Source organism: Mesorhizobium sp. M0500, assembly GCF_040321165.1.
GTDB lineage: Bacteria > Pseudomonadota > Alphaproteobacteria > Rhizobiales > Rhizobiaceae > Mesorhizobium.
Window position 1 is genome coordinate 282779 of sequence record NZ_JAMYRB010000003.1, and the last position, 53405, is coordinate 336183.

The window sequence follows — 53405 nt, forward strand, 5'->3', positions numbered from 1 at the left end:
GCCTCGATGCCGGCATCGTCGCCCTTGACGCCGTTGTAGCCGATATCGGCTTCGGCACCGTAGACGAAGTTCTCCTGCTGCCAGTTATAGCCGCCGAAGACACCGCCGACAAAACCCTTGGTGTCGACGTCGACGCCAATGTCTTTGGCTTTGGCGTGGCCAGCAAAGCCGTAGCCGACGCTCACACCGGCATAGGGACCAGCCCAGGATGCGACCGGAAGTTCTGCGATCGGGGCAGGTGCCGGCGGCTCTTCCTGAACCACGTCCGCGGCATAGGCGGTTCCGCCGAGGGCGAACAGCCCAAACGCCACCGCGAGCGGTCGCGCAAATTTAAGATTGGCTTGCATTGTTCTTTACTCCTTAAGCCACAGGACACAGGCTTGTTTTTTCATGAGCGCCCTCAACCCGTCCGGGGGGTGAAACGGATCCGGCGTTCAACGGTTCCAAATGTCGTGTCGAAATGCGGCTGAAGCGAACCTGAACTTGGGTCATTACCTGGCACGAATGAGGCAGAACCTTGACGTTGCATCTTCGCAACAGCGAATGTCAGCAGGTTCGCCGTGCTGCACTGCACACGGCTTGGTGTAAGGGCTCCAGCGCCCTATATTGCGGGCGGGCTGGCCCGAATTCCGGTCGAGCCAAAACGCCCACCGGCCACTTTGCCACAATCCTGCCCCAGGTGGAAATGGGATTTAACGCTTGGCGGGCCATAATTTGCCGGCGCGATCCCGGCAGGTCGGAATCGGCATCGGATTAAGGATTGACAGATGAGCAAGGTCGCCGCGACGGCACTGGTGACGGGCGGGGCGAAGCGGATCGGCAGGGCGATCGTCGAAGATCTTGCCGCGCATGGTTTTGCCGTCGCCATTCATTGCAATCGCTCGCTGGCCGAGGCGGAGGAACTGGCGGCCCAGATCACCAGTGGTCATTTTGGTCGACATGGCCGGGCCGCAGTGATTGCTGCCGACCTGACCGAGATGGACGCCGTCGGCGACCTGGTCGGTCGCGCGGCGGCGGCGCTCGGGCCGGTGTCGCTGCTGGTCAACAACGCCTCGCTGTTCGAGCACGACAGCGTTGAGGATTTCGACTGGCCGGCCTGGGATCGCCATTTCGCCATGCATGTCAAGGCGCCGGCGCTGTTGGCGCAGACTTTCGCCCGGGCCTTGCCGCAGAACAGTGAGGGGCTGATCGTCAACATGATCGATCAGCGCGTCTGGCGACCGACGCCGCGTTATTTTTCCTATGCGCTGTCGAAGTCGACCTTGTGGGCGGCGACCGAGATGATGGCGCAGGCGCTGGGTCCCCGCATCCGTGTCAACGCCATTGGTCCTGGCCCGACCTTGAAGAACACGCGCCAGCACGACAGCGATTTCGATGCCCAGATTGCCGGGCTGATCCTGAAACGCGGCCCGGAATTGCCGGAATTCGGTGCCACTATCCGTTATCTCTGGGCGGCACGCTCGGTCACCGGCCAGATGATCGCGCTTGACGGCGGCCAGCATCTTGCATGGCAGACGCCCGATGTGACAGGCATGACGGAATGAGCCCCATGGACCAGAAACAAAAAACGCGCGGTGGCGCCGACGACCTGCCGCCCGAAATCGACCTCGAGGACGAGGCGGCCGAGGAAGTCGTCGAGCCTGCAGCCAGCGGTCCGGACGTTACCTTCACCGCCATCGACTGGACCCCGCATGCCGGCGACGCCGACGGCATGGTCGGCGCCGAGGTGATCCAGACGCTGGTAAAGCGGCTGCCCAATGCGCCCGGCGTCTACCGCATGATGAATGCCGCCGGCGACGTGCTCTATGTCGGCAAGGCACGCAGCCTGAAGAAGCGGGTCACCAGCTACGCGCAAGGCCGGTTCCACACCAGCCGCATCGGCCGCATGGTGCGCGAGACGTCGACCATGGAGTTCGTCGTCACCCGTACCGAGATCGAAGCGCTGCTGCTTGAAGCCAACCTCATCAAGCGCTTGCGGCCACGCTTCAACGTGCTGATGCGCGACGACAAGTCGTTCCCCTATATCCTATTGACCGGCGATCATGTCTCGCCCGGTATTTACAAGCACCGCGGCGCGCGCTCGCGCAAGGGCGATTATTTCGGCCCCTTCGCCTCGGCCGGCGCAGTTGGCCGTACCATCAACTCGCTGCAGCGCGCCTTCCTGCTCAGGAGCTGCACCGACTCCTTCTACGAGAACCGCACCCGGCCTTGCCTTTTGTTCCAGATCAAGCGCTGCGCCGGCCCGTGCACCGGCGAAATCTCGCACGGCGACTATGCAAGGCTTGTCGCCGAGGCGAAGGATTTTCTCTCCGGCCGCAGCCAGAAGGTGAAGACGGAGATCTCCGCCGCCATGCAGCAGGCTTCGGAGAACCTCGATTTCGAACGCGCCGCCATCTATCGCGATCGGCTGGCGGCGCTGTCGCATGTGCAGAGCCATCAAGGCATCAATCCGCAGACCGTCGACGAGGCCGATGTCTTCGCCATCCATCAGGAGGGCGGCCAGGTCTGCATCCAGGTGTTCTTCTTCCGCACCGGCCAGAACTGGGGCAACCGCGCCTATTTTCCCAAGGCCGATCCGGCGCTCGAAGCCGGCGAGGTGCTGGGATCGTTCCTGGCGCAGTTCTACGACGACAAGCCGACGCCGCGCACCATCCTGTTGTCGCATGGCGTCGAGGACCAGGACTTGCTGGCGGAGGCCCTCTCCACCCGCGCCGGCCGCAAGGTGTCGATCTCCGTGCCGCAGCGCGGCGAGAAGAAGGACCTGACCGACAACGCGCGGCAGAACGCGCGCGAGGCGCTCGGCCGGCGGCTCGCCGAAACCTCGACCCAGGCGCGGCTGCTCACTGGCTTTGCCGAGACCTTCGGCGTGGAAAAACCGCCGGTGCGCATCGAGGTCTATGACAACTCGCACATCATGGGCACCAACGCCGTCGGCGCCATGGTCGTCGCCGGGCCGGAAGGTTTTGTGAAGAACCAGTATCGAAAGTTCAACATCCGCTCGACCGAGATCACGCCGGGCGACGATTTCGGCATGATGCGCGAGGTGATGCAGCGGCGCTTCTCGCGGCTGTTGAAGGAACATGGCGATGCCCCGCAAACCGAGGGCGCGGACGAGGCGGGCCCTACCGGACCGGGCGACGATATCGAGGACGCCGGCGGCTTCCCGGCCTGGCCCGACGTCATCCTCATCGACGGCGGCCAAGGGCAGATGACGGCGGTGCGCAAGATCCTCGCCGATCTCGGCATCGAGGACCGCGTCGTGGCCATCGGCATCGCCAAGGGTCAGGACCGTGATGCAGGCCGCGAACGCTTCTTCGTCAAGGGCAAGGCCCCATTCTCGCTGCCCGTACGCGATCCGGTCCTCTATTTCGTCCAGCGGCTGCGCGACGAGGTCCATCGTTTCGCCATCGGTTCGCACCGCGCCCGCCGCAAGAAGGAGATGGTCAAGAGCCCGCTCGACGAGATCAGCGGCATCGGCCCCGGCCGCAAGCGCGCGCTGCTGATGCATTTTGGTACGGCCAAGGCGGTCAGCCGCGCCGCCGTCGAGGACCTGGTCAAGGTCGACGGCATTTCCGAGCAGGTGGCGAAATTGGTCTACAATCATTTTCACGAGAGCTAAGCCCCTATTGCCGATATTTCGGCTGGCTAATCGATTCTGGCCTGTTGACCCCCCACATTCGCTTCTGATTTGACTAAGCAGGCAGAAAGAGTTCCCAAAACATGGCTCAGCGCGCGTTCAACCTGCCCAACATGCTCACTTATGCCCGCATCCTGGCGGTGCCGCTGGTGGTGCTGTGCTTCTTCCTGGAAGGGCATCTGAAATCGAGCGACTTCGCGCGCTGGTCGGCGCTCATCATTTTCCTGCTCGCCTCGATCACCGATTACTTCGACGGCTATCTGGCGCGCGCCTGGCAGCAGACCTCCAACATCGGCAAGATGCTCGACCCGATCGCCGACAAGCTGCTGGTCGCCACTTGCCTGCTGCTGCTTGCCGCCGACACCGACCGCCATGCCGGCATCGCCGGCTGGTCGCTATGGGCGGCGATCATCATCCTGTGCCGCGAGATCCTGGTCTCGGGCCTGCGCGAATATCTGGCGGCCTTGAAGGTTTCGGTGCCGGTGACGCAGCTCGCCAAATGGAAGACCACCATCCAGATGATCGCCATCGCCTTCCTGCTGGCAGGTCCCGCCGGCGACAAGATCTTCCCGCTGACCACCCAGACCGGGCTGGTGCTGCTGTGGATCGCAGCCCTGGTGACGCTCTACACCGGCTACGACTATTTCCGCGCCGGCCTCAAGCACATCATGGACGAGTAACATGTCGACGAAGCTCATCTATTTCGCCTGGGTGCGCGAGCGGATCGGCAGACCGGAGGAGGACGTCGACCTGCCGGCCGGCATCGAAACGGTCGCCGACCTGTTGCGCTGGCTGAAATCGCGCGGCGAGGAGTACGAGAACGCGCTGCAATATCCTGACGTGATCCGCGTCGCCATCAACCAGGAACATGTCGAGCACCGCGAGAAGATCGCCGGCGCGCGCGAGATCGCGCTGTTCCCGCCGATGACCGGTGGCTGAACCATGTCCGCGGTGGTGCCGGTCGTGCGCATCCAGGCGGAGGATTTCGACGTCGCCGCCGAGATCGCCAGGCTGACCAGGGGTCGCAACGACATCGGCGCTGTGGTGACCTTCTCCGGCCTTTGCCGCGACGAGCAAGGCAGGCTCTCCGCGCTCGAGCTCGAACATTATCCCGGCATGGCGGAAGCCGAGATATCCCGCATCGCCGGCGAGGCAATCGAGCGCTGGCCACTGCAGGGGCTCACCGCGATCCATCGCCACGGCAAGATCGCGCCCGGCGAAAACATCGTGCTGGTAGTGGCGGCTTCCGCCCACCGGCAGGCGGCGTTCGAGGCCGCGAATTTCCTGATGGACTATTTGAAATCACGGGCGCCGTTCTGGAAAAAGGAACACCATAGCGACGGTTCCGAAGGCGGCTGGGTCGACGCCAAGGAGGCCGACGACAAGGCGGCGAGCCGCTGGAAGCAGCCGCCGTCCAAATAAATCCCTGCGACAGCCATCCCATACCCGGCCAGCCATTCATTGACCGCAATCCTGCGAGACCCTTCGCCGGAAGGGGAGCAGGATCATGCTGGACAGGATTGCCGAGTTCTTCATCTTCGGACTGGTGCCGCTGGCCGTCGGCATCCTGGCCATTCCGGATCATTCCGCGGCTGCCGAAAAGACCCTCAAGGGCGAGGTGATGTATCGCGAGCGCATCGCGCTGCCGCCCAATGCCGTGCTTTCCGTGCAGCTTGCCGACGTGTCGCTGGCCGACGCGCCGGCCGCAATCATCGGTGAGCGCAAGGTGGTGCCGGCCGGCCAGGTGCCCATCAAGTTCGAGATCAGCTTCGATCCGCGGGTGATCCGGCCTGATATGACCTACGCGCTGCAGGCGCGCATCACTGTCGACGACCGGCTGCTATTCGTCACCGATACGCGCCATCAGGTCGACCCGCTCAGCGACGCGCCACAGACCATCATGCTGAAAATGGCGGCGCCGAGCGATGCGCCGGCGGCAGCCTCGGTGTTCGGCCAAAGCTGGCTGGTCGAATATATCGACGGTGTCGGCGTGATTGCCGAGCCGCGGGCGACATTCCGGATCAGCGAAGCCGGCAAGGCCGGCGGCAGCGGCCCTTGCAACGTCTATTTCGCCACCGCCAGGATAAACGGCTCGACGATCGCTATCAGCGACATCGGCTCGACCTTCAAGGCCTGCGCGCCTGAGGTCATGGCCGAGGAAAAGGCGCTGTTCGAGGCGCTGGCCAAAGCAGCATCCTACCACGTCGACGCCGGCAAGCTTGTCATCATTGACAGCGGCGGCCGCGACATTCTGCGCTTCAACGCCGCGAGCTAGCGCATCACCCAAGCCGATTACTCTCTGCGGCAGCTGCATGCCGATCACGTTGTGTTTCAGCGGGAATAGGCCGGGCAGGGGGCGCGTTAGTTCTTCATAAATGGCGGGTAAGGCAAAAGGGACGTTTGTCCCTTCGTTGAAGCCGCCAGAATGGCTGCGGCTCGTTCTGGCCTTAACTCAAAGGAGTCCAGACATGAAAACGCACACGCTTATCCTTGCCGCCACCGGTGCATCGCTCCTTGCCTTTACCGGCCTTGCCAAGGCGGACGACCATCTCGTCAATGCTCTTGACCACGGTCTCAAAGCGGACAGCCAACCGTTCCAGACCAACAAGGCCGGCCATAGCGGCGATCTCGCACCGGGGCAGGGCAGCCCGTTTTCAGGTGAAGAGACCAAGACCCCGTCCACCGACACGGAAGCGGCGAACGAACATGCGAACGTGAAGGAACGCGAGGCGAAATAGACTGGCAGAACCCGCCGCTAGGGGGCGGCGGGCGAGATCTATCGGGCGACGACCGTCTACACCAGGCATTGTCAATTTGTCGCGAGTTTGAATACCGCGCCGTAGTGGTAGGGCGGTATGTCGACCAGCTCGGCGAGCTTGAACCCGCTCGCTTCCACCGACGCGGTGGTCTGTTCGGGTGACAGCCTCAGCTCGGTCTTTGGCCCGCGCGGCTCGCCCAGGACCGTGGTCTGCTCGCGCGGCTGCTGGTGCCAGTTGACGATGGCAAAACGACCGGCAGGGCCAAGCGTCGCGCGCACGGCGCGGGCAAGCCGCGGCCGATCCGGAACGCCGTGGAAAGCGTTGGCGATAAAGACGAAGTCGACGGTTTGAGGCACCAGCCTGGCGAGTTCATAGGCGTCGCCCGCCAAAAACTCGCAATTGCTCGCGCCTCCTTCGGCCAGCCGGCGCCGGGCGACTTCGAGCAGATCGGCATCGATGTCGATCGCAATGACCTGACGGGCGACCCTGGCGATTAGCAGCGTGAACCAGCCGTCGCCGCAGCAGAGATCGACCACGTCCGTGCCGGGCTTCATGCCGACTGCCGCCAGGACACTGGCAGGCTCGGGCCACAGCGCTTCCCACCAGCCGCTGGTTGGCATTTCGGTGCCTTGGAAGAAACCGGGAATGGTGCTGGTCATGGCCTGGTCGGCTCCATTGTCGGGACCGCGTTTGATCCGCCCCTCCGAGCTTAACGCACCCGTGACCCGTCGAGGAGCCTGAAGCTGAAAATGTCCGCTACTGCATGTCGCGCAAAAGTGTGCAGCGGTTTTGCGATAACGACACGCATCAAGACAAGAAACCTAAAGCGCGTCGCATGAGGCCGGTCGAACGCGACGCGCTTCAGCAAAAAAGGCCGGCGTTGCGCCGGCCTCTTTGATGGGGTTCGGGATGCCGGCTCAGCCGACGATCTCGGTGTCCGAGAACCAGTATTTGATCTCCTGCGCGGCGGTTTCCGGCGCATCGGAACCATGCACGGAATTCTCGCCGATCGAAAGCGCGTGCAGCTTGCGAATGGTGCCTTCGGCGGCGCTTGCCGGATTGGTGGCGCCCATCACTTCGCGGTTCTTGGCAATGGCGTTCTCGCCTTCCAGCACCTGCACGATGGTCGGGCCCGACGACATGGACTCGACCAGCTCGCCGAAGAACGGACGCTCCTTGTGGACGGCATAGAAACCTTCCGCCTCGCGGCGGCTCATCCACACCCGGCGCGAAGCGACGACGCGCAGACCGGCATCTTCCAGTATCTTGGTGATAGCGCCGGTGAGATTGCGACGGGTCGCGTCCGGCTTGATCATGGAAAAGGTGCGTTCGAGCGCCATGGGATCGTCCTTGTGATGGAGAGTGGAATTGAGGGTGGCGGGCTCTATACAAGCCGCCCGCCGCCTTGCCAAGGGGAGGCCGGCGCGGCGCGCATTTCTGCGCTGGGGCGGCGGACTTTCAAGTCGAACCATGCCGCCGCTCCATCTTTTTGCTGAGCATCGGATTTTCCAGAAACCGGTACTCACTTTGGGTCCGATCGACTGGCCGCCCTATAGCGCGTCGTCGCCAGCCTGAGACTACGTCGTCATAACTGCATCTCGATCGTCAGGTTGGCCGTGTCGCCAGCCCCGAGGCCTTCGCGAACCCGCACCGCGGTCTTGATCGGCAAGAGCAGGCTGCCGGATTTCTTGTCGGGAAACAGCGATGTCCGCCATCTGGTCTGGCCGACGACGGCTTCCACGCCAAGCGAGCCCCAGGGCCTTGCCATCCCCACCATCGCCGTCTTGATCCGGGCTCCAAGCTCCGGCGGCAGCGTCACGAAATGCCAGCCGCCCTTGCCCGGATAGACCCAGATCTCGGCCTGCACGTCGCAGCGAAACATTCAATGCCCTTCCTCAGATCAAGGCCGTCACGACTGGCCTTGCCACGGTCTCTTGTTGGCGATGCTGACGATCGGCGAAATCATCCAGAATATCCATTCTGCCCTGCAAGGGAGGAGCGCAAAGAGGATGGCAGCGCCGCCGTTGCACTACCGCCTTATCACGATCGAAGCGCGCCGGACCTCCCAGCCTTCCCGTTCCAGTTCCGGCACGCTGTGGTTCTCGCTGGGGTAGCCGACGCAGAAATAGCCGATCAGCGTCCACTCCGCCGGCACGTCCATGATCGTCGCCACCTCGGCCGGATCGAGGATCGAGACCCAGCCCATGCCTATTCCTTCGGCGCGCGCCGCCAGCCACATCGTGTGGACCGCCATGACAGCGGAATAGTCTATGGTGGCTGGCATGGTCAGGCGGCCAAGCCCATGCCCTTGCTCGGTTGCGCGGTCGGCGAAAACCGCAAGCTGGCAGGGCGCCTCATTCAGGCCGGCAAGCTTCAGGCGCGAATACAGGGCGGCGCGTTCACCGCAAAAGCTTTGGAGTGCCTCCGCGTTGCAGCGCTCGAAGCAGGCCCTGACGGCGGCGCGGCATGCTTCGCTCTCGGCGACGACGAAGCGCCAGGGCTGGCTCAGCCCGACGGACGGTGCGGCGCTGGCAAGCTCGAGCAGCCGCTCCAGCGCTCCATCGGGGAGCGGCGTCGGCTTGAATCGCCTGACGTCGCGCCGCCACAGGAAGAGGTTGGCGAGCGCAGCGCGAAAATCGGCCGGGAAATCTGGGTTTGCGGTCATGGCGCGCTGCCTTTGTTGTGATTGCCCGGTTCGCCGGATGTTCGTCTTGTTTGCTTCGATCCAGGCGCTGATGAGGCGCTTCGAGCGACACTTCGTCTACCCGCATTGTCGCATTTCGCCGGCTGGCAACTTTCAGCTAAGGCCGGACGACGTCCCTGCCGGCAACGCCGTGGACCTCGATCGGCAAAACAAAACCCGCCTCGGCAGGCCGGGCGGGGCGTCGGTGCGAATCATCACCATATCGAGATTAGTAGCATAGCTGCCGGCACAAAGCAAGAACAAAATGTGGCGCATCCGATGAAAACTGCCGATTTCACCCCTCAAGGGGCCTCAAGGCGGGAGATCGCTGCCGCCGCGACGTTGCGGCCGAGGCCGCCATGCAGATCGAGGCATCGTTCGAACCATTGCGCCACGACATCGCTGTCGTCGAGCAGCCGGTAGGGCGTGGCGATGCGCGCCCATTGCAGCGCGCCGAAAACGATGTAGTCGGCAAATAGCGGCGACCGGCCGCCGATGAAGGGCTGATAGCCAAGCATCGAGCGCAGCGGCTCCAGCGAGGCGCGGAAGCCGGCGAGCCCGGCGTCGCGGGTGGCGTAAACCGCCTCCAGGCGCTTGCCGAAGCGCTGCTCGCGGTTCTGCCGGAAATAGGCGGCGTTTGCCTCGTCCTGCATGGCGTGCAGGTCCAGTATCGCAGCGGTGGTGACGTAGGGATGGATGGTCAGCTGCGACCAGCGTTCGATGAAGCGCGCCGTCGCCTTACCGCCGTCGCCGGAAAACAATGTCGGCCGCTCGGGATAGGCCTCCTCGAGATAGAGCGCGATAGCGAAGGAATCGGCGACCACCGTCTCGCCGTCGCGGATCACCGGAACGAGCTTCGAGACGCCGCCTTCCACCTTCGGCACTTCAAGAAAACGGGTCGGCACGCTGCTGATGTCGAGCCCTTTGTGAGCCAGCGCCATCGCCGCCTTCCAGCAATGTGGGCTGAATGGGCGGGCGGCGTCGCGTCCGACAAGGTCGTAGAGCAGAATGGTCATTGGCGGCAGCGTCCTTGCAGTCTAACTATGGCCGAAACAGACCCGCGCGAAACAGGGTCTCGCAGGTCGAGAGAAAATGAAACAGCATTTCAGGATGTTTGCGGCCTACAATCAATGGGCCAACGGCCGCATCTACGATGCCGCCGCCGATCTCGACGAGGAAGAGTTCGACCGCAATATCGGCGTCTTCTTCGGTTCGATGATGGGAACGCTCAACCACCTCCTGGCAGCCGACCGTATCTGGATGAAACGCTTCACCGGCGAGGGCGACGCGCCGGCAAGGCTCGACACGATCCTGCACCGCGCCTTGCCAGGCTTGCGGCTGGCGCGCGAGGCCGAGGACAAACGGATCATCGACTGGGTCGACGGCCTGAGCGACAAGGCGCTGTCGGGCCGCTTCTCCTACATGACCGTCTCGGATATGCGCACCGTCTCGCAGCGGCTGGCGCCGGCGCTCGACCACTTCTTCAACCACCAGACCCACCACCGCGGCCAGGCGCATGCGATCCTGACCATTCTGGGCAAGCCAAGCCTCGGACTGGACCTGACGATGTTCCAGCGCAGCGAGGAGGGCAGGGCTTTCGCCTGAACCTGGGGCGGCTGGTGAAGCGGACGGTGGATAGAGGACGATCTGCCGAGATTGCAAAACGCGCCGAAACATTTTATGGAGCGGATGGTCGTGAGGGCGGCCGCTTCAGCAGCATTCAGCAGCAACAGCGAGAATTGGCACGCATGCCCGATGAACCCTTGCGCCTTGTGGCGTTCTTCGCCGTGGTCTTGGCGCTTCTCAACTCCGGTTATTATTTCCACCAGGGCGACATCGTCGCGACCATCTATTTCATGATCGGCGCCATTCTTGTGACTGCGGTGACCCGGATGAGTATCAGAAGGCAGCTGATTTAGGATCCGCCGGGCCAGCACTGGTGACCGGAATCCGGCCGGCCATGATGACGAAGAGTCTTGTCAGGCGGCGTAGCCGCCGAGGCCCCGGGCGACCGGCTTGACCGAGACTGCCGGCTGGGCGGCCGGCCAGAGGATACCTGCCGTCACGGCGAAGGTGATCAGGGCGTCGCGTGCCGCTTCGGCCGAGATATCGCCGGCACGTGCCGCCTCGCAGGCCTTTACCGCGGCGCCATAGCTCAGCCGGCGGCGCGAAGGCGGGAACTCGGTCAGGAATTCGTGCATCTCGGAGAACGAAGCGATCGTACGCTTGTAGCCGGCGCCAACAGTTAGGGCGACCGGGGTGGAAAACGTCCTGTCGTGCATTCTGGCCTCTCGAATGGGCGGAGGTCACGGCGGACGCCGTTCTCCGGTCTGGGGGTCGGGCAGAAACGCGGATCACGGCGCGAGGTTCCATGTTGCCGGGATTGTTTTTTCGCCGGCTCCGGGAGCGGTCGCCGGGCGAGCAGCGCCGACGTCGAGGCGGGTGCCTATTTCCACATGCCGCGCATGCGGGCGCCGAGGTCGACACGCACCTGCGGCTGGCGGCGCGGATCGTCTCTGGCCTGGACGCTGGCCCATGCCACCTGCTCGAAGGCGCCGAGGATAGAGCGCGGGATGAAGCGCGTGCGCGAGGCATAGACATGGCGGTCGCCGCGCGCCGCCTGGCCGTGGACGAAAAAGCGATGCGGCATGACCAGGTGCAGGCTGTCCTTGGCCCGCGTCATCGCCACGTAGAGCAGCCGCCGCTCCTCGTCGACGTCCTCCTTGCTGCCGACGCCGAGATCGATCGGGATGCAGCCGTCGACGGTGTTGAGCACGAAGACGTTCTTCCACTCCTGGCCCTTGGCCGAATGGATCGTCGACAGGATCAGATAATCCTCGTCGCGGTGCGGCGGGCCGGCTTCGTCGCTGGTCGCGTCCGGCGGATCGAGCGTCAGCTCGGTGAGGAAGCGCTCGCGCGAGCCATAGCCGGAAGCGATCTGCTCGAGCTGCAGGAGGTCGGCCCGGCGCGTCGTCGCATCCTCGTGGATGCGTTCCAGATGCGGCTCGTACCAGAGCCTGACCTGCTCGATGTCGGCCGGCCATTTTTTTGCGCCGGCGCGCAGGCCGCAATAGAGCGCGACAAAGCCCGGCCAGTCGTCGGCGGCCCGCTGCGGCGGCCGGTAGCGGGCAAGCCCCATCGTCTCGTCGAGCGACGTCGCCATGGTCTCGACGATCGCATTGGCGGCCGAGGGGCCGATGCCGGGCAGAAGTTGCAGCACGCGAAATCCGGCGACGCGGTCGCGCGGGTTTTCGGCAAAGCGCAGCACGGCCAGCACGTCCTTGACGTGGGCGGCATCGAGGAATTTCAGCCCGCCGAACTTGACGAAGGGGATGTTGCGGCGTGTCAGTTCGATCTCCAGCGGGCCGCTATGGTGCGAAGCGCGAAACAGCACGGCCTGCGCTTTGAGAACGGTGCCGGCCTCGCGTTCGGTGAGTATCGCCTGGCAGACATAGCTCGCCTGCTCGGTCTCGTCGCGCACGCTCACCAGCTTCGGCTTTTCCGCTGATTTGCGCTCGGTCCAGAGATTTTTGGTGAAACGTTCCGAAGCTTCGCCGATCACCGCATTGGCGGCCGCCAGGATGGTCTCGGTCGAGCGGTAGTTGCGCTCCAGCATGACGACCTCCGCCGGCTGCGCGAACTGCTTGGGAAAATCCAGGATATTGCGCACTTCCGCGGCGCGGAACGAATAGATCGACTGCGCGTCGTCGCCGACCACCGTCAGCCCCGATCCGTCGGGCTTGAGCGCCGTCAGGATCGATGCCTGCAGCCGGTTGGTGTCCTGGTACTCGTCGACCAGCACATGGTCGAAACGTGCACCCAGATGCGCGGCGATTTCCGGCTCGCCGGCCATCTGCGCCCAGTAGAGCAGCAGGTCGTCGTAATCGAGCACGTTCTGCCCCTGCTTGGCCTCGACATATCGCGCGAACAATTGCTTCAGCTGTTCGGCCCAGCCGGCGCACCACGGGAACACCGAACCCAGCACCTCGCCGAGCGGCGCCTGTGCGTTGACCGCGCGCGAATAGATCGCAAGGCAGGTGCCCTTGGTCGGGAAGCGGGCTTCGGTCTTCGAAAACCCAAGCTCGTGGCGGGCGAGGTTCATCAGGTCGGCGGAATCCTCGCGATCGTGGATGGTGAAGGCCGGATCGAGACCGATCTCCAGCGCATAATCGCGCAGCAGCCTGGCGCCGATGCCGTGGAACGTGCCGGCCCAGCTCAGCGCATCGGTAATCACCGAGGCATCGCGCCCCAGCACCTCGCCGGCGATGCGCTCGACCCGCTTGGCCATTTCCGCTGCGGCACGGCGCGAAAATGTCATCAAAAGGATGCGGCGCGGGTCGGCACCCCTGACGATCAGATGCGCGACCCGGTGCGCCAGCGTGTTGGTCTTGCCGGAGCCGGCGCCGGCAATGACCAGCAACGGTCCGGCGATCTTGCCGTCGCCATGTTCGACGGCAAGCCGCTGCTCGGCGTTGAGCTTCGCCAGATAGGCCGGCTGGAAGGACGAATCACGGGCGGCGAGGTTCATCGCCCATCAAGCATCGTTTCTGCTTTGTTCGCAACGGTTTGCGGAGCCGGAATAGGGCCCGTGAGCGAAGAAGCCTTGCGGGCAGGCCTGTCGACTAACGCTCGGGCTCGACGCCCATCCTTGCCGATTGCCGCCGCAGCGCCTCGCGATCGTCCTGCGGCGGTGGCAACAGCAGCGGATCAAAATCGTCGGGCACCTCGTCGATCACTTTCTTGGCGACGCGATAGGCAACATAGACGATTGCCCCGGCGATGAGCAGACGGATCATGCCTTCCTCCATTGATTGTGGAGCAACCGGAGACGCGGCATTTTGTTCCCAGGCCCCTTGGCGAATGCAGGAACGACACCGGCCGCGCAACCAAATCGCCGACGCCTCGTTGTCGGGCGAGAGGAGACTGCGATGAAAAAGCGCTCAATCCTGCTGCTTATGGCAGCTCTGACTGTTGCGGGTTGCGACAACAATATCCAGCCGACCAAGGCCCCTGGCGACACGGTCGATCAGAACCCGCAGGTCGACAAGAATCCGGTGCCGAAGTCGACGACCGGCGGCGATCAGCCCGGCACGCCGCCGAAACAATGACCGCCTCAAATGGCGTCGGCGCCGGTCAAGGAAGGTGGCCGGCGCCGCTTGGGAGGAAGCTGATGGCGCCGGCCAGGCGGAGATCAGGCCCGCCGCACATCCAAGGATAGCCGAGTCTTTCCGCAGCGTCATGGTCGATAGCGTACAGACGGCACGCCCCTGTGGACAAACCTGCCGGCCACAGCAGCATTTGTTCATCACATAGTTCGTTCTTCCCAAGGAACAAACCGGGCTCCTGCGTGTTTGGATGTCGATCGGACGCTCCCAAGGCCGCCGTTCACGAAAGAGCCCGCTCTCCTTGTCCCCCCTCAGGATAGCGGGTTCTTTTTGCGTTTTGCGGGAAGTCGCGGCGCGGCGGGCTGACTTGCTTGCCGGTTTTCGCGCCTTATGCGGCGAACCGGGGCTCAAGCCCTTGCGAAGCATGGTTGTCCCGTGCAAAAGCCCGGCCATGCTGATCATCAACGACCTTTCGCTCCGCATGGCCGGACGCCTGCTTCTCGACCATGCCTCACTGACCTTGCCGGCCGGCAGCAAGGCTGGCCTTGTCGGCCGCAACGGCACCGGCAAGACGACCTTGTTCAAGGCGATCACCGGCGATCTCGCCTCCGAAACCGGCTCGATCAGCCTGCTCAAGAACACGCGCATCGGTCAGGTGGCGCAGGAAGCGCCGGGCACCGAGGAGCCGCTGATCGAGATCGTGCTCAAGGCCGATCTTGAACGGAGTGCGCTGCTCGAAGAGGAAAAGACGGCGACCGATCCGCACCGCATCGCCGACATCCACATGCGGCTGGCCGATATCGATGCGCACTCGGCCGAGTCACGCGCGGCCACCATTCTCGCCGGCCTCGGCTTCGACGATGCCGCGCAGCGGCGCCCGGCCTCGTCCTTCTCCGGTGGCTGGCGCATGCGCGTCGCGCTGGCCGCCGTGTTGTTTGCCGAGCCCGATCTGCTGCTGCTCGACGAGCCGACCAATTATCTCGATCTCGAAGGCACGCTGTGGCTGGAAAACTACGTGTCGAAATACCCGCACACCGTGCTGCTGATTTCGCACGATCGCGACCTGCTCAACCGCGCCGTCAACTCGATCGTCCATCTCGACCAGAAGAAGCTGACCTTCTGGCGCGGCGGCTACGACCAGTTCGAGCGCCAATACACCGAGCAGCGCGAATTGCAGGAGAAGGGCCGCGTCAAGCAGGAAGCAGCGCGCAAGCACATGGAATCCTTCGTCGAGCGCTTCCGCGCCAAGGCGTCGAAGGCGAGGCAGGCGCAGTCGCGCATCAAGGCGCTGGAGAAGATGAAGCCGATCGCCGCGATCGTGAACGACACGGTGCGGCCGTTCTCCTTTCCGGAGTCGGTGAAGTCGGTGGCCTCGCCGATCATTGCGCTGAACAACGTCAACGTCGGCTACACCGAGGGCGAGCCGATCCTGAAGAAGATGACGCTGCGCATCGATGCCGACGACCGCATCGCGCTGCTCGGCGCCAACGGCAACGGCAAGTCGACTTTCGCCAAGCTTTTGGCCAGCCGGCTGAAGCCGGAGACCGGCAGCATGACGGTGGCGCCCGGGCTCAAGGTAGCAATCTTCGCCCAGCACCAGCTCGACGACCTCAGGCCGGACGAAAACGCCTATGAGCATGTCCGCCGGCTGATGCCGGAAGCGCCGGAATCGAAGGTGCGCGGTCGCGTCGCCCAGTTCGGCCTGACCACCGAAAAGATGAACACCGCAGCCAAGGACCTGTCCGGCGGCGAGAAGGCGCGGCTGCTGATGGGACTGTCGGCCTTCGAGGGGCCGAACCTGTTCATCCTCGACGAGCCGACCAACCATCTTGATATCGACAGCCGTGAATCGCTGATCCATGCGCTGAACGATTTTCCCGGCGCGGTCATCCTGATCTCGCACGACCGCCATCTGCTCGAAGCGACCGCCGACCGGTTGTGGCTGGTCAAGGACAGCGCGGTTAATCCGTATGACGGCGATCTCGAGGATTACAAGACGCTGGTTACCGGCGTCTCCGGCGACCGCCGCGGCAAGCGCGAGGCGGACAAAGCGTCGAAGGCCGACCGCCGCCGCGATGCGGCCGCGCGCCGCGCCGCCTTCGAGCCGCTGGCCAAGGAAATCCGCGCCACCGAAGCGCTGATGGACCGCCTCCGCAAGCGCATCGACCTGATCGAGGACGAACTCGCCAACCCGGCCGTCTACGAAAAGGACCCCTCGACCGCGACAAGGCTGGCCAAGGAGCGCTCACAACTTGCGCAACAGCTGGCCGGCCATGAGGAAAAATGGCTGTCGATGTCGGCGGAGTACGAGGAAGGCACGGCGGAGTAGGAGAGCGTAATCTCCCCGCTCGTGGGTTCCCGCCAGCCTGACAGCCATTTGGAGCCGCCGGTCGTTGGAGTTTGATCAAGAGCGAGTCACACCGACGACGTAGCGATCCTTCACGCCCCCCTCTGTCCTGCCGGACATCTCCCCCACTTGGGGGGGATTGGCTCGTCATCTGGCCCTACACCTGGTTGTCCAAAGCAGCTAGTTTGACCCCATGAATCAGCATGCCAAGCTCAAAATCGGCCATTCGGCCTGTCCGCATGATTGTCCGTCGACCTGCGCGCTCGAGGTCGAGCTGCTCGACGCCAGGCGCATCGGCCGCGTCCATGGCGCCAAGGCCAACAGCTATACGGCCGGCGTCATCTGCGCCAAGGTCGCCCGCTATGCCGACCGCGTCCATCATCCCGACCGCCTGCTGAAGCCGCTGGTCCGTGCCGGCGCCAAGGGCGAGGGCACCTGGAAGGAATCCAGCTGGGAGGCGGCGCTTGATCTCGTCGCCGAAAAGTTCATCGCGGCGGAGGCAAAATATGGCTCGGAGACGGTCTGGCCCTATTACTATGCCGGCACGATGGGTCTGGTGCAGCGCGACGGCATCGAGCGGCTCAGGCACGCCAAAAAATATTCCGGCTTCTTCGGTTCGATCTGCACCAATCTGGCCTGGACCGGCTGGATGATGGGCGCCGGCGCGCTGCGCGGCCCCGACCCGCGCGAAATGGCGAAGTCCGACTGCGTGGTGATCTGGGGCACCAACGCCGTGGTCACGCAGGTCAACGTCATGACCCACGCCATCAAGGCGCGCAAGGAACGCGGCGCCAAGATCGTCGTCATCGACGTCTACGAAAATGCAACGATGAAGCAGGCCGATCTCGGCCTGGTGCTGAAGCCCGGCACCGACGGCGCGCTGGCCTGCGCGGTGATGCACGTGCTGTTCCGTGACGACATGGCCGACCGCGCCTATCTGGAACAATACACCGACGATCCGCACGGTCTGGAAGCGCATCTCAAGACGCGGACGCCGCAATGGGCGGCAGACATCACCGGGCTTTCCGTCGACGAAATCGAGACCTTCGCCCGGCTCGTCGGCACGACGAAGAAGACTTACTTCCGCCTCGGCTACGGCTTTTCGCGGCAGCGCAACGGTTCGGTCAACATGCATGCCGCGGCCTCGATCGCTGCGGTTACCGGCTGCTGGCAATATGAGGGCGGCGGCGCCTTCCATTCCAATTCGGGCATCTTCAAGCTCAACCAGGAACTGCTCGAAGGCACACGGATGCGCGATCCCTCGATCCGTCATCTCGATCATTCGCGCATCGGCCCGGTGCTGACCGGGGCTGAGGATGCGCTCTATGGCGGCCCGCCGGTGACGGCGCTGCTGATCCAGAACACCAATCCGGTGAATGTCGCGCCGGAGCAGCGGCTGGTGAAGCAAGGTTTTCTGCGCGACGATCTGTTTTCCTGCGTGCACGAGCAGTTCATGACCGACACCGCCAAGCTCGCCGATGTGGTGCTGCCGGCGACGATGTTTCTCGAGCATGACGACGTCTACAAGGGTGGCGGCAACCAGCACATCACGCTGGGGCCGAAGCTGATCGAGCCGCCGGAAGGCCCGCGCACCAACCATTTCGTTGTCGAGGAGTTGGGCAAGCGCCTCGGCGTTGCCAACATGCCGGGCTTCGGCCTGACAGAACAGCAGCACATCGACATCATCCTGGGCAAGCGCGGGCTGGGCAGTTTCGACAGTCTGAAGGAAGACAAATGGGTCGACCTGCAGCCGGATTTCGAGGCCGCGCATTTCATCACTGGCTTCGGCCATGCCGACAAGAAGTTCCATTTCCGCGCCAACTGGACCGGGCAGGCAGCGCCCAACCGGCCGCCGAAAAGCATGGGCCTCTTCGGGCCTGTGCAGCGGCTGCCGGAATTTCCCGATCACGTCGACCTGATCGAGGTGGCGGACGCGGCGCACCCGTTCCGGCTGACCACCTCGCCGGCGCGCAATTTCCTCAATTCGACCTTTGCCGAAACGCCGGTATCGCAGGCAAAAGAGCGCCGGCCGGAGCTGCTCTTGCATCCCGATGATGCGGCGGCACTCGGCGTCGCCGACGGCGGCCGTGTCGAAGTCGGCAACCAGCGTGGCGAAGTGGTGCTGCACGCAAAACTGTTCGACGGCATCAAGCGCGGCGTGGTCGTCGCCGAAGGCATCTGGCCGAACAGCGCCCATGAGCGCGGCGAGGGCATCAACGTGCTGACCGGCGCCGATGCGCCGGCGCCCTATGGCGGCGCCGCCTTCCACGACAACAAGGTCTGGCTGCGCCCGGCGGATTGAGCGTCGGAACGATATCTCCATCCGGCCGTTTTCGCGTGGCGGGTGGAGGCATTGTCATGGCAGAAGTGTTGCCGGCGCCGGATCCCATCGGAAGGACACTGTCGTCCGGCGAACTCGTAACCACGATGTCCCACTTTCATCGCGCCGAGATTGCGCGCATGGCTGGGTGGCGCGACCGCCTGGACCGGACGAGCAACTGGGCGATAACCGTTGTCGCAGCCATGCTGTCCGTTTCGCTTTCGACAGCCAGCGCTCACCATGGCGTGCTGCTGTTTGCCATGCTGCTTGTTCTGCTGCTGCTGTGGATAGAGGCCCGCCGATATCGCTTCTTCGACTTCTATCGGGCTCGCGTGCGCCAGTTCGAACGGCACTATTTCGCGCAGATATTCTCGCCGCAGCCGGACTTCGCGTCCGATTGGCTGTTGATCGTCGGCGAGAGCCTGCGCGCGCCGAAATTCCTGATTTCGCAACGCGTGGCTTTGGCGCGCCGCCTGCGTCGCAATTACATTTACATGCTGCTGATTCTGCTGCTGGCCTGGATCCTCAAACTGTCGACCCCCAGTCTTCTGGCCGAAGGCGTCCGCATCGGCTTCGTCGGGTCGATGCGTGAGGCCGTCACCAGTGCTGCCCTGGGTCCCGTTCCTGGTGGCGCCATCGTCGTGCTGGTCGCCGTCCTCTATGCAGGCCTGCTGGTGACAGCCTTTCTGACAGAGAGCGACGACGGCGAACTCTCCTTCGGTGACGTCCACGTCTAGCAACGCAACGCCCTGTCGCGCGTTGTTGGACACGTGCATTGGGCGATGGGGGTTTCATGGCTTGGCAGGCTCCGACACGTTCCAGCCTGACACTGCTGGTTTGCGCTTTCGTCCCCGCGGGCGCGGCCTGGGCAGCGGAGACGCTCGTTGCCGGTACCCGGGCCTCCGGCATGGGTGGTTCGGGCGAAGGCGCTTTCGTCGCCGAGATCGTGCTTCTGCTGCTTGTTGGGCGCGGCCTGGGCGAAGTGCTGCAGCGTTATGGCCAGCCGGCAATCATGGGCCAACTGATCGGCGGCATCCTGCTCGGTCCTTCGCTGTTCGGCTGGCTGTGGCCGTCGGCCCAGCACCTGATCTTTCCCAGTGATCCTGCGCAAAAGGGCATGATCGACGCCGTCTCGCAGCTCGGCATCCTGATGCTGCTTTTGCTGACCGGCATGGAGACCGACCTGCGGCTGGTGCGCCGGGTTGGCGCGGCCTGTTTTTCCATTTCGGCGACCGGCGTCGTGGTGCCCTTCATCTTCGGTTTCGCGCTGGCGCAATTCCTGCCGGACGCATTGCTGGCTGACCCGACGCAGCGCACCGTCGCCGGGCTGTTCCTGGGCACCGCGCTGTCGATCTCGTCGGTCAAGGTCGTCGCCATGGTGGTGCGCGAGATGAACTTCATGCGCCGCAACCTCGGACAGGTGATTATTTCCTCGGCAATCATCGAGGACACGATCGGCTGGCTGGTCATCGCCGTAACCTTCGGCATCGCCACCAATGGCAAGCTACAGTTCGCGCCGCTGGTGACCACCATCGCCGCGGTGGCACTGTTCATGGTGTTCTCCTTCACCATTGGCCGCCGTCTTGTCTTCACCTTGATCCGCTGGACCAACGATCAATTCCGCAGCGAGTTTGCGGTGATCACCATGATCCTCATCATCATGGGAGCGATGGCGCTGATCACCAATTTGATAGGCGTCCATACCGTGCTGGGGGCGTTCGTCGCCGGCATCCTGGTCGGGGAATCGCCCATCCTCTCCAGCCATATCGAAGGCCAGCTTCGCGGCGTCATCACCGCGCTGTTCATGCCGATCTTCTTCGGCATGGCGGGGCTTTCCGCCGATCTCACAGTTCTTGCCGATCCGACGCTTGCCATGCTGACGGGCGCTCTCGTGGTCATCGCCAGCATCGGCAAGTTTGGCGGCGCCTTCATCGGCGCCAAGCTCGCCGCCATGTCGTTCAAGGAAGCAATCGCCGTCGGCAGTGCCATGAACGCGCGCGGCTCGACCGAGGTGATCGTCGCCAGCATCGGCCTGTCGATGAACATCCTGTCGCACAATCTCTTCACCATGATCGTCACCATGGCCGTGATCACCACCTTGGCCATGCCGCCGATGCTGCGCTGGGCGCTCGGCCGGCTGCCGGTTGGGCACGACGAGCAGCAGCGTGTCGAGCGCGAGGCGTTGGACGAATACGGCTTCATTTCCAGGCTGGAGCGGCTGCTGGTGCTGGTCGACGACAGCAGGATCGGCAAGTTCACTGCATATCTCGCCGGACTGGTCGGCGGAGGCAGCGGCATGCCCACCACCTTGCTTCGCCTGCCCACCACCTTGCTTCAGCCGAAAGACGGCCGAGTTGACAGGCCGACCGACAGCAAGGGACAGGAGCGCGCCCTGCAGGAAATCAAGAAGGGTGCAAAAAAGAGCGCCCGGGCGGTGAAACGGATCGAAGATACGCTTGTCGACAAAGTCCACCTGACGGCCCGCACCGAATTGGAGGCCACGGGTGAGACGATCGCCGAAGAGGCCCGCAAGGGATACGGCCTGTTGCTGGTCGGCCTGGACAATGTGCTGACCGCCGATGGCGCCTTCGCGCCGGCCCTCAACGACATTGCCGCAGGATTTGACGGCCCGCTTTGCCTGGTCCTGAACGGCGGCAATGCTGGCGAAAAGATGCCGACGCTGAGGGCCGGCACCAGCATTCTCGTCCCCGTCAACGGTACCCAGGTGGCGCGTCGCGCCGCCGACTTGGCGCTGGCGCTGGCCCGTCCAAACCGGGCGCGGGTCAAGATACTTTACGTCTCGCAAAAGGCAGCCAAGGGCCGCAGGTCGACATCGGTGTCGCATAGCCGCGAAGAGGCCGTCCTGAAAGACATCGCCGACCTGGCGGGCCGCTACGGCCTGCATATCGACACAGCGTTCCATACCCGCGTCACACCCGACAAGGCGATCACCCGGGAGGCGGCCAAAGGCGCGGCGATCGTTGTAATGGGCGTCACCCAACGTCCGGGTGAGGACCTGTTCTTCGGTGAAACCGCCGGCGCTGTTTTAGCCGCCTGCAACTGCCCCGTCGTGCTTCTGGCCAGCGCGCGGCCCAAGCACGACGCCGCTGGCGCTGAGCTGGCAGCGTGAATTTCACGGCGCATTGATCCGTCGGCAGGAATGTCGATCGAGCCTCTGAAAGCGCTGATCAGCCAAACGTAAAAGAACTCGAAACGAACGGTTTGGTTCTGTTGACAGAGAGTACGGGGTGGTCCGAGCGACGCGAATTCCTCCCGAGGCACGCCACTTGACGGACAGACTAAAGAACTACCGGAGTACCCGAAATGACCAAGCTCGCTCTTACCGCCGCCGCCATCCTCGTTGCCACCGGCACTGCTTTTGCCGGCAGCGACCATTATGGCTCGGACAACGTCAACCAGCCGGCCGCTGCTGCTGCTGCCAACGTCGACAACACCTTCACCGGTTCGATCCGCAAGCCAGTTACTTCCGAGCGTACCGGTGCCAAGATAACCTCCGAGTCGGTGGCGCCTGAATCCGGCCAAGGCATCTGGGGCCGCTGATTATCACGGCCCGCAACACAAAGAGCGGCGGGCTTGGCCCGCTACTCTTGCTTTCGCGTATCAACGGGCGTGTGCGCCGAATAGCATCCTGCGCCAATCGAATACGTTGATCTGCAGGTTTCATCTGTAGCCACAATCTCGGTTGCTGAAATCGTCCAGCAACGTGCACATCGGAAAAAGCCGGGTGCGTATTCGTCGGCGCGGACAGCGCTCTCATCTCGAATGCGTCGAAAGCAACGACAACTCACGAATGACCAGTACACTGGAGTACCTGAAATGACCAAGATTGCTCTTACCGTCGCCACCATCGTCCTCGTCGCCACGGGCAGCGCCTTTGCAGGCAGTGATCACTATGGTTCGGACGGCGTCAACCAGCCGGCCGCGCCTGTTGGCAACGCGCCTGTCGGCACCATCGACAGCGGGTTTACCGGTTCCATCCGCAAGCCGCTGACGGCCGAGCACAACGCCGTCGACACCGAGGCGACGACCCGGTTCGGCACTGATCAACCCGTAGTGCCCCAATCTGGCCGGGGCAACTGGGGCCGATAGTTCCTCAAACCCCGGAGCACGAAGAGCGGCGGGCTTGGCCCGCCGCTTTTGTTTGTGCGAAGCCGGGTTTGGCCGAAAGGTCGGCGATCCCCCGGCCTGTCAGGCAGTCCCTAGCGAAGATCCTTCGGCCAAATGCAGTGCGTCAGCCGGGCGCTGCCGAAGGTGAGACCGGCCCAATCGCCATCGACGTCGAACCGAGCCAGGGCCGCGGTCGGGAATTTTTCCGCCAGTTTTTTCAGCGCCGCTTCATCAGATCCAGCCCCGGCAAGACCGCGCGCGAACTCCTCCAACCCGGGATTGTGGCCAAGCACCAGCAGCGTTCCGGTCCCCGCCTTCACTTGCCGCACCTTGGCGAGGATGTCCGCCGCTGCTGCCTCGTAAAGCGCCTGGGCAGATTTGGCCTGCACCTTCGCCGGCAATTCCGCCGAGACCAGCCGCCATGTGTCGCGGGTGCGCAGTGCCGGCGACACCAGCGCCAACTCCGGCAGCCAGCCGCGCCGGGCCAGTTCGCGCCCGACCAGTGGTGCTGCCTTCAGCCCGCGCGCGGACAGCGGCCGGTCGAAGTCGATGAGGTCGGGATCGTCCCAACTCGACTTGGCGTGACGCAGGAGCAGCAGTTGCTTCATGGATTCAATTCAAGTCCAAGAGATGTCCGGCTGAAAGTCTTTCCCATAGCCGCCGCCATGTTTTGTGCCCATGGCGGTATCAAAACTCGCCCAAAGCGCACCAAAGATGAACAGGCCTACATGCCGTTCATCTTTATCCCATCTGACCAAAATGTCTGCTTCAGTGATGGCCCAATCGCCCGATCGAAGGTGAATTGCACCGACGACGGGACCTACTCGTCCGTCCTCGATCCGACAGAGATAAAAATATGCCGTGGCACTTTTCGGATCGTCCGCCTCGTCGTACTCGAAGACGCCGGCGAGATCACGCTTTGTCCGGATCGCGCTGTCGAAAACGTCCATTGATCTATTCTGTCATTCCCCGGCGATTTATTGGCCGTTTCTGCGGACCCTCACGGCGTGATCCGCGCCAGGTGCTCGAGATCGGTCTCTTCGCGCAGCGGGTCGGGCGCGATCACCACCGACGTGGCGTTGTCGGCATCGTCGGCGAAGCGCGAAAACACCGTGCGGCCGCCTTCCATCCGCGCCTTGCCTTCGGCGACTAGGCCCAGCGCCAGCGGATAGAGCTGGTGCTCGGCCTTGAGCACGCGCGCGGCCAGCGTATCCTCATTGTCGCCGACCATCACCGGCACGGCGGCCTGGGCGATGATCGGCCCGTCATCCATGTCGAGCGTGACGAAATGCACCGTGCAGCCATGGATGCGCATGCCTGCGCGCAGCGCCCGCGCATGCGTATCCAGCCCCTTGAAGGCAGGCAGCAGGGCAGGGTGGATATTGATCATGCGGCCCTGCCACTTCTCTACGAAGCGCGCGCCGAGGATGCGCATATAGCCGGCCAGCGCGACGATCTCGGCGCCGAACGACAAGAGGGCCGCATCGATCGCCTCGTCATGCGCTTGCTTGCTGGCATAGTCGGAGCGCGAAATCACTCTGGTGGCGATGCCGCGCGCCGCGGCGATGCCAAGGCCGGCGGCATTGGCGCGGTCGGAGATGACGCCGACGATCTCGGCCGGATAGGCCGGGTTGCTCGCCGCCGCAACCAGCGCCGTCATGTTGGAGCCGCGCCCCGAGATCAGTACGACCGTCCGTTTCCTGGTCATAGGCCAATCGAGCCCCGATAGATGACGCCGGCATCGCGGCGCGGCACGATCTGGCCGATCGGCGTCACCGTCTCGCCGGCCTCCTGCAGAACGGCAGCGACCTGCGCCGCCTGGCCGGAGGCGACGACCAGGATCATGCCGATGCCGCAATTGAAGGTCCGCATCATCTCTTCCGGCGCGACGCCGCCGGTCTTGGCCAGCCACGAAAACACCGGCGGCACCTCGATGGCGCCGAGATCGAGCTCGGCCGAAAAATCCTTGGGCAGAACGCGCGGGATATTTTCGGGAAAGCCGCCGCCGGTGATATGGGCTAGCGCCTTGATGCCATGCGTGTTGCGGATCGCCTTGAGGATCGACTTGACGTAGATGCGCGTCGGCTCGAGCAGCGCCTCGGCCAGCGTCGCCTCGTCATTGAACGGCGCCGGATCGCCCCAGCCAAGGCCGCTTACGGCGACGATGCGGCGGACCAGCGAAAAGCCGTTCGAATGCAGGCCCGACGAGGCGAGGCCGAGCAGCACGTCGCCTTCGACGATGTCGTCGGTCGGCAGCAGCTGGCCGCGTTCGGCGGCACCGACGGCAAAGCCGGCAAGGTCGTAATCCTTGTCGTGATACATGCCGGGCATTTCCGCCGTCTCGCCGCCGATCAGCGCGCAGCCGGCCTGCCGGCAGCCGGCAGCGATACCGCCGACGATCGAAGCACCCTGGTCGGGATCGAGCTTGCCGGTGGCGAAATAGTCGAGGAAGAACAGCGGCTCGGCGCCTTGCACGACGATGTCGTTGACGCACATGGCGACGAGGTCGATGCCGATCGTATCGTGCTTGCCGGCATCGATGGCGATCTTCAGCTTGGTGCCGACGCCGTCATTGGCGGCCACCAGCACCGGATCGGTGAAGCCGGCGGCCTTGAGGTCGAACAGGCCGCCGAAGCCGCCGATCTCGCCATCGGCGCCCGGCCGGCGGGTGGCGCGCACCAGCGGCTTGATCTTCTCGACCATGAGGTTGCCGGCATCGATGTCGACGCCCGCTTCGGCATAGGTGAGCCCGTTCTTGCGCTTGCTCATTTCCGGCGCCTGCTCATCTGTTGCGCTTGCCTGTCGCTGGTTTCATTCGCTTGCGGGCTCTTCGCATGAACGGTTTTGCCCCGCAAGGCAAGCGCGTGATGATGGTGTTTCAGTTGGATAACGGCGGAACCGGGCGTGATACACTCCAACAGTAAAAAGAAATCCCTGCCAGAATTGCGGCGAGGCCTCCGACGATGGCAAGAGACCTGATCTCACCGTCGAAGGGCAGGGTCCCATACGAGAAGCCGGCGGCGATCAAAGCCGCCGCGGCAGTCCACAGACCTGGCTTTGCAGCGACTGACCTTGAGAAAACGAACGCGACGACAGCGGCGGTCAGCCAGAGGGGCCAAGAGACGACCACGCCTACGGCCAGATAAAGAGCGAAGGTCGAAAGAAGATCCTGCGCTGCCACGTTGCGGTGCGAGGCTCCGAAAAATGCGAAGACCAAAAGACTTTCCGTCAGTCCGGCCAGATAACAAAGCGTTACTCGCCAAGCGATTGTGATTCTCTGCGCCATCGTCATTCAGCAGTGGGGAAATAGGCTGTCGCTTCACGGGCTCTTCGCATGAACGGCCGCACCTCGCAAGGATGACGGCGGGATCAGACGGTCTTGGCTCGACAAAGGAGTGGACAGTCGCCCAAGCTGCCCCCCTTATGGACGCCCCTCTCGTTCCGCCAGAACCATGTCGACGCGGTCGAGTTGTGCCTTGGCGTAGCCGCTCAGCGCTATTCCGCCATTGTTCGTTCGAATCCAGTGCACAGCCTGCTTAACCCGCTCGTAGTGCCCAAGTTCGATTTCGCAGGCAATCAGCGCGAGGATTCGAACTGCGAAGGGCTGTGTGAATTCGTAAGGTTTGTCGAGCAACTCGCTATGTCCGGCGACGTAACTGGCGAGGTCCGGGTTCTGAGCCCTGATCCGTCGCGCCAGCTCGACATATTTCCCCAGCAACCTATCTATGCTCGTCTGGTCAAGGTGCTCAAAGTAACGAGCATAAGCTTTCAGCTCATTGTTAAATATCGTTTCAGGATGAAACTGCGACAGTCCGGGCCAGATCCATTTTTTGCCGTACAGCCTTTCAAGCAACGGCCTGACGGTAAGAAAGTCCAGGTAAACGAGCATGTTCAAATGAACATCGCCATGGCTTGCAGTAAAGGCCTCTTCGAGAATCAGGCTGATATCGTCGCTCCGGTCGACTTCGAAGACGCCTTTCCGGATGCGGCGAAAGCCATGTCCCGTCATGAACGTATCGAGATACTTACGCACTTCGCCAACGGCCAAAGACAAGGTTCCACTCCCTCTCTGTTGCGCATCGTGCCTTGCTAGCGGCCTATTAGTCCATCCAAAGCGCGCCTTGTTTCCTAACGGCCAAAGGATAGCGCGCTTCGGGCTCGCTTCCATTTGGTTAGTTCAACGCTGGCTATTCTTCACGCCCCTCTGCGTTGATTGCAAATTGCGCGGCGAAAGCCCGGATATAAGCCGGCCGAGCTTCCCCGCGCGCTACATAGGCAGCCAAGTTTTGATATTCGTCCAAAATGCCTGACATTCTTAGTCGCAGCAGCACCGATACCATCAATAAATCGCCTGCGCTGAACGTATCATCGAGCCAGTCGGCGACGCCCAAGTGGGCCGAGAGTTTGTCCAGCCGAGCGCGAACACGGTCCTTTACCAACGGCAAGCGCTCCTCGCTCCAAGGCTTGTCACGTTCGAATATTCTTGCCGTCGTTAATTCGAGGATCGTCGGCTCGACGGTGTTAAGTGCGGCAAACATCCACGTGATCGCACGCGCGCGGGCATTGCGATCCTTCGGCAGCAATCCCGCATGCTGCTCAGCAAGGTGAAAGACGATCGAGCCGGTTTCGAACAGCGAGAGAGAACCTTCCTCATAGGTGGGGATCTGGCCGAAGGGATGGATGGCCAGATGGCCAGGCGCCTTCATTTCTGCGAAGGAAACAAGACGAACCTCATACGGCTGCCCCACTTCTTCGAGCGCCCAGCGAACGCGCGTATCGCGCGCCAGTCCCTTGCCGCCATCGGGCGATCGTTCAAATGCTGTGATAGTGATTGTCATCGCGTCCGTTTCCTTGCTGGGCAAATTTCCTCGGCTTCCTATCGTGAGACGAATGAGCCTCCCCGAAATCGACATCGGTCTTGACCTATTTCATTGCTGGCGCCCTCGTGGGGAGATTGGCAGCTTCTGTGTCGCTTCTCACTTGCCGTAACCCTCCATCTCCATCATGTATCGACAAACAAGAGCGACGGGATATGCGTTTGACCATCCCCAACATGATCACGATCATGCGCTTCGTGCTGGTGCCGGCCGTGGTGCTGGCCATGCTGCAGGAACGCTGGGACTGGGCCTTTGCCGGCTTCCTCATTGCCGGCATTTCCGACGGCGTCGACGGCTTCATCGCCCGTCATTTCAACCAGTTTTCCAGGCTCGGCGCCTATCTCGATCCGATGGCCGACAAGCTGCTGCTGGTCTCGGTTTTCGTGGTCCTGGGCTTCAGCGGCGAACTGCCGCTGTGGCTGGTCGTTACCATGGTGTCGCGCGACGCACTGATCGTCTGCGCCGTGCTTTTATCCACCGTCATGGCGCATCCGGTCGAGATGAAGCCGCTCCTGGTGTCGAAGGCCAACACCGCGATCCAGATCGTGCTGGCGGCAGTGGTGTTGGGCGAACTCGCCTTCGACATCCGTCTCGATCCGCTGAGGCCGGCCCTCATATTGCTGTCCGGGGTCTTGACCGTGGCTTCGGCCGCGGCCTATCTCGTGGCTTGGCTGAGGCATATGAGCGGCTATGGCGAAGGCTCCACACCCGGCACCTGAACACGGGGCACCTGACCACCGGGCACCTGACGAACGGTCCATCGACGCCGAGGCCGAAGCCGCGGCAGCGGAGGCTGCGGCATCGGCGTCGTTTCGCCGCCAGATCCGCTTCTGGCTGGTCAGCGCCATCATCCTCGCCGTCTTCCTTTATGTCTTCAGCGGCATCCTTCTGCCCTTCGTTGCCGGCATGGTGCTCGCCTATTTCCTCGATCCTGTGGCCGACCGGCTGGAGCGCCTCGGCCTGTCCAGGCTGATGGCGACGGTGGTCATCCTCATCGCCTTTATCGTCGTCCTGGTGCTGGCCGTCGTCATCCTGGTTCCGGTGCTCGCCTCGCAGATGGCTGATTTCGCCAGCAAGCTGCCGGACTATCTGACCCGGCTGCAGGGCCTGATCACCAGCTTCGACCCGAAATGGCTGGAAGAAAAATTCGGCGTCGACGCCAACGGTCTGCGTGAAGGCTTGAACTCGCTGCTGACCTCCGGCTTCGGCCTCCTGACCACCGTCTTCACCTCGATCTGGAGCTCCGGCGTGGCGCTGGTCTCGGTGGTCAGCCTGTTCGTGGTGACGCCGGTCGTCGCCTTCTACATGCTGCTCGACTGGGACCGCATGGTGGCAATCGTCGACAGCTGGGTGCCGCGCGACTATGTCAAGACCGTCAGGGCGATCGCCAGGGACATCAATACGGCAACCGCCGGCTTCGTGCGCGGACAGGGCACGCTGTGCCTGGTGCTGGGCGCCATGTATGCCACCGGCCTGACGTTGACGGGCCTGAATTTCGGCATCCTCATCGGCCTGTTTGCCGGGCTGATCTCGTTCATCCCCTATGTCGGCTCGCTGACCGGCCTGGTGCTGGCCGTCGGCGTCGCCTTCGTCCAGTTCTGGCCGGACTGGACCATGATCGCGGCGGTGGCCGGCGTGTTCTTCGTCGGGCAGTTCATCGAGGGCAATATCCTGCAGCCGCGGTTGGTCGGCAAAAGCGTCGGTCTGCATCCGGTGTGGCTGATGTTTGCGCTGTTTGCCTTCGGCGCGCTGTTCGGCTTCGTCGGCCTGCTGATTGCCGTGCCGGCTTCCGCCGCCGTTGCCGTTCTGGTGCGTTTCGCCATCGCCCGCTATCTCGAATCGCCGCTCTACAAGGGCCATGCCGACGAGCCGGTGCCGCCGCTGCAGGTGCGGCGCCGCGGGGGCGCGCGCGGTTGAGCCAGATGCCGGACAAGATCGATCCGCCGCGTCAATTGCCGCTCGATCTAGGCCACGGCACCGGCTATTCGCGCGACGAGCTCGTCGTCTCCAGCACCAACAGCCAGGCGGCGGCGCTTGTCGACCGCTGGCCGGACTGGCCGTCGCCGGTTGTCGTGCTGGCCGGGCCGGCCGGCTCGGGAAAAACCCATCTGGCCTCGATTTGGCGGACCCGCGCCGACGCCGTGAAAGTGGAGGCCGGCCGCATCGGCGACTGCATCGAAAACCTCGGTGCGCATCCGGCCCTGATCGACGATATCGATGCCGAACCGATCGATGAGCACGGCCTCTTCCACCTGATCAACGCGGTGCGCGGCGCCGGCTCGAGCTTGCTGTTGACGGCGCGGCGCTTCCCGTCCGCCTGGGGCGTCAGGCTGCCCGACCTGGCGTCGCGGCTGAAGGCGGCGGCTACCGTCGAGATCCACGAACCCGACGATCTTCTGCTGGCCGGCGTCATCACAAAGCTGTTCGCCGACCGCCAGGTCGAGGTCGAGCCGCATGTCGTGCAATATCTGGTGCGCCGCATCGAGCGCTCGCTGGCCACTGCCATGCGCGTGGTCGAACGGCTCGACCGCACCGCGCTCGAGCGCAAGACGCCGATCACCCGCGCGCTCGCCGCCGAGACCGTCAGCGCCATGGACGAAGGGCAGGGCGAGTTCGAGATTTAGAGGATACAAAATGACGTCTGAATTCAGTGCATACGACATCATTGATCCGTTTCTGATGTCGTGGGCAAATCGGCACGGAATACGGGTCGCCACTAAATATCGCGACGACGATGTCCGTTCTATCTGGGTTTACGACAAGAATGGCAATCGTCGTGCTCAGTTGTGGCTCAATTTGCCTGACGTCAACGGCAACGTAACCATTGTGGCGTCGGTGCTGGATCCTAAAAGCGCTACACAATGGGGTGCCAGAGAGGAACGCCACGCGTCTCCCGAAATGCTGCAAGCCGCCCTTGAAGAACTACGGCCAATGGTTTTTGGCTGGGCCGGGGAAGGTGCATATACCTAGTTCTTACCTCGGCCGGTGTCTCATTTCGGGAAACAAACCTGGCATCTGTCTTGCACCTGACAGCTTGCCGGCTAATCCCGGTCCTGATTGCGTATCAAATCAGGTAGTAGGCTCGCCGGGAGATGGGGCGGTTGGGGTTCTCTTCCCGGCGAGCTTGCCATATGCGGCGATCCGACCAGTCGCCTTGAAGTGTGATTTTCTCGCCAGCTGATAGCGATATTCTCAACGCTGTCGGTCTTGCCTGGAAATAATATCGGCGACGTATTTTGATCGAGAGCCGTCCCACCCGCAGGCCGTGCATCGGTCGCTTTCGAAATTATGTTCGCAGTTTGGATATCCATAGAGCAGAGATGCGCATTCGGCACATAGACTGGCCATTGCGCTGCTGTCGGAAAAATATGTGCTGCCGCACTCATCGCAGGTCGCGATTGGTCGGTCCGTCATTGCTCTAGCCTCGCTACCGTTTCAGACCGATCGTCTCCCCCAAGCGCCGCTTGTTCCACGCCAAAGCGCCGGCGGTAATCGCCAGGCACGAGGCCGGTTATCCTGGCGAATACCTTGCGGAAGGAGCCGGGATCGTCATAGCCGACCTCCCAGGCGATCTGGTCGATCGATCGCATCGTGGTTTCCAGCATCTCGCGCGCCTTGCCGACGCGCAGGTGCTGACAATATTCGGTCGGCTTGAGGCCGGTGGCGCTGCGGAAGCGCCGCAGAAAAGTCCGCTCCTCCAGCCCGGCATGCTCTGCCATGGCGCCGAGCGTCACGTCGCGCGCGCCGTTCGCCTGCAGCCAATGCTGCACCTTGAGGATCGCTTCGTCGTCATGGGTCAATCGCGGCGCAAACGGGCTGTAAAAACGTTGCTCGCGGCCCGGCGGATCGATCAGCATGAAACGGGCTGTGTCCATCATGACGGTTGACCCGAGCACCCGGTCCACCAGCTTCAGGCCGAGATCGGTCCAGGCCATGTAGCCGCCGGCGGTGATGATATCGCCATCATCGATAACCAGCCTGTCGGCGTCGAGCAGGATGTCTGGAAAGCGTAGCGCCAGCGCGTCGCGATAAGCCCAGTGCGTCGTCGCCGCGCGACCGGACAACAGGCCGGTCTCGGCAAGCACGAAGGCGCCGGCACAGACCGAACCGAGCGTCGCGCCTGCCGTGTGGCGATCCCTGAGCCAGCCGGCATAGGGCGCGGCTGCTCCCCGAGCGATCGGATCTCCCAAGGTCGGCGGGAGGATAACCATGGCTGGTTCATTGTCGGCGCCGGGGTCGCTGTCGAAGGTGCGGACTACGGTGTGGCCCGCGTCCTCCAATTGCCAATGACTGACGCGAAGCCTCGCCGCCTCGGGCGACCGCTCGACAGCCAGCCGGTTTGCCAGCATGAAAAGATCGGTCAGGCCGAGCACGGCTGCTTCCTGCACGCCGGGATACAAGACAAGGCCGATTTCGATCAGATCACGCGCAGCCGTCATTTGTCAGTTTTGCCACGTTGAATGTCCGTTTTGCCAATGCTCACCCTGGCCGCACTGTTATAATTTGTCCAGCTGAAGGGGGCTAAAAGCTTCCCTGTTACCCCCAACTTTTCCATCAAGGAGTAGGACGATGAGCACATTCACCACCCATGACGGCACCGAGATTTTCTACAAGGATTGGGGCAAGGGCCAGCCGATCGTGTTCCATCACGGCTGGCCGCTGAGCTCAGACGACTGGGACAACCAGATGCTGTTCTTCCTCGAAAAGGGCTACCGCGTCATCGCACATGACCGCCGCGGCCACGGCCGCTCGTCGCAGACCGCGACCGGCAATGAGATGGACACCTACGCCGACGACGTTGCGGCGCTGGCGGCGCATCTCGATCTCAGGGATGCGATCCACATCGGCCATTCGACCGGTGGCGGCGAGGTGGCCCGTTACGTCGCGCTTTATGGCGGTGGCGGCCGCGTTGCCAAGGCGGTACTGATCGGCGCCGTGCCGCCGATCATGGTCAAGACCGACAGCAATCCGGGTGGCCTGCCGATCGAGGTCTTCGACGGCTTACGCGCCGCTTTGGTCGCCAACCGCGCCCAGTTCTACAGGGATGTGCCGGCCGGCCCGTTTTACGGTTTCAATCGCGAGGGCGCCAAGGTCTCGCCAGGGGCTATCGACAATTGGTGGCGCCAGGGCATGATGGGCGGCGCCAAGGCCCATTACGACTGCATCGAGGCCTTTTCCGAGACCGACTTCACCGACGATCTCAAGAAGATTGACGTGCCCGTCCTGATCATGCATGGCGACGACGACCAGATCGTGCCGATCGCCGATTCTGCGCTGCTTGCGGCCAAGCTGGTGAAGCACGGCACGCTCAAGGTCTACAAGGGCCTGCCGCACGGCATGTGCACCACGCATCCGGAGATCATCAATCCGGATCTGCTGGCCTTCATCCAGGGCTGACGGCTTGCATATCGGACGGGCAGCGCGGGCTCGTGCTGTCCGTCCGTCGCTTAAACATGACCGGCGACGGGAGACACACTCGAGCGTGATCCGCTTGCCCTGCCGACGAGATTTGCTTGATGAATGGTCGGAGTGGAGAGATTCGAACTCCCGACCCTCTGGTCCCAAACCAGATGCGCTACCAGGCTGCGCTACACTCCGAACGGTCTGTTGCCTAGTGATTTCGGCCCGCCAAAGCAAGCGTAAAAAGCCATCGGCCTTGCTGCCGACGGCATTGCGCAGTAATGACGGGCTAGTGCATGGCCAGAGAACAGTAATGTGGTCTCGGGGTCGTGTGCTTGCAACCAGCAATGAGGTGGTCATGTCAGCCCGCATTTTCAGCCCAGCCAAAACCGCGATGCAGTCCGGCAAGGCCAAGACCGGCTATTGGGTGCTGGAATTCGATCCGGAGCAGCGCAAGAAGATCGATCCGCTGATGGGCTACACCACGTCCGGCGACATGCGAAGCCAGATCAGGCTGACCTTCGACACCAGGGAAGAGGCGGTGGCCTATGCCGAGAAGGAAGGGCTCGCTTTTCGCGTCGAGGAGCCGAAGGAAATCAAGCGCCGCCAGATTTCTTATGCGGAGAATTTCCGCTATGACCGCAGGACGCCCTGGACGCATTGACGGCCATGCCGGCCCGTGCCGGCGCCAAGAACAAATCAGCCGGTCGTGCGGCCGGCCAGCGGTCCCGTAGCTCAGCTGGATAGAGCACCGGCCTTCTAAGCCGATGGTCACAGGTTCGAATCCTGTCGGGATCGCCAATATTTTCAATGTCCATTCCGGACAGGTTCACTCGCCAGTCGCACAGGATTTCCAACACATGACAGCGATGGGCGCGGCGGCATTGCTGATCCTTGTCCTGACCTATGCCGGCGTCGCAATCGGCAGGATACCCGGGCTGCGCCTCGACCGGGCAGGGATCGCGCTGCTCGGCGGTGCGGCGATGATCGCCATCGGCGCGCTCGACATGGAGGACGCCTACCGCGCCATCAGCTTCGACACCATCACGCTTCTGCTCGGCATGATGATCGTCGTGGCGCATCTGAAAGTGTCGGGCGCCTTTCGCGCGCTCGGCGGGTTCGCCATCGAGCATGCGCATGCGCCGTTCATGCTGCTGGTGATGGTGACGCTGTTAACCGGCGTCCTGTCGGCGTTCCTGGTCAACGACGCCATCTGCCTGGTCATGGCGCCGATCGTCGTCCATGTCACCCGCGTCATCAACCGCAACCCGGTTCCCTATCTGATCGCCACCGCCACGGCCTCGAATTGCGGCAGCGTCGCCACCATCACCGGCAATCCGCAGAACATGGTCATCGGCGCGCTGTCGGGGATTTCCTATCCGGCCTTCTCGGCGGCGCTGGCGCCGGTCGCGGCGTTCGGCCTCGTCGCCGTCATCGTCATCATCCGCATCGTCTACCGCGCCGAATTTTCGCGCAAGGCCGAGCTCAGCCCCGAAGTCTATCGCGGCCGCATGCTGCCGGGGCAGGTGGTGAAGGCGGTGGTCGTCTGTGTCGGTTTGGCGATCGCCTTCTTCGCCGGCGTTCCAGTCGCCAAGGCAGCGCTGATCGGCGGCGCCATTCTTCTTTTGACCCGCGCCATCAAACCTGAGCGCATCTATCGCGAGATCGATGGGCCGCTGCTGTTCATGTTCGCCGGGCTGTTCATCGTCGTCGCCGGGGCGGAGAAGACGCTGCTGACGCCCGACATCGTCGCCTCGGCAAAGGACCTCGGGCTGAATGATGTCTGGCGGCTGTCCGGCTTCACCGCAGTGCTATCCAACATCATGAGCAATGTCCCGGCCGTGCTGGCGCTGAAGCCGTTCGTGCCCGGACTGGAAAACCCCGAGCGGGCCTGGCTGGTCGTCGCCATGAGCTCGACGCTGGCCGGCAATTTCACGCTGCTCGGCTCGGTCGCCAATCTGATCGTTGCCGAGCACGCGCGGGTCTCCGGCAAACCGCTGGGCTTCATCGCCTTCTTCAAGGTCGGCCTGCCGTTGACGCTGGTCACGCTTCTCGTAGGGACGGCATGGCTGGCGGCCTAAAAGCGCGTCGCATTGGACCGGCCTCATGCGGCGCGCATTGGGCTCTTTTTTATGCATGTCGTTGTCGCAAAACCGCTGCACACTTTGCGCGGCATGCATCAGCCAGTCAGGGCGATGTCACCGTCAGATGGCCCCTCATGTTGGGATGGAAGCGGCAGAAATAATCGACCGATTCCGCCTTCTTCACCGTCAGGCTCGCCGCCTTCTTCGGCGGGATCATCACTTCCCAACCGCCGTTGACGGTTGCCGTGTGGGCGAACACGTCCTTGTTCACCCACCTGATCGTGTCGCCGACCTTCGCCTCGATCTTTGCCGGCGAAAACACAAGCTTCTCGATCGTCACCTCGATGGTTTCGGCCTTGGCCGGCGCGGCACCCAAGGCCAATGCCAGCGCAACCCACAGATGCCGCCTCGACATCATTGGCCCAATCCTCACTTCAGCATGCCGGCGACGTGTTCGGCGTGCTGTTCGTGGCCCTGGAATATTTTCAGGCCGGTTTCCAGCAGGCTCTTCAACTCGGCATTGCTGGCCGACGGAATCAGCAGTGTTTCGAGCGCGCCATTGACCTGCTTGTGGTAGGCCACTTCGCTGGCGACATAGGCCTTGTCGAACGCCGCGCCCTTCAGCTTGGCAAGCTTGGCACGTTCCTCGGCCGCCGCCTTGGTCAGCGCCTTGCTGGTCGGATTGTCCTCAGGCGTGACCTTGAGCTTCTTGACCAGGTCGAGAGCCTGTTTGTTGACCGCCTCGTGATCTCGCACCATGTCCTTGGCGAAATCCACGACCTCCTTGTTCTTCGATTTCTTCAGCGCCTGCTTGGCCGCCTCGACGTCAAGCACGCCCGCTGTGTAGGCGATATGTGCGATCTGCGGATCGGTCGGTTTGTCGGCAGCTTGCGACAAGGGCGCTGCGCTAAGCAGGAAAACTGCGGCCAGTGCCGTGGTCGATCGAATAAACATGATGCTCTCCTTCGCCCCGACGCGGAACTGCATCGGGCTTCGTTTTCAGTGATGCTCATTGGATGCAGGTCGCCGCCAAACGTTCCCGCGAAAATCGGCGCGGCCTATCCCGAAAGACCAAGCCGCTGCATCACGGCATTGGTCAGCCGTTCGCAGCGCCGGCCCGCGAAGGGAAAGGCGTCGAGCAGCACCGGGCCGATCTGGTCGTCCAGCGCCTTGCGCACCAGCGCGCGGGCGCGGTGCAGCCGGGTCTTGATGGTTTCTGGTCGCACGCCAAGCAGTTCGGCGGTTTCCTCGATGCTCAATCCCTCGATGACGCGCGCCACGAACACCATCCGGTAGACATCGGGAAGACTGTCGGTTGCCCGTTCGACAAGCTCAAGGATCTGCCGTTGCGCCATCGTCCGCTCCGGATCGTCGCTCGGGTTGAGGGGAAACCGGATGATTTCGGCTTGCGGGTTTTCAGGCATCGCTACCATTCGCCGCCTTTTGCGCAAGCGGCCGAGCGCTTCGTTGATGACGATACGCGACAGCCACGTGGCGAGCGAGGCATCGCCGCGAAAGGCCTCGAGATGGGCAAAGGCGCTGACATAGGCCTCCTGGACGATGTCCTCGGCCTCGCTGTCGTTACGCACCAAGCCGCGGGCGATGCGGTAGAGCCTTTGGTTGTGCGCCTTGACGATGGTGCGGAATGCATCGCCATCGCGTGCCAGCGCACGGCCGACAAGCTGCATATCGCCGGAAGCGGCGGGCGTTGCCGTCAACGCAGCAGGCATGGCCGATCTCCTGATAGGCTTCTCATCGCGACATTGGATGCATCGGCCGACAAAAGGTTCCCGACCGATCCCGCCGGCCAGCCTCAATCCGTGTCAAGGACCGGCAGAGGCTATTCTACCGCCTTCACCACACCGCCGCCTCTATTTTGTAGAGCCGTATCATCGGCCGATCGGTCGCCATGATATCGCTCAGGATCGCAATTTTTCCAGGCTGTTACGCCGATTTTCTGACTCAATGTGAAAAGGTGCTGGCTCAGGCTTCAGCGGCCGCCGCCAGCCCGCGCGCCAGGTCGGCCTTCAAATCCCCTACATCCTCGAGCCCGATCTGCAGGCGCACCAGCGGCCCGTCATACGGGCCCTTGGCGATGGTGCGGTCGCCAAGGAATACCGGCACGGCAAGGCTCTCATAGCCGCCCCAGGAATAGCCGAGGCCGAAAAACTTCAACGCGTCGAGGAAGGCGTGCTGCTGCTTCTGTCCGCCGCCCGCGAGAACGATCGAGAAGATGCCGCTCGATCCGCAAAAATCGCGCTTCCACATGGCGTGGTCGGGATGACTGGGCAGCCCCGGATGCAGCACCTGCGCCACGCCCGGCTGGCCCTCCAGCCAGCCGGCGAGGGAAAGCGCGCTCTTTTGATGGTGCTCCAGCCGCACGCCCATGGTGCGCAGGCCGCGCAGCACCTGGTAGACGTCGTCCGGCCCGGCGCAGCAGCCCATCGTGTTGAACGTCTCGCAAAGCTGCTTCCAGCAGGCTGCGTTGGCCGACACCGTGCCGAGCAGCACGTCGGAATGGCCGGCCGGGTATTTCGTCGCCGCGTGGATCGAGATGTCGACGCCATGGTCGAGGGGGCGAAAGTAGAGCGGCGTCGCCCAGGTGTTGTCCATCATGACGATGGCGCCGGCGGCATGCGCTGCCTTGGCGATGGCCGGTATGTCCTGCACCTCGAAAGTGTTGGAGGCCGGCGATTCGGTGAACACCACCTTGGTGTTGGGCTTGATCAGCGCCGCGATGCCGGCGCCGATGCGCGGTTCGTAATACTCGACCTCGATGCCCAGCCGCTTCAGCATCGTGTCGGCGAAGTTGCGGGTCGGATGATAAACGGAATCGACGATCAGCAGATGATCGCCGGCCGACAGGAAGGCGAGCAGCGGCAGCGTCACCGCCGCCAGGCCGGACGGTACCGCGACCGTGCCTGCCGAACCTTCCAGCGCATCGATCGCGCTGTTCAGCGCATCGGTGGTCGGCGTGCCGCGCGTGCCGTAGGTGTATCTCTGGCTGCGTGAAGCCATCGCCGCCGCATTGGGATAGAGCACGGTCGAGGCATGCACCACCGGCGGATTGACGAAGCCGAAATAGCCATGCGGGTTGTTGCCGGAATGGGCGAGCCGCGTGTTGACGCCCATCTCGCTGTCGTCTTTTGCCATTGCTTTTCGTCCCATGGGTTGGTCGTTAGCCATAGTGCGGCGGCATTGGCCGCGCAACCGCACCGCACCCGCCAGGCCAAGGTCTTGAATATGCCAATTCAGCAACGAGCCGTGGATCCGCGGGAAGGCTGCCAAGTGCGCTTGGCAACTCACGGTCGGACTTTGCCGGCTTTATTGGCGCGCTGACCAATTTGCGAGCGCGTTTGTCTGCAATTTCAGGCATTTCAGGCGGTTGGTTTTCAAAGTCTTTCGGATTTGGTCATTTCCCTTGACCTCACAGGAATAATCGCCTTCGATGTTGTTCGTGAATGGGAGGCAGCGCGTCGGTGACGATGCGGGATTCCGGTAACGGGCCGGGATACTTAGCTGCGTTCACACGGGAAAAAATCAGGTTCGCCTGGAAAAAACAGAAAAGGGTCAGTGGGTCATGAAACACATTGCAATCGGCCTTTTGGGCGCCGCCGCGTTTGGATTCGCGGCTTCGGCCGCATCGGCGAGCACGCTCGACGATGTCAAGGCGAAAGGCTTCATCCAGTGCGGCACCAATACGGGTCTTGCTGGCTTCGCGGCGCCTGACGACAAGGGTGAATGGAAAGGCATCGATGTGGATTTCTGCCGCGCCGTGGCGGCCGCCGTCTTCGGCGATGGCACCAAAGTCAAGTTCACGCCGCTCAGCGCAAAGGAGCGGTTCACCGCGCTGCAGTCGGGCGAGGTCGACATCCTGTCGCGCAACACCACCTGGACCATCAACCGCGATACGGCGCTTGGCCTGAACTTCGTCGGCGTCACCTATTATGACGGTCAGGGCTTCATGATCAACGCCAAGAAGCTTCCGGGCGTGAATTCGGCACTGCAGCTTTCGGGCGCGGCGGTGTGTGTGCAGAGCGGCACCACGACCGAGCTCAACCTTGCCGACTATTTCAAGTCGAACAAGATGGAGTACAACCCCGTCGTTTTCGAAAAGCTGGATGAGGTCAACGCCGCATATGACGCCGGCCGCTGCGACGTCTACACCACCGACCAGTCGGGTCTCTACGGCATTCGCCTGACGCTCAGCTCGCCGGCCGACCACGTCGTGTTGCCCGAGATCATCTCCAAGGAGCCGCTTGGGCCGGCCGTGCGCCAGGGTGACGACCAGTGGTACCACATCGTCAAGTGGACCTATTTCGCGCTGCTCAATGCCGAGGAACTGGGCATCACCCAGGCCAATGTCGACGAGATGAAGAACTCGGACAATCCCGAGATCAAGCGCGTGCTCGGCCAGGAAGCCGACACCAAGATCGGCACCGATCTAGGTGTCTCCAACGACTGGGTCGTCAACATCGTCAAGGCCGTTGGCAATTACGGCGAGATGTTCGAACGCAATGTCGGCTCCGGCAGCCCGCTGAAGATCGCCCGCGGCATCAACGCGCTGTGGACCAAGGGTGGCCTGCAGTACGCTCCGCCGATCCGCTGATCGAAAATGGATCCGGAAGGCAGATCGTCTGCCTTCCGGTCTCTCTTTCCAGGGGACTGTCGAATGGCATCGCAGGAAGTTCTTCGCGAGGAGCCAAGCCGCGGTTCCTTCATCAATGATCCGCGCGTCCGCGGCATATTCTTTCAAGCACTGGTCCTCGTCCTGCTGGTAGCGGGTGTCTGGTGGGTTACCCACAACGTCATCGCCAATTTGACGCGGCTGCACATCGCTTCCGGCTTCGGCTTTCTTAAGGGCCGCGCCGGCTTCGACATCAGCGAAAGCGCCATCGCTTATTCATCGGATTCGACCTATTTCCGTGCCATCCTGGTTGGCTTTATCAACACCGTGATCGTTGCTGTCGTCGGCATCATCACCGCCACCATCATCGGTTTCATCGTCGGCATCGGCCGGCTGTCGCATAACTGGCTGATCAGGAAGATCTGCACCGTTTATGTCGAGGTGTTCCGCAACATCCCGCCGCTGCTGGTCATCTTCTTCTGGTATTCCGGCGTGCTCGCCGTGCTGCCGCCGCCACGCGAGAGCATCAATCTGCCGTTCGGCTCCTTTCTCAACCAGCGCGGCTTCTATTTTCCCCGCGCTATATGGGGCGAGGGCTCCTGGCTGATCCTGGTCGCACTGCTCCTCGGCATCGCCATGGCCTGGTTCGTCGCCCGCAAGGCGCGGCAGCGGCAGATGGCGACGGGACAGCCATTCCCGGTGTTCTGGACATCCATGGCGTTGATCGTCGGCCTGCCGCTGCTGGCCTACGCGCTGAGCGGCTTTCCGCTGAGCTTTGAATTTCCAAAGCAGTCGACCTTCAATCTCGTCGGTGGCTTTCAGGTCAGGCCCGAGTTCCTGTCACTCTATCTGGCGTTGTCCTGCTATACGGCCGCCTTTATCGCCGAGATCGTGCGCGCCGGCATCAGGGGCGTCAGCGCAGGCCAGACCGAGGCGGCCGCGGCACTCGGGCTGCGCTCGGGATCGATCCTCAGGCTTGTCGTCGTGCCGCAGGCGATGCGCATCGTTATTCCGCCGCTGACCAGCCAGTATCTCAACCTGACCAAGAATTCCTCGCTCGCCATCGCCATCGGCTATCCGGACCTGACGGCGACGGCCGGCACGGTCTTGAATCAGACCGGGCAGGCAGTCGAAGGTGTGGTGATCATGATGGCGGTGTACCTGGCGCTCAGCCTGATCACGTCGGCGATCATGAACGTCGTCAATGCCAGGATGGCGCTGGTGGAGAGGTAGGGCCATGCAAGAGCACGATATGTCCTGGGTGCGGACGGAGATGGCGCTGGCGCAGCCGGCGCCGTCGAGCGAGCGCGGCCTCACCGCCTGGGTCCGCAAGAATCTGATCGCATCGACCGGCGACACCATCCTGACCATCATCGGCATCGTGCTGGTTGCCATGATCCTGCCGCAGATCGTCAATTGGGCTTTCATCAACGCCCAGTGGACGGGACCGGACCGCACGGTCTGCGCCACCGTGGCGCAGGGCGGCATCCAGTCGGACGGCTGGACCGGCGCCTGCTGGGCTTTCGTCAACGCCAAGTTCGGCCAGTTCATGTTCGGCCGCTATCCCCTGGAAGAGCGTTGGCGCCCGATCCTGGTCGCCATCCTGTTCGTGGCGCTGCTGGTGCCGCTGCTCGTTCCGCGCGTACCGCGCAAGGGGCTGAATGCCATTCTTCTCTTTTTTGCACTGCCGGTCGTCGCCTTCGTTCTGCTGATCGGCGGCATGTTCGGCCTGCCCTATGTCGAAACCCCGCTCTGGGGTGGACTGCTGGTGACACTCAGCCTGTCTTTCGTCGGCATAGCTGTGTCGCTGCCGGTTGGCATCGTGCTGGCGCTCGGCCGGCGCTCGAACATGCCGATCGTCAAGCTGCTGTGCGTGATCTTCATCGAGACGGTACGCGGCATCCCGCTGATTACGGTGCTGTTCTTTGCCAGCGTGATGCTGCCGCTGTTCCTGCCGGCCGGCGTCAGCTTCGACAAGTTCCTGCGCGCGCTGATCGGCGTGTCGCTGTTTGCCGCCGCCTACATGGCCGAAGTGGTGCGCGGCGGCCTGCAGGCGATCCCCAAAGGCCAGTATGAGGGCGCCGATTCGCTCGGCCTCAGCTACTGGCAGAAGATGGGTCTGGTCGTCATGCCGCAGGCGCTGAAGCTGGTCATTCCCGGCATCGTCAACACCTTCATCGGCATGTTCAAGGACACCAGCCTGGTCATCGTCATCTCGATGTTCGACCTCCTCGGCATCGTCAAGCAGAACTTCTCCGACGCCAATTGGGCGACGCCGCAGACGGCCAGATCCGGCCTGGTCTTCGCGGCCTTCATCTTCTGGCTGTTCTGCTTCGGCATGTCGCGCTATTCAATGTACACGGAACGCCGTCTCGACACCGGCCACAAACGCTAAAAAAGGGGACCTTGTCATGGCCATAGAAAACGCCGTCAGCGCGGAAGAGATCAAGGTCAATGCCGCCAAGATGCATATTTCCACCACCGATGTCGCCATCGACATCATCGCCATGCACAAATGGTACGGCGAATTCCATGTGCTGAAGGACATCAATCTAAAGGTGATGCGCGGCGAGCGCATCGTCATCTGCGGCCCGTCGGGCTCCGGCAAATCGACGATGATCCGCTGCATCAACCGACTGGAGGAACACCAGAAGGGCAAGATTATAGTCGACGGCAAGGAACTGACCAACGATCTGAAGAAGATCGACGAGGTGCGCCGCGAGGTCGGCATGGTGTTCCAGCATTTCAACCTGTTTCCGCATCTGACCATCCTGGAGAATTGCACGCTGGCGCCGATCTGGGTGCGCAAGATGCCGCGGAAACAGGCCGAGGAAATCGCCATGCATTTCCTCAAGCGCGTCAAGATCCCGGAACAGGCCAACAAATATCCCGGCCAGCTTTCCGGCGGCCAGCAACAGCGCGTGGCGATCGCCCGCTCGCTGTGCATGAACCCGCGTATCATGCTGTTCGATGAGCCGACCTCGGCTCTCGATCCGGAAATGATCAAGGAAGTGCTGGAGACGATGGTCGGGCTGGCCGAGGAAGGCATGACCATGCTCTGCGTCACCCACGAGATGGGCTTTGCGCGCAAAGTCGCCAACCGGGTGATCTTTATGGATCAGGGTCAGATCGTCGAACAGAACACGCCGGCCGAGTTCTTCGACCACCCGCGCCATGAGCGCACGAAGCTGTTCCTGTCGCAGATCCTGCACTGATCCTGTACGCCGGTTCGGGACAAGACCGGCGGATCAAGCCTCTCTGTCTTGCTGGCTTCGCGCGTATTCGACGAGCGCTGACCGTGCGCCCGGCGTCGCCTAGGCTCGTTCCAGCCGGTGCACCGGACCGGACACCATGCAGTGGCTGAAACCATATTTTCTCTTAAGCTGATGTGATCTGCCAGACAGCGACGCCGGCAAGGGCGAGACCGGCGGCGCCCTCGATGGCCCGGGAGATGGTTTCGAACAGCCGTGGCTGGCGCGCGAAAAACTGTACAAGCCGTTCCCGAAACACGATCGACAACACGGCGACGCAGGACAGCGTCAGCGCCACGCCGACCATCATGGTGATGGCAAACAGGACGCCCGCTGCCGGAACATCCCTGGACATCGCGAAAGTCATCGCGAAAAGCGTAAGCGGACAAGGGATCAGGCCTGCCATGACGCCGACAGCCTCGCCCTCGTGCCTGTGGTGATGGCTGTGGCTCAAAGCGCGCCAGAGCATCCAGACGCCGATGAGGCCGAGCAGCCCGCGACTGATGTGCTCCAGAAGCGGAGCGCGGCCGACGCTGCCCAATGCTATTGAGACCAATGGCAGCGAGAGAGCCGCAATCAGAACGGCAATCGTCACATGCGTGAACGATAGCGTGATAGATACGAGCAGACCACGCGAGACCTTCGCATCCGAACCGGCAAGATACGTCGCCAGGACGGCCTTGCTGTGCCCCGGAGTCAGCGCATGGGCAGCCCCGAACACGACGCCCATCGGCAGGAAGGCCATGAACGCCAGCCAATTGCCTCCGGCCGCAAGCAGCTTGATCTGTTCGCCGAGCGTCAGATAGATCGTGCGCTGAAATTCGACGAGCGTCTGGAACATCGGACGAGACTAGCAGAAAATCGGCGAGCGTCAGTGCATGTGGCCGTGGTCATGCGTGTGTTCGTGAGGATGGTCGTTCTCTCCACTTACCGTTGAAAACCGCACATTCGCCTCAGCCAGGGCCGGCATATGCTGGGATAGTTCGTCCTTCAGCGCTGCGGCGATCTTGTTCGCCGCCGACAGCGGCAGGGTTCCGTCCGCGGCAATTGCGATGTCGGCGTGCAATCTATGACCGATCCAGCGCGCCTTGGCATCGACAATGCGCGCGCCCGGAACATGCTCGGCGGCATGTCGGATTTCGTCCATCACACCGGGTTCGATTCCATCCAGGATGCGGGTCAGCACCGAGCGGGCCGATTGCCAGACGATACCGAAGATCGCAATCGTGATCAGCAGACCGACGATCGGATCGGCCAAGGAAAAGCCGAACCAGACGCCGATGGCTCCGATGACCACGGCAAGGCTGGTAAGTCCATCTGTGCGGGCGTGGTAGCCGTCGGCAATCAGTGCCGCGCTGTTGATTTCGCGACCGACGCGGATACGGAACACGGCAACCGCCTCGTTGCCGAGGAAGCCGACAATGCCCGCCGCAGTCAGCCAGCCCAGGTGTGTCACCACTTGTGGATTGATCAGCCTGTCGATGGCTTGGTAGGCAGCGACTACAGCGCTGAACAGGATGATGAGCACGATGATGATGCCGGCCAGATCCTCGACCCGGCCCAAGCCATACGTGAAGATCCGCGACGGCTTGCGCCGCGCCAGCACGAACGCAATCCATAGCGGGATCGCCGTGGTCGCATCGCCGATGTTATGGATGGTGTCGGCCAGCAATGCCACGCTCCCCGACAACGCAACCACGACCATCTGCAACGCCGCGGTGATGGCCAGGATCACGAACGACCATTTGATTGCCCAGATGCCCCGGTCGGTGGTGGCAATTGTCGCGTCGATGACGCCATGGCTGTGACCGTGCGGACCGTGACCGTCGTGATGATGTGCGGCGTGCGAGCCGAACCCGAGCCAGTCCAGAATGCGGACTACGATGGCATTCATAGATATTTCGCCAGCTGCTTGAGTTCCGCCAGCGAGTTGCCGCCGGTTTCCACGCTGTCCGTCAGGCAATGCTCGATGTGATCGTTGATCAGCTCGCGCTTGGCGCTGCTGATGGCTCTTTCGACGGCATGAAGCTGCTGCGCCAGGTCAACGCAAGGGCGATGCGCCTCGATCATCGCCAGCACCGCCGCAAGGTGGCCTTGCGCGCGCTTCAGGCGCTTTATGATGGAAGGATGCGAGGCGTGGAGGTGATCTGACATGCTTGAGCATATCCTCCCGGGGAGGATACGCGTCAAGCTCTAAGTCAGCTGTGCAACTTTCGGAGGGGCTTCACCTTGAGCATTGCTTGTTCTATGCCTTTCCCATGAAGAAGCTTGCCCGTTTTCTTGGCCTGCTGGTCGTTGCAGCAGTCCTTGCGGTGGCGCTGGGCACGCTGCTGCCGCGCCCGCTCTGGCCGGCGGCCGTTGCCGATCCGATCGGCACAAGCCACCGTATCCTGGTGCTGCAAAATCCGATCCACACCGACATCGCCATCCCGGTCGACGACGATGTGCGCCGGCGCTTCCATTTCCTGGTCGATGCCGGCATTCCAGCAGACGTGGCGGAGGTCCGCTACATCGTCTTCGGCTGGGGCGGCCGCGCCTTCTATCTGGAGACGCCGACCTGGTCGGAGCTGAAGGCGGTGCCGGTGATGAAGGCGCTGACGGTCGATGCCTCGGCAATGCATGTCGACATTTCCGTCGACATCGCCGAGCCGCATCGCGACGTCGCTGGCTTCGACATCGGCGAGGAGCGGTTTACGGCGCTGCTCGATTACATTGCGGCAAGCTTCCGGCAGGGGCCGAACGGGGCCATCCCGATCGAGAGTGCGGCCTATTCCCGCTTCGATCGGTTCTTCGAAGCCAATGGTCATTTCAACGCGCTGATCGGCTGCAACACCTGGACGGCGGCGGCACTGCGCACGGCCGGGCTGCGCACCGGCTGGTGGAATCCGCTGCCGGCCTCGCTTGGCCTGTCGATGCGGCTTTACAATTGAAGAGGGTTCCGGCTGATCAACGCCGCGATCCTTCGCGCCCCCCTCTGTCCTGCCAGCCTGTCGTGCGTATCATCGCGCGCCATCGTCCAACGCCCGCCAGCCATAGAGCCAGTCGAGATCGGCGGCGAGTTTTTCGGGCGAGCGCATCGCCAGGAACAGGTTGCGGGCCATCGCCACCGGCCCGGCCGCATGCCAGGCGAGGCGATTGACGGCGCCGCGGCGGGCGACCTGGGCGACGCGCGGCCGCCGCGCCTGTTCCCAGGCGGCAAGCGCCCCCTCAAGATCGGCTGTGGAGGCCGCAACGAAGCCGGCAAGCGTCGCCGCGTCCTCGATCGCCATCGCCGCGCCCTGTGCGGCAAACGGCGTCATCGCGTGCGCCGCATCGCCGATCAGCGCGATGCCTTGCGGCGTCGTCCACCGCCGCTGCTCGACAATGTGGATCGGCCATGCCGTCCACGGCGCCGCCTCGTTCGCCAGGCGAACCAGCGCCGGCGCGGTACCGCGCATGGCGCTGGCGAGGCTGGCGGGGTTGGCATGCCCCGACCAGCCCTCGGCGATGCGCTCGCCCCCAGTGAAGGCGGCGAGGTTGAAGGCAGTGCCACGGCTGACCGGATAGGCGACCATATGGAAGCCGGGATAGAGGAATGCAGTAACGCAATCGGGCGCACCGATCGCTGCAAAGGTTTGTCCGGCGAGGCTGCCCGCGGCCACCGTGGCGCGCCAGGCAAGCTCGCCCGAGAAGCGGCTTCTGACAAAGTCGGCCTTCTTGCGGGTAAGCGTTTCTCGCACCGACGACCAGACGCCATCGGCGCCGATCAGCAAGAATGCCGCGGTTTCGACGGTCGTGCCGGCGCTCTCGATCGTCGCCGTGATGCCATGCGGTCCGGTGGCGGCACTGGCGACGCGGGCACCGGTGACAAGCTCGATCTCAGGCCGCTCGGCTGCTCGCTCCATCAGCGCGGCTTGCAGATCGGCGCGGTGGGCGACGAGATAGGGTGCTCCCCAGCGCGTTTCGGCCGCTTGGCCAAGCGGTACGCGCGCCAGCTTGCGCAGCGTGGCGGCATCCTTGAGCACGACCGCCTCCGGCCGCACCGCCGTCGCCAGCAGCCGATCGAGTACGCCGAGCTGCCGTAGGATGCGCGTCGCATTGGGTGAGAGCTGGATACCGGCGCCGGCAGCCTCGAGGTGCTGCGCCTGTTCGAACAGCTTTATCCGATAGCCGCGCTCGGCGAAGGCCAGTGCCGCGGTCAGCCCGGCGACGCCCGCCCCGGCGATGACCACCTGCCGGGACTGCGTTTCCTGCATCAGGTTTGTCGCGGAAGAATCAGGCGGCCTGGTCGATATAAAGGCAGCCCGGCGGCACCGTTTCCAATGCCTTCAGCTTCGGCGAATAGCGATAGAGCGTCGAGCAATACGGGCAGACCTTTTCATTGTCGTCGCCCATGTCGAGAAATACATGCGGGTGGTCGAAAGGCGGATTGGCGCCGGTGCACATGAATTCCTTGACGCCGATGTCGATTGCCGGATAGCCCGCATCGTTCTGGAAATGGGGAATGGAACCGCCTGCCATCGTCGTCTCCTGATCTTGTCGATTGCATCTGGATCATAACCCGTCTCTTTGCAAGATCGATGAAATGAAACTGTCGCAAAAGCCTGTCAGAGGATAAGTTAAGCCGGTTAAGGCTATGGTCGTCGAACGGTGTGGGAAGAGCGGAAACCATGAACGAACTGAAGCCGGTGCAGAACGAATTCATCACCGTCGAGGCGGCGAGCCGCGAAGGCGGCAATCCCGACCGCTTCGTCAACCGGGAGTTTTCCTGGCTGCAATTCAACCGGCGCGTGCTCGAAGAGTCGCTGAACGCCAACCATCCGCTGCTCGAGCGTGTTCGCTTCCTGTCGATATCGGCCGCCAACCTCGACGAGTTCTTCATGGTCCGCGTCGCCGGTCTTGCCGGCCAGGTGCGCGAGGGCATCGTGCTGAAGAGCCCGGACGGACGCACGCCCGAGCAGCAGCTTGAACAATTGCTGCGCGAGGTCGAGCGCCTGCAGGAGGACCAGCAGAAAAGCCTTTCGGCGCTGATGCTGCTGCTCGACAAGGAAGGCATCGAGAGCATCACCCGCGATGCGCTGAGCAAGGACGAGAAGATCTGGCTCGAGGACCATTTCCAGGAGCAGGTATTTCCGGTGCTGACGCCGCTGTCGATCGACCCGGCGCATCCGTTCCCGTTCATTCCCAATCTCGGTTTCTCGATGGCGTTGCAATTGCGCCACCGTAAGAACGGCGAGGAAATGAGCGCGCTTTTGCGCCTGCCGGTGGCGCTGAGGCGCTTCATCCGCTTGCCGGATCGCAAGCGCCATGTCCGCTTCATCCCGCTCGAGGAGGCGGTCGGTCTTTATATCGGCAAGCTGTTCCCGGGCTACGAGGTCAAGGGTTCCGGCACGTTCCGCATCATCCGCGACAGCGATATCGAGGTCGAGGAAGAATCCGAGGATCTGGTGCGCCTGTTCGAGACGGCGCTGAAGCGGCGGCGCCGCGGCTCGGTTATCCGGATCGAATTCGACCGGCTGATGCCGCCCGAACTGCGCGACTTCGTCGCCGGCGAGCTTGGCGTTTCGGCGAGCCGCATCAGCGTGCTCACCGGTCCGCTGGCGCTCAGCCAGATCTCGGAGATCGTCGCCGTCGCCCGCGACGATCTGAAATTCACCCCCTACAATCCGCGCTTTCCCGAGCGCATCCGCGAGCATGGCGGCGATTGCTTTGCCGCCATCCGCGAGAAGGACATCATCGTCCACCACCCCTACGAATCCTTCGACGTCGTGGTGCAGTTCCTGCGCCAGGCGATGGCCGATCCGGAAGTGGTGGCGATCAAGCAGACGCTCTATCGCACCTCCAACGACAGCCCGATCGTGCGCGCTTTGGTCGACGCCGCCGAGGCCGGCAAGTCGGTGACCGCGCTGGTCGAGCTCAAGGCGCGTTTCGACGAAGAAGCCAACATCCGCTGGGCGCGCGACCTCGAGCGAGCCGGCGTCCAGGTCGTCTTCGGCTTCCTCGAACTGAAGACCCATTCGAAAATGTCGCTGGTGGTGCGGCGCGAGGATGGCAGGCTGCGCAATTACGTGCATCTCGGCACCGGCAACTACCACCCGGTCACCGCGCGCATCTACACCGACCTGTCCTTCTTCACCACCGCCCCGACGATCGCGCGCGATGTCGCCCAGCTGTTCAACTTCATCACCGGCTATGCCGAGCCGGCCGAGCAGATGCGGCTGGCCATATCGCCGTTCACGCTGCGCGACCGCATCCTCAAGCACATTTCGGACGAGATCAGTCACGCGCTGGAGGGCAGGCCCGCCCGCATCTGGATGAAGATGAATGCGCTGGTCGACCCGATCGTCATTGACGCGCTCTATGATGCCAGCCGCGCCGGCGTCGAGATCGATCTCGTCGTGCGCGGCATCTGCTGCCTGAGGCCGCAGGTGCCCGGCCTGTCGGAGAACATAAGGGTGAAATCGATCGTCGGCCGCTTCCTCGAGCACAGCCGCATCTACTGCTTCGGCAACGGCCACGGCCTGCCCTCGGACGGGGCGATCGTCTACATCTCCTCGGCCGATCTGATGCCGCGCAATCTCGACCGCCGTGTCGAGACCATGGTGCCGATCACCAATCCAACTGTGCACGAACAGGTGCTCGGCCAGATCATGCTCGGCAACATCATGGACAACCAGCAAAGTTTCGACGTATTGGCTGACGGAACCTCCCGGCGCGTTGTGCTGGAGGAGGGCGAGGAACCGTTCAACGCGCAGGAATATTTCATGACCAATCCGAGCCTGTCCGGACGGGGCGATGCGTTGAAGTCGCATGCGCCCAAGCGCATCGCGCAGTTCAAGCGCCGCAAGAAACAGAACGCAGCGACGGGCTGATGATTTCAGCATCCCAGGGCCGGCTCCAGGACCGCCGACCGCTGTCCATCATCGATATCGGGTCGAACTCGATCCGTCTTGTCATCTATGAGGGGCTGGCGCGCTCGCCGACCTTGCTGTTCAACGAAAAGATGCTGGCCGGCCTCGGCCGCGGCATCGTTTCGACCGGAAAACTCGATCCCGAGGCGGTGACGCGCTCGATGGAAGAGTTCCGCCGCTTCCGCGCGCTCTCCGACCAGGCCGGCGCCGAGCGCATGTATGTGCTGGCGACCGCCGCCGCTCGCGAGGCCGTCAACGGCCCCGACTTCATCCACCGCGCCGAGGATGTGCTCAAGACCGAGATCCAGGTGCTGAGCGGCCGCGAGGAAGCCCATTATTCGGCGCTCGGCGTCATCTCCGGTTTCCACCCAGCCAACGGCATTGCCGGCGACCTTGGCGGCGGCAGCCTCGAACTGATCGACATCGATGGTGAGACGATCGGTGACGGCATCACGCTGCCGTTGGGCGGCTTGCGCCTGCAGGACATGGCGAAGAACTCGCTGACGCAGGCGGCAAGGATCACGCGCGAGCAACTGGCGCGGGCGAAATTGCTGAAGGGCGGGCAGGGCAGGGCGTTCTACACGGTCGGCGGCACCTGGCGAAACCTCGCCCGGCTGCACATGGAAATGACCAACTACCCGCTCGGCGTCATGCACCATTACGAGATCGGCATCGAAAGCGCCGCGAACTTCCTCCGGCAGGTCGCCAAAGCCGAGATCGACAAGATCAAAGGCATCGAGGGCATCTCCAAGAACCGCCGTTCGCTGCTGCCCTATGGCGCCATCGTGCTGCAGGAGATCATGGCGGCGATGCAGCCGTCGAAGATCATCGTGTCGGCGCTGGGCGTGCGCGAGGGCTTTCTCTATTCGCTGCTCGACAAGGCCGAGCAGAAGGCCGATCCGCTGATCTCAGCGGCGGAAGAGCTTGCCCGCCTGCGCTCGCGCTCGGTCGACCACGCGCATGAGCTTGTCGAGTGGACCGGCAAGGCCTTCGCCGCCTTCGGCATCGACGAGACCAGGGATGAGGCGCGCTACCGCCACGCCGCCTGCCTGCTCGCCGATATCGGCTGGCGTGCCCATCCCGAATATCGCGGCAAGCAATCGCTCAACATCATCGCCCACGCCTCGTTCATCGGCGTCGATCATCCCGGCCGCGCCTTCCTGGCGCTTGTCAGCCTGTTTCGCCACGAGGGCGTGTTCAATGAAGCCGCTCCGGAAATCCGCGGGCTGGCGACACCGCGCTATCTCGAACGGGCCCGCGTGCTGGCCGCGCTGCTGCGCGTCGTCTATTTGCTGAGCGCGGCAATGCCCGCCGTCATGCCGCGACTGAAATGGGAAAACCGCGGCAATGGCGTGCTGGCGCTGGTGCTGCCGGCAGCGCTGGCCGATCTTTACGGCGAGCGGCCCGCCGGCCGGCTGGCACAACTGGCAAGGGTCACCAACCGTCGGCTGGTGCTGGCGGTCGAGGGCGGGCCAAGCGTTTCTGTGAAATAGGCGCCTGCGTCGTCGCACGTGACAGTTTAGGAAGGGGGAAGACCATGAGATCCAGGCAGGTTCTTCAGCTGTTGGTTGCAGCGATCTTCGTCGTCTTCGCGGGCACCGCCAGTGGCCAGACGCTTTATACTCTGTCCGTCGTGGCCAAGGGGACGTTCGATCTGGATCGACATTATCCCAAAGGGATAGGCGTCAGAATGCCGTTCAATTTTCATAGGATGTTGAGAACACCCCAGAACGGGGAGCGCATAAATTACTTTGTATTCAAGCCAAGCACGGACGTTCTCAAATTTATGAAATCGCTGTCGAAGAGCGATTTGTTTTCAAGGCTCGAGCCATGTTCAAGAGGTATTGACCAAGCTCTTTCCGACAGGGCTCAGACCATTGGCGGATCGACCAAGCCCATTTTTGGTCGAGTCGATCTGTTGCCGTATCTCAAGAGAAAAGAACTGATTCAATCAGATGGTTATGTATATGTCGCCATAGACAGCAACCTTCGAAACTACGTTTGGGACCCAAACGACTTCGGATCGGAGTGGGTGGCTGCAGCGGTAGAAAAACAGCAGCTTTGTCTGTACATCGGCGTTGGGCGGATGGGCTACTACAGCGCCCTAGCGTCGGTGCCTGTCAATGTAAGCCGTCTCGCAAAATTTGTTTTTCTGGACACCAAATAAACCGGGTGACTTGCTCAGGCGCGGGTCCCAAACGCCCGGCCATCGAACGAATAGGCGCCGGCGCCGGCCATTGCCAGCGCCAGAAAACCGCCTGATATGGCGATGTCCTTCATCAGCATCTGTGAATGCATGAAGGTCAGCGTCGGATCGTCGCCACCCTGGCCATAGTGGCCGATGAAGCCCGCCGCGTTGCAGAACGCGGCAAGCAGGAGCGCCACGATCGGCGTCTTGAGGCCGACGAGGATGAGCAGTCCGGCGATCAGCTCGAACAGGCCCGTCGCCCAGGCTACGAGTGTTGGCAGCGGCAGGCCGAGGCCGGCAAAATAGCCTGATGTGCCGGCAACGTCAGTAAGCGCGTGGAAGCCGGACGGAACGAAAAGTGCGGCGAGCAGCAATCGGGAAAGCAGAAGCAGCGCATTGCGGGGCATCTTCACCTCCGTTGTCGACGGCCGCTTGGCCTGGCGCCCGATCTTAGCAGGTTTTCCGTCAGCGGACCGAAGGGCACAAACCGACAACGAAAAAGGGGCGCGGAAAATTCCGCACCCCTTTTGTCCAAGCAATGCTGGACTGCTTCAGCCGCGCTTGGCGTCGATCGAATAGGCGCCTGGGCCCGAGGAGGCCAGCACGAGGAAGCCGCCGGCAATCGCAACGTTCTTCAGGAAATTGATCATCTGCATCTGATCGGCCCAGCCGGTGTGGGCGACCAATGCGGTGGCAACGGTGAAGATCGCCATCACCCAGCCGACGATCCGGGTCTGGAAGCCGACGAGGATGGCGAGGCCGCCAAGCAGTTCGATCAGGCCGACGACAATGGCGGTCACCATCGGCAGCGGCAGGCCGAGGCTGCCGAAATAGCCGGCCGTGCCGGCAATCGCCGTCAGCTTGCCGAAGCCGGAAAGCAGGAAGATGACCGAAAGCAGGATGCGGCCGAGCAGGATCGTGCCCGAGGCGCCGGCGGCGGTGCCGGAACCGGCAAACGAAGTGTTGGTGGACGTGTTGGTGGACATGCGTAACTCTCCAGAAGGGTTTGGCCAAACGGCTTGGGATACCCGTCTAGTTAGCGCAGGCCGACTGTTCACCAAAGACGCCAGATTGGTTACGGATTGTTCACCCAGGTAACGTTTTCGCGA

The 53405-nt window shown here is 62.9% G+C and carries 59 protein-coding genes and 2 tRNA genes (1 of these 61 cut by a window edge); 32 read left to right on the forward strand and 29 right to left on the reverse strand.

Translation table 11 applies throughout. The annotated features are described in order from the left end of the window. Positions 1-347 carry the 5' portion of an outer membrane protein gene (locus tag NKI70_RS08480; protein WP_292662341.1) on the reverse strand. It extends 304 nt beyond the left edge of the window, so only the first 347 of its 651 coding nucleotides appear in the window; it begins with the start codon at positions 345-347; its stop codon lies off the left edge, out of view. A gap of 420 nt (positions 348-767) precedes the next feature. Here NKI70_RS08480 and NKI70_RS08485 point away from each other — a divergent pair, with 420 nt between their 5' ends. The 7 genes from NKI70_RS08485 (at position 768) to NKI70_RS08515 (ending at position 6375) form a co-directional block, all read left to right on the forward strand. Then, complete coding sequence (locus NKI70_RS08485; protein WP_352594394.1) at positions 768-1544, forward strand: SDR family oxidoreductase; 777 nt, start codon at positions 768-770, stop codon at positions 1542-1544. Beyond that, the gene (uvrC, locus tag NKI70_RS08490; protein ID WP_352622386.1) at positions 1541-3619 is read left to right on the forward strand and encodes an excinuclease ABC subunit UvrC; all 2079 of its coding nucleotides are present in this window, start codon (positions 1541-1543) and stop codon (positions 3617-3619) included. Before NKI70_RS08485 ends, uvrC begins: the two co-directional genes overlap by 4 nt. A 101-nt stretch (positions 3620-3720) precedes the next feature. Then, the gene (pgsA, locus tag NKI70_RS08495) at positions 3721-4317 is read left to right on the forward strand and encodes a CDP-diacylglycerol--glycerol-3-phosphate 3-phosphatidyltransferase (RefSeq protein WP_352481786.1); all 597 of its coding nucleotides are present in this window, start codon (positions 3721-3723) and stop codon (positions 4315-4317) included. Position 4318: 1 nt separating this feature from the next. Next, positions 4319-4576, forward strand: a complete 258-nt coding sequence (gene moaD / locus NKI70_RS08500; protein ID WP_352636513.1) for a molybdopterin converting factor subunit 1 — start codon at positions 4319-4321, stop codon at positions 4574-4576. A 3-nt stretch (positions 4577-4579) separates the two neighbouring features. Then, on the forward strand, positions 4580-5059 hold the full coding sequence (locus NKI70_RS08505) for a molybdenum cofactor biosynthesis protein MoaE (protein ID WP_352622384.1): 480 nt from the start codon (positions 4580-4582) through the stop codon (positions 5057-5059). Between the two features lie 85 nt (positions 5060-5144). Then, positions 5145-5912, forward strand: a complete 768-nt coding sequence (locus tag NKI70_RS08510; RefSeq protein WP_352724457.1) for a YbaY family lipoprotein — start codon at positions 5145-5147, stop codon at positions 5910-5912. A 193-nt stretch (positions 5913-6105) separates the two neighbouring features. Next, entirely contained in the window at positions 6106-6375 is a 270-nt protein-coding gene (locus NKI70_RS08515) for a hypothetical protein (protein WP_023677671.1), read from the forward strand. A 71-nt stretch (positions 6376-6446) separates the two neighbouring features. Here NKI70_RS08515 and NKI70_RS08520 read toward each other — a convergent pair whose 3' ends face one another. The 5 genes from NKI70_RS08520 to NKI70_RS08540 form a co-directional block, all read right to left on the reverse strand. Then, positions 6447-7055, reverse strand: a complete 609-nt coding sequence (locus NKI70_RS08520) for a class I SAM-dependent methyltransferase (RefSeq protein WP_352724458.1) — start codon at positions 7053-7055, stop codon at positions 6447-6449. A gap of 258 nt (positions 7056-7313) precedes the next feature. Next, positions 7314-7736, reverse strand: coding sequence for a nucleoside-diphosphate kinase (gene ndk, locus NKI70_RS08525; RefSeq protein ID WP_023719783.1), 423 nt, complete (start codon positions 7734-7736; stop codon positions 7314-7316). A 245-nt stretch (positions 7737-7981) separates the two neighbouring features. Continuing rightward, positions 7982-8278 carry a DUF1905 domain-containing protein gene (locus tag NKI70_RS08530; protein ID WP_352636517.1) on the reverse strand — a complete coding sequence of 99 codons (297 nt, stop codon included), beginning with the start codon at positions 8276-8278 and terminating at the stop codon, positions 7982-7984. 147 nt (positions 8279-8425) lie between these two features. Next, the gene (gene bluB / locus NKI70_RS08535) at positions 8426-9061 is read right to left on the reverse strand and encodes a 5,6-dimethylbenzimidazole synthase (RefSeq protein WP_352724459.1); all 636 of its coding nucleotides are present in this window, start codon (positions 9059-9061) and stop codon (positions 8426-8428) included. Between the two features lie 320 nt (positions 9062-9381). Next, positions 9382-10095, reverse strand: coding sequence for a glutathione S-transferase family protein (locus tag NKI70_RS08540; protein WP_352724460.1), 714 nt, complete (start codon positions 10093-10095; stop codon positions 9382-9384). Between the two features lie 76 nt (positions 10096-10171). Here NKI70_RS08540 and NKI70_RS08545 point away from each other — a divergent pair, with 76 nt between their 5' ends. Beyond that, positions 10172-10684: a DinB family protein gene (locus NKI70_RS08545; RefSeq protein WP_352457652.1), complete on the forward strand. Its 513-nt coding sequence runs from the start codon at positions 10172-10174 to the stop codon at positions 10682-10684. Between the two features lie 14 nt (positions 10685-10698). Beyond that, positions 10699-10998, forward strand: coding sequence for a hypothetical protein (locus NKI70_RS08550; protein WP_352569708.1), 300 nt, complete (start codon positions 10699-10701; stop codon positions 10996-10998). A 60-nt stretch (positions 10999-11058) separates the two neighbouring features. Here the strand turns inward: NKI70_RS08550 and NKI70_RS08555 are convergent, their stop codons facing one another. The 3 genes from NKI70_RS08555 to NKI70_RS08565 all read right to left on the reverse strand — a co-directional run bounded on the left by NKI70_RS08555 (position 11059) and on the right by NKI70_RS08565 (position 13875). Further along, a complete protein-coding gene (locus NKI70_RS08555; RefSeq protein ID WP_023677662.1) occupies positions 11059-11361 on the reverse strand; it encodes a DUF982 domain-containing protein in 303 nt (100 codons plus the stop codon). 164 nt (positions 11362-11525) lie between these two features. Continuing rightward, positions 11526-13607, reverse strand: a complete 2082-nt coding sequence (locus NKI70_RS08560) for an ATP-dependent helicase (protein ID WP_352569709.1) — start codon at positions 13605-13607, stop codon at positions 11526-11528. Positions 13608-13701: 94 nt separating this feature from the next. Then, on the reverse strand, positions 13702-13875 hold the full coding sequence (locus tag NKI70_RS08565; RefSeq protein WP_023677660.1) for a hypothetical protein: 174 nt from the start codon (positions 13873-13875) through the stop codon (positions 13702-13704). Between the two features lie 132 nt (positions 13876-14007). Here NKI70_RS08565 and NKI70_RS08570 point away from each other — a divergent pair, with 132 nt between their 5' ends. From NKI70_RS08570 to NKI70_RS08600, 7 genes are all read left to right on the forward strand, one after another. Continuing rightward, on the forward strand, positions 14008-14187 hold the full coding sequence (locus NKI70_RS08570; protein ID WP_023677659.1) for a hypothetical protein: 180 nt from the start codon (positions 14008-14010) through the stop codon (positions 14185-14187). 448 nt (positions 14188-14635) lie between these two features. Next, positions 14636-16513, forward strand: coding sequence for an ABC-F family ATP-binding cassette domain-containing protein (locus NKI70_RS08575; protein ID WP_352724461.1), 1878 nt, complete (start codon positions 14636-14638; stop codon positions 16511-16513). A 211-nt stretch (positions 16514-16724) separates the two neighbouring features. Then, positions 16725-18833, forward strand: a complete 2109-nt coding sequence (locus tag NKI70_RS08580; protein WP_352569712.1) for a molybdopterin-containing oxidoreductase family protein — start codon at positions 16725-16727, stop codon at positions 18831-18833. A gap of 56 nt (positions 18834-18889) precedes the next feature. Continuing rightward, complete coding sequence (locus NKI70_RS08585) at positions 18890-19588, forward strand: DUF2270 domain-containing protein (protein WP_352569713.1); 699 nt, start codon at positions 18890-18892, stop codon at positions 19586-19588. 170 nt (positions 19589-19758) lie between these two features. Next, positions 19759-21981, forward strand: coding sequence for a cation:proton antiporter domain-containing protein (locus NKI70_RS08590; RefSeq protein WP_502896684.1), 2223 nt, complete (start codon positions 19759-19761; stop codon positions 21979-21981). A gap of 194 nt (positions 21982-22175) precedes the next feature. Beyond that, on the forward strand, positions 22176-22412 hold the full coding sequence (locus tag NKI70_RS08595; RefSeq protein WP_352452970.1) for a DUF680 domain-containing protein: 237 nt from the start codon (positions 22176-22178) through the stop codon (positions 22410-22412). A 276-nt stretch (positions 22413-22688) separates the two neighbouring features. After that, positions 22689-22961 carry a DUF680 domain-containing protein gene (locus NKI70_RS08600; RefSeq protein WP_352452971.1) on the forward strand — a complete coding sequence of 91 codons (273 nt, stop codon included), beginning with the start codon at positions 22689-22691 and terminating at the stop codon, positions 22959-22961. A 110-nt stretch (positions 22962-23071) separates the two neighbouring features. Here NKI70_RS08600 and NKI70_RS08605 read toward each other — a convergent pair whose 3' ends face one another. From NKI70_RS08605 to NKI70_RS08635, 7 genes are all read right to left on the reverse strand, one after another. After that, complete coding sequence (locus NKI70_RS08605; RefSeq protein ID WP_352569716.1) at positions 23072-23587, reverse strand: SixA phosphatase family protein; 516 nt, start codon at positions 23585-23587, stop codon at positions 23072-23074. A 9-nt stretch (positions 23588-23596) separates the two neighbouring features. Then, positions 23597-23929 (reverse strand): hypothetical protein, encoded by a 333-nt coding sequence (locus tag NKI70_RS08610; protein WP_352569718.1) that lies wholly within the window; start codon positions 23927-23929, stop codon positions 23597-23599. A 50-nt stretch (positions 23930-23979) separates the two neighbouring features. Next, complete coding sequence (gene purN / locus NKI70_RS08615) at positions 23980-24687, reverse strand: phosphoribosylglycinamide formyltransferase (protein WP_352457663.1); 708 nt, start codon at positions 24685-24687, stop codon at positions 23980-23982. Further along, positions 24684-25748: a phosphoribosylformylglycinamidine cyclo-ligase gene (gene purM / locus NKI70_RS08620; protein WP_352472623.1), complete on the reverse strand. Its 1065-nt coding sequence runs from the start codon at positions 25746-25748 to the stop codon at positions 24684-24686. The genes purN and purM overlap by 4 nt, the downstream gene beginning before the upstream one ends. 109 nt (positions 25749-25857) lie before the next feature. Continuing rightward, positions 25858-26265, reverse strand: coding sequence for a hypothetical protein (locus NKI70_RS08625; protein ID WP_352724463.1), 408 nt, complete (start codon positions 26263-26265; stop codon positions 25858-25860). Between the two features lie 135 nt (positions 26266-26400). Next, the gene (locus tag NKI70_RS08630) at positions 26401-27033 is read right to left on the reverse strand and encodes a hypothetical protein (protein WP_352569720.1); all 633 of its coding nucleotides are present in this window, start codon (positions 27031-27033) and stop codon (positions 26401-26403) included. A 133-nt stretch (positions 27034-27166) separates the two neighbouring features. Then, positions 27167-27817, reverse strand: a complete 651-nt coding sequence (locus tag NKI70_RS08635; protein WP_352569721.1) for a glutathione S-transferase family protein — start codon at positions 27815-27817, stop codon at positions 27167-27169. A 200-nt stretch (positions 27818-28017) separates the two neighbouring features. Between NKI70_RS08635 and NKI70_RS08640 the strand changes: the two genes are divergently transcribed. Genes NKI70_RS08640 through NKI70_RS08655 form a run of 4 tightly spaced genes read left to right on the forward strand, consistent with a single transcriptional unit; the run spans position 28018 to position 30826 of the window. Beyond that, positions 28018-28575: a CDP-alcohol phosphatidyltransferase family protein gene (locus NKI70_RS08640; RefSeq protein ID WP_023677645.1), complete on the forward strand. Its 558-nt coding sequence runs from the start codon at positions 28018-28020 to the stop codon at positions 28573-28575. Next, positions 28547-29773 (forward strand): AI-2E family transporter, encoded by a 1227-nt coding sequence (locus NKI70_RS08645; RefSeq protein ID WP_352569723.1) that lies wholly within the window; start codon positions 28547-28549, stop codon positions 29771-29773. Before NKI70_RS08640 ends, NKI70_RS08645 begins: the two co-directional genes overlap by 29 nt. A gap of 5 nt (positions 29774-29778) precedes the next feature. Further along, positions 29779-30480: a DnaA regulatory inactivator HdaA gene (gene hdaA / locus NKI70_RS08650; RefSeq protein ID WP_352569823.1), complete on the forward strand. Its 702-nt coding sequence runs from the start codon at positions 29779-29781 to the stop codon at positions 30478-30480. 10 nt (positions 30481-30490) lie between these two features. Next, entirely contained in the window at positions 30491-30826 is a 336-nt protein-coding gene (locus tag NKI70_RS08655) for a hypothetical protein (protein ID WP_352594419.1), read from the forward strand. Between the two features lie 440 nt (positions 30827-31266). On the opposite strand, the gene NKI70_RS08660 is transcribed toward NKI70_RS08655, so the two are convergent. Beyond that, positions 31267-32295: a GlxA family transcriptional regulator gene (locus NKI70_RS08660; RefSeq protein WP_352594420.1), complete on the reverse strand. Its 1029-nt coding sequence runs from the start codon at positions 32293-32295 to the stop codon at positions 31267-31269. Between the two features lie 130 nt (positions 32296-32425). Here NKI70_RS08660 and NKI70_RS08665 point away from each other — a divergent pair, with 130 nt between their 5' ends. Further along, positions 32426-33253, forward strand: coding sequence for an alpha/beta fold hydrolase (locus NKI70_RS08665; protein ID WP_352724464.1), 828 nt, complete (start codon positions 32426-32428; stop codon positions 33251-33253). Positions 33254-33377: 124 nt separating this feature from the next. On the opposite strand, the gene NKI70_RS08670 is transcribed toward NKI70_RS08665, so the two are convergent. Beyond that, positions 33378-33454, reverse strand: a tRNA-Pro gene (locus tag NKI70_RS08670). A 160-nt stretch (positions 33455-33614) separates the two neighbouring features. On the opposite strand from NKI70_RS08670, the gene NKI70_RS08675 reads away from it, so the two are divergent. The 3 genes from NKI70_RS08675 to NKI70_RS08685 all read left to right on the forward strand — a co-directional run bounded on the left by NKI70_RS08675 (position 33615) and on the right by NKI70_RS08685 (position 35337). Continuing rightward, positions 33615-33920, forward strand: a complete 306-nt coding sequence (locus tag NKI70_RS08675) for an ETC complex I subunit (protein ID WP_023677641.1) — start codon at positions 33615-33617, stop codon at positions 33918-33920. Between the two features lie 60 nt (positions 33921-33980). Further along, positions 33981-34057 (forward strand) — tRNA-Arg (locus NKI70_RS08680). 59 nt (positions 34058-34116) lie between these two features. After that, positions 34117-35337 carry an anion transporter gene (locus tag NKI70_RS08685; RefSeq protein WP_352569726.1) on the forward strand — a complete coding sequence of 407 codons (1221 nt, stop codon included), beginning with the start codon at positions 34117-34119 and terminating at the stop codon, positions 35335-35337. Between the two features lie 106 nt (positions 35338-35443). On the opposite strand, the gene NKI70_RS08690 is transcribed toward NKI70_RS08685, so the two are convergent. The 4 genes from NKI70_RS08690 to NKI70_RS08705 form a co-directional block, all read right to left on the reverse strand. Continuing rightward, on the reverse strand, positions 35444-35755 hold the full coding sequence (locus NKI70_RS08690) for a cupredoxin domain-containing protein (RefSeq protein ID WP_352699215.1): 312 nt from the start codon (positions 35753-35755) through the stop codon (positions 35444-35446). A gap of 14 nt (positions 35756-35769) precedes the next feature. Continuing rightward, entirely contained in the window at positions 35770-36294 is a 525-nt protein-coding gene (locus NKI70_RS08695; protein WP_023677638.1) for a DUF4142 domain-containing protein, read from the reverse strand. A 104-nt stretch (positions 36295-36398) separates the two neighbouring features. Then, entirely contained in the window at positions 36399-37070 is a 672-nt protein-coding gene (locus tag NKI70_RS08700) for an RNA polymerase sigma factor (RefSeq protein ID WP_352724465.1), read from the reverse strand. Between the two features lie 253 nt (positions 37071-37323). Further along, on the reverse strand, positions 37324-38493 hold the full coding sequence (locus NKI70_RS08705) for a cystathionine beta-lyase (RefSeq protein WP_352724466.1): 1170 nt from the start codon (positions 38491-38493) through the stop codon (positions 37324-37326). Between the two features lie 427 nt (positions 38494-38920). On the opposite strand from NKI70_RS08705, the gene NKI70_RS08710 reads away from it, so the two are divergent. From NKI70_RS08710 to NKI70_RS08725, 4 genes are all read left to right on the forward strand, one after another. Next, positions 38921-39949 (forward strand): amino acid ABC transporter substrate-binding protein, encoded by a 1029-nt coding sequence (locus tag NKI70_RS08710; RefSeq protein WP_023677635.1) that lies wholly within the window; start codon positions 38921-38923, stop codon positions 39947-39949. 63 nt (positions 39950-40012) lie between these two features. Beyond that, complete coding sequence (locus tag NKI70_RS08715; protein ID WP_023677634.1) at positions 40013-41200, forward strand: amino acid ABC transporter permease; 1188 nt, start codon at positions 40013-40015, stop codon at positions 41198-41200. A gap of 4 nt (positions 41201-41204) precedes the next feature. After that, positions 41205-42362, forward strand: a complete 1158-nt coding sequence (locus NKI70_RS08720) for an amino acid ABC transporter permease (protein ID WP_352724467.1) — start codon at positions 41205-41207, stop codon at positions 42360-42362. 70 nt (positions 42363-42432) lie between these two features. Beyond that, positions 42433-43182, forward strand: a complete 750-nt coding sequence (locus tag NKI70_RS08725) for an amino acid ABC transporter ATP-binding protein (RefSeq protein WP_031212005.1) — start codon at positions 42433-42435, stop codon at positions 43180-43182. A 163-nt stretch (positions 43183-43345) separates the two neighbouring features. Here the strand turns inward: NKI70_RS08725 and NKI70_RS08730 are convergent, their stop codons facing one another. Genes NKI70_RS08730 through NKI70_RS08740 form a run of 3 tightly spaced genes read right to left on the reverse strand, consistent with a single transcriptional unit; the run spans position 43346 to position 45372 of the window. Beyond that, a complete protein-coding gene (locus tag NKI70_RS08730) occupies positions 43346-44059 on the reverse strand; it encodes a HoxN/HupN/NixA family nickel/cobalt transporter (RefSeq protein ID WP_023677631.1) in 714 nt (237 codons plus the stop codon). A 30-nt stretch (positions 44060-44089) separates the two neighbouring features. Next, positions 44090-45112, reverse strand: a complete 1023-nt coding sequence (locus NKI70_RS08735) for a cation diffusion facilitator family transporter (RefSeq protein WP_502898920.1) — start codon at positions 45110-45112, stop codon at positions 44090-44092. Beyond that, positions 45109-45372 carry a metal-sensing transcriptional repressor gene (locus NKI70_RS08740; RefSeq protein ID WP_023719742.1) on the reverse strand — a complete coding sequence of 88 codons (264 nt, stop codon included), beginning with the start codon at positions 45370-45372 and terminating at the stop codon, positions 45109-45111. The genes NKI70_RS08735 and NKI70_RS08740 overlap by 4 nt, the downstream gene beginning before the upstream one ends. Positions 45373-45476: 104 nt before the next feature. On the opposite strand from NKI70_RS08740, the gene NKI70_RS08745 reads away from it, so the two are divergent. Beyond that, positions 45477-46148 carry a TIGR02117 family protein gene (locus tag NKI70_RS08745; protein ID WP_352636532.1) on the forward strand — a complete coding sequence of 224 codons (672 nt, stop codon included), beginning with the start codon at positions 45477-45479 and terminating at the stop codon, positions 46146-46148. A gap of 69 nt (positions 46149-46217) precedes the next feature. Here the strand turns inward: NKI70_RS08745 and NKI70_RS08750 are convergent, their stop codons facing one another. Next, a complete protein-coding gene (locus NKI70_RS08750; RefSeq protein WP_352724469.1) occupies positions 46218-47453 on the reverse strand; it encodes an FAD-dependent monooxygenase in 1236 nt (411 codons plus the stop codon). 19 nt (positions 47454-47472) lie between these two features. Further along, a complete protein-coding gene (locus NKI70_RS08755) occupies positions 47473-47718 on the reverse strand; it encodes a zinc-finger domain-containing protein (protein WP_023722726.1) in 246 nt (81 codons plus the stop codon). A 149-nt stretch (positions 47719-47867) separates the two neighbouring features. Here NKI70_RS08755 and NKI70_RS08760 point away from each other — a divergent pair, with 149 nt between their 5' ends. From NKI70_RS08760 to NKI70_RS08770, 3 genes are read left to right on the forward strand one after another with little or no spacing between them, the layout of a single operon-like run. Then, on the forward strand, positions 47868-50069 hold the full coding sequence (locus NKI70_RS08760; RefSeq protein ID WP_352616756.1) for an RNA degradosome polyphosphate kinase: 2202 nt from the start codon (positions 47868-47870) through the stop codon (positions 50067-50069). Further along, entirely contained in the window at positions 50069-51601 is a 1533-nt protein-coding gene (ppx, locus tag NKI70_RS08765; protein WP_352645974.1) for an exopolyphosphatase, read from the forward strand. Before NKI70_RS08760 ends, ppx begins: the two co-directional genes overlap by 1 nt. 44 nt (positions 51602-51645) lie before the next feature. Beyond that, entirely contained in the window at positions 51646-52275 is a 630-nt protein-coding gene (locus NKI70_RS08770; protein ID WP_352645972.1) for a hypothetical protein, read from the forward strand. Positions 52276-52289: 14 nt separating this feature from the next. Here NKI70_RS08770 and NKI70_RS08775 read toward each other — a convergent pair whose 3' ends face one another. Together NKI70_RS08775 and NKI70_RS08780 are read right to left on the reverse strand one after the other, a co-directional pair. Further along, positions 52290-52703, reverse strand: coding sequence for a DoxX family protein (locus NKI70_RS08775; RefSeq protein ID WP_352724470.1), 414 nt, complete (start codon positions 52701-52703; stop codon positions 52290-52292). 144 nt (positions 52704-52847) lie between these two features. After that, positions 52848-53282, reverse strand: a complete 435-nt coding sequence (locus NKI70_RS08780) for a DoxX family protein (RefSeq protein ID WP_023677622.1) — start codon at positions 53280-53282, stop codon at positions 52848-52850. Positions 53283-53405: the final 123 nt, after the last annotated feature.

What these genes read in the sequence shown, in the direction of transcription:
- NKI70_RS08515 (WP_023677671.1), top strand. Translation starts at nt 6,106, where the DNA reads ATGAAAACGCACACGCTTATCCTTGCCGCCACCGGTGCATCGCTCCTT.
- NKI70_RS08675 (WP_023677641.1), top strand. Translation starts at nt 33,615, where the DNA reads ATGTCAGCCCGCATTTTCAGCCCAGCCAAAACCGCGATGCAGTCCGGC.
- NKI70_RS08505 (WP_352622384.1), top strand. Translation starts at nt 4,580, where the DNA reads ATGTCCGCGGTGGTGCCGGTCGTGCGCATCCAGGCGGAGGATTTCGAC.
- NKI70_RS08560 (WP_352569709.1), bottom strand. Translation starts at nt 13,607, where the DNA reads ATGAACCTCGCCGCCCGTGATTCGTCCTTCCAGCCGGCCTATCTGGCG.
- NKI70_RS08750 (WP_352724469.1), bottom strand. Translation starts at nt 47,453, where the DNA reads ATGCAGGAAACGCAGTCCCGGCAGGTGGTCATCGCCGGGGCGGGCGTC.
- NKI70_RS08700 (WP_352724465.1), bottom strand. Translation starts at nt 37,070, where the DNA reads ATGCCTGCTGCGTTGACGGCAACGCCCGCCGCTTCCGGCGATATGCAG.
- NKI70_RS08540 (WP_352724460.1), bottom strand. Translation starts at nt 10,095, where the DNA reads ATGACCATTCTGCTCTACGACCTTGTCGGACGCGACGCCGCCCGCCCA.
- ndk (WP_023719783.1), bottom strand. Translation starts at nt 7,736, where the DNA reads ATGGCGCTCGAACGCACCTTTTCCATGATCAAGCCGGACGCGACCCGT.
- bluB (WP_352724459.1), bottom strand. Translation starts at nt 9,061, where the DNA reads ATGACCGCAAACCCAGATTTCCCGGCCGATTTTCGCGCTGCGCTCGCC.
- NKI70_RS08780 (WP_023677622.1), bottom strand. Translation starts at nt 53,282, where the DNA reads ATGTCCACCAACACGTCCACCAACACTTCGTTTGCCGGTTCCGGCACC.
- NKI70_RS08590 (WP_502896684.1), top strand. Translation starts at nt 19,759, where the DNA reads ATGGGTGGTTCGGGCGAAGGCGCTTTCGTCGCCGAGATCGTGCTTCTG.
- purN (WP_352457663.1), bottom strand. Translation starts at nt 24,687, where the DNA reads ATGACCAGGAAACGGACGGTCGTACTGATCTCGGGGCGCGGCTCCAAC.
- NKI70_RS08685 (WP_352569726.1), top strand. Translation starts at nt 34,117, where the DNA reads ATGACAGCGATGGGCGCGGCGGCATTGCTGATCCTTGTCCTGACCTAT.
- hdaA (WP_352569823.1), top strand. Translation starts at nt 29,779, where the DNA reads ATGCCGGACAAGATCGATCCGCCGCGTCAATTGCCGCTCGATCTAGGC.
- NKI70_RS08545 (WP_352457652.1), top strand. Translation starts at nt 10,172, where the DNA reads ATGAAACAGCATTTCAGGATGTTTGCGGCCTACAATCAATGGGCCAAC.
- NKI70_RS08760 (WP_352616756.1), top strand. Translation starts at nt 47,868, where the DNA reads ATGAACGAACTGAAGCCGGTGCAGAACGAATTCATCACCGTCGAGGCG.
- NKI70_RS08725 (WP_031212005.1), top strand. Translation starts at nt 42,433, where the DNA reads ATGCATATTTCCACCACCGATGTCGCCATCGACATCATCGCCATGCAC.
- ppx (WP_352645974.1), top strand. Translation starts at nt 50,069, where the DNA reads ATGATTTCAGCATCCCAGGGCCGGCTCCAGGACCGCCGACCGCTGTCC.
- NKI70_RS08715 (WP_023677634.1), top strand. Translation starts at nt 40,013, where the DNA reads ATGGCATCGCAGGAAGTTCTTCGCGAGGAGCCAAGCCGCGGTTCCTTC.
- NKI70_RS08485 (WP_352594394.1), top strand. Translation starts at nt 768, where the DNA reads ATGAGCAAGGTCGCCGCGACGGCACTGGTGACGGGCGGGGCGAAGCGG.
- NKI70_RS08770 (WP_352645972.1), top strand. Translation starts at nt 51,646, where the DNA reads ATGAGATCCAGGCAGGTTCTTCAGCTGTTGGTTGCAGCGATCTTCGTC.
- NKI70_RS08605 (WP_352569716.1), bottom strand. Translation starts at nt 23,587, where the DNA reads ATGAAGCAACTGCTGCTCCTGCGTCACGCCAAGTCGAGTTGGGACGAT.
- NKI70_RS08735 (WP_502898920.1), bottom strand. Translation starts at nt 45,112, where the DNA reads ATGAATGCCATCGTAGTCCGCATTCTGGACTGGCTCGGGTTCGGCTCG.
- NKI70_RS08745 (WP_352636532.1), top strand. Translation starts at nt 45,477, where the DNA reads ATGAAGAAGCTTGCCCGTTTTCTTGGCCTGCTGGTCGTTGCAGCAGTC.
- NKI70_RS08510 (WP_352724457.1), top strand. Translation starts at nt 5,145, where the DNA reads ATGCTGGACAGGATTGCCGAGTTCTTCATCTTCGGACTGGTGCCGCTG.
- NKI70_RS08570 (WP_023677659.1), top strand. Translation starts at nt 14,008, where the DNA reads ATGAAAAAGCGCTCAATCCTGCTGCTTATGGCAGCTCTGACTGTTGCG.
- pgsA (WP_352481786.1), top strand. Translation starts at nt 3,721, where the DNA reads ATGGCTCAGCGCGCGTTCAACCTGCCCAACATGCTCACTTATGCCCGC.
- NKI70_RS08555 (WP_023677662.1), bottom strand. Translation starts at nt 11,361, where the DNA reads ATGCACGACAGGACGTTTTCCACCCCGGTCGCCCTAACTGTTGGCGCC.
- NKI70_RS08595 (WP_352452970.1), top strand. Translation starts at nt 22,176, where the DNA reads ATGACCAAGCTCGCTCTTACCGCCGCCGCCATCCTCGTTGCCACCGGC.
- NKI70_RS08625 (WP_352724463.1), bottom strand. Translation starts at nt 26,265, where the DNA reads ATGGCGCAGAGAATCACAATCGCTTGGCGAGTAACGCTTTGTTATCTG.
- uvrC (WP_352622386.1), top strand. Translation starts at nt 1,541, where the DNA reads ATGAGCCCCATGGACCAGAAACAAAAAACGCGCGGTGGCGCCGACGAC.
- purM (WP_352472623.1), bottom strand. Translation starts at nt 25,748, where the DNA reads ATGAGCAAGCGCAAGAACGGGCTCACCTATGCCGAAGCGGGCGTCGAC.
- NKI70_RS08720 (WP_352724467.1), top strand. Translation starts at nt 41,205, where the DNA reads ATGCAAGAGCACGATATGTCCTGGGTGCGGACGGAGATGGCGCTGGCG.
- NKI70_RS08655 (WP_352594419.1), top strand. Translation starts at nt 30,491, where the DNA reads ATGACGTCTGAATTCAGTGCATACGACATCATTGATCCGTTTCTGATG.
- NKI70_RS08530 (WP_352636517.1), bottom strand. Translation starts at nt 8,278, where the DNA reads ATGTTTCGCTGCGACGTGCAGGCCGAGATCTGGGTCTATCCGGGCAAG.
- NKI70_RS08635 (WP_352569721.1), bottom strand. Translation starts at nt 27,817, where the DNA reads ATGACAATCACTATCACAGCATTTGAACGATCGCCCGATGGCGGCAAG.
- NKI70_RS08580 (WP_352569712.1), top strand. Translation starts at nt 16,725, where the DNA reads ATGAATCAGCATGCCAAGCTCAAAATCGGCCATTCGGCCTGTCCGCAT.
- NKI70_RS08695 (WP_023677638.1), bottom strand. Translation starts at nt 36,294, where the DNA reads ATGTTTATTCGATCGACCACGGCACTGGCCGCAGTTTTCCTGCTTAGC.
- NKI70_RS08645 (WP_352569723.1), top strand. Translation starts at nt 28,547, where the DNA reads ATGGCGAAGGCTCCACACCCGGCACCTGAACACGGGGCACCTGACCAC.
- NKI70_RS08660 (WP_352594420.1), bottom strand. Translation starts at nt 32,295, where the DNA reads ATGACGGCTGCGCGTGATCTGATCGAAATCGGCCTTGTCTTGTATCCC.
- moaD (WP_352636513.1), top strand. Translation starts at nt 4,319, where the DNA reads ATGTCGACGAAGCTCATCTATTTCGCCTGGGTGCGCGAGCGGATCGGC.
- NKI70_RS08775 (WP_352724470.1), bottom strand. Translation starts at nt 52,703, where the DNA reads ATGCCCCGCAATGCGCTGCTTCTGCTTTCCCGATTGCTGCTCGCCGCA.
- NKI70_RS08730 (WP_023677631.1), bottom strand. Translation starts at nt 44,059, where the DNA reads ATGTTCCAGACGCTCGTCGAATTTCAGCGCACGATCTATCTGACGCTC.
- NKI70_RS08755 (WP_023722726.1), bottom strand. Translation starts at nt 47,718, where the DNA reads ATGGCAGGCGGTTCCATTCCCCATTTCCAGAACGATGCGGGCTATCCG.
- NKI70_RS08610 (WP_352569718.1), bottom strand. Translation starts at nt 23,929, where the DNA reads ATGGACGTTTTCGACAGCGCGATCCGGACAAAGCGTGATCTCGCCGGC.
- NKI70_RS08710 (WP_023677635.1), top strand. Translation starts at nt 38,921, where the DNA reads ATGAAACACATTGCAATCGGCCTTTTGGGCGCCGCCGCGTTTGGATTC.
- NKI70_RS08565 (WP_023677660.1), bottom strand. Translation starts at nt 13,875, where the DNA reads ATGATCCGTCTGCTCATCGCCGGGGCAATCGTCTATGTTGCCTATCGC.
- NKI70_RS08665 (WP_352724464.1), top strand. Translation starts at nt 32,426, where the DNA reads ATGAGCACATTCACCACCCATGACGGCACCGAGATTTTCTACAAGGAT.
- NKI70_RS08740 (WP_023719742.1), bottom strand. Translation starts at nt 45,372, where the DNA reads ATGTCAGATCACCTCCACGCCTCGCATCCTTCCATCATAAAGCGCCTG.
- NKI70_RS08575 (WP_352724461.1), top strand. Translation starts at nt 14,636, where the DNA reads ATGCTGATCATCAACGACCTTTCGCTCCGCATGGCCGGACGCCTGCTT.
- NKI70_RS08690 (WP_352699215.1), bottom strand. Translation starts at nt 35,755, where the DNA reads ATGTCGAGGCGGCATCTGTGGGTTGCGCTGGCATTGGCCTTGGGTGCC.
- NKI70_RS08520 (WP_352724458.1), bottom strand. Translation starts at nt 7,055, where the DNA reads ATGACCAGCACCATTCCCGGTTTCTTCCAAGGCACCGAAATGCCAACC.
- NKI70_RS08705 (WP_352724466.1), bottom strand. Translation starts at nt 38,493, where the DNA reads ATGGCAAAAGACGACAGCGAGATGGGCGTCAACACGCGGCTCGCCCAT.
- NKI70_RS08600 (WP_352452971.1), top strand. Translation starts at nt 22,689, where the DNA reads ATGACCAAGATTGCTCTTACCGTCGCCACCATCGTCCTCGTCGCCACG.
- NKI70_RS08585 (WP_352569713.1), top strand. Translation starts at nt 18,890, where the DNA reads ATGGCAGAAGTGTTGCCGGCGCCGGATCCCATCGGAAGGACACTGTCG.